Source organism: Natrinema zhouii (assembly GCF_013456555.2).
Lineage (GTDB): Archaea > Halobacteriota > Halobacteria > Halobacteriales > Natrialbaceae > Natrinema > Natrinema zhouii.
Map to the genome: position 1 here is coordinate 1,240,821 of NZ_CP059154.1, position 55,465 is coordinate 1,296,285.

At 62.1% G+C, this 55,465-nt stretch carries 55 protein-coding genes, 1 tRNA gene and 1 pseudogene (1 of these 57 running past the window's edge); 29 read left to right on the forward strand and 28 right to left on the reverse strand.

Annotation, left to right across the window (positions count from 1 at the left end; all coding sequences use genetic code 11):
- Nucleotides 1–23 carry the beginning of a universal stress protein gene (locus HYG81_RS24825; protein ID WP_180842978.1) on the reverse strand. It extends 454 nt beyond the left edge of the window, so only the first 23 of its 477 coding nucleotides appear in the window; its start codon is at nt 21–23; the stop codon falls past the left edge of the window.
- Nucleotides 24–191: 168 nt separating this feature from the next.
- On the opposite strand from HYG81_RS24825, the gene HYG81_RS24830 reads away from it, so the two are divergent.
- Nucleotides 192–659 (forward strand): DUF5799 family protein, encoded by a 468-nt coding sequence (locus HYG81_RS24830; RefSeq protein WP_180842335.1) that lies wholly within the window; start codon nt 192–194, stop codon nt 657–659.
- A 44-nt stretch (nt 660–703) separates the two neighbouring features.
- Here the strand turns inward: HYG81_RS24830 and HYG81_RS24835 are convergent, their stop codons facing one another.
- Nucleotides 704–847: a DUF7557 family protein gene (locus tag HYG81_RS24835; RefSeq protein WP_180842336.1), complete on the reverse strand. Its 144-nt coding sequence runs from the start codon at nt 845–847 to the stop codon at nt 704–706.
- A gap of 120 nt (nt 848–967) precedes the next feature.
- Here HYG81_RS24835 and HYG81_RS24840 point away from each other — a divergent pair, with 120 nt between their 5' ends.
- Nucleotides 968–1,258, forward strand: coding sequence for a DUF7545 family protein (locus HYG81_RS24840; RefSeq protein WP_180842337.1), 291 nt, complete (start codon nt 968–970; stop codon nt 1,256–1,258).
- Between the two features lie 84 nt (nt 1,259–1,342).
- Here the strand turns inward: HYG81_RS24840 and HYG81_RS24845 are convergent, their stop codons facing one another.
- Entirely contained in the window at nt 1,343–6,007 is a 4,665-nt protein-coding gene (locus HYG81_RS24845) for a COG1470 family protein (protein WP_180842338.1), read from the reverse strand.
- Nucleotides 6,008–6,550: 543 nt separating this feature from the next.
- Here HYG81_RS24845 and HYG81_RS24850 point away from each other — a divergent pair.
- Genes HYG81_RS24850 through HYG81_RS24860 form a run of 3 tightly spaced genes read left to right on the forward strand, consistent with a single transcriptional unit; the run spans nt 6,551 to nt 8,616 of the window.
- Entirely contained in the window at nt 6,551–7,138 is a 588-nt protein-coding gene (locus HYG81_RS24850; RefSeq protein ID WP_180842339.1) for a biotin transporter BioY, read from the forward strand.
- Between the two features lie 10 nt (nt 7,139–7,148).
- Entirely contained in the window at nt 7,149–7,853 is a 705-nt protein-coding gene (locus tag HYG81_RS24855) for an energy-coupling factor ABC transporter ATP-binding protein (protein ID WP_180842340.1), read from the forward strand.
- A gap of 58 nt (nt 7,854–7,911) precedes the next feature.
- The gene (locus HYG81_RS24860) at nt 7,912–8,616 is read left to right on the forward strand and encodes an energy-coupling factor transporter transmembrane component T family protein (RefSeq protein ID WP_180842341.1); all 705 of its coding nucleotides are present in this window, start codon (nt 7,912–7,914) and stop codon (nt 8,614–8,616) included.
- A gap of 133 nt (nt 8,617–8,749) precedes the next feature.
- Here HYG81_RS24860 and HYG81_RS24865 read toward each other — a convergent pair whose 3' ends face one another.
- Complete coding sequence (locus HYG81_RS24865) at nt 8,750–9,184, reverse strand: DUF6691 family protein (protein WP_226376068.1); 435 nt, start codon at nt 9,182–9,184, stop codon at nt 8,750–8,752.
- Nucleotides 9,185–9,296: 112 nt separating this feature from the next.
- Here HYG81_RS24865 and HYG81_RS24870 point away from each other — a divergent pair, with 112 nt between their 5' ends.
- The 8 genes and pseudogenes from HYG81_RS24870 (at nt 9,297) to HYG81_RS24905 (ending at nt 16,853) form a co-directional block, all read left to right on the forward strand.
- Nucleotides 9,297–9,491, forward strand: coding sequence for a hypothetical protein (locus HYG81_RS24870; RefSeq protein ID WP_219628714.1), 195 nt, complete (start codon nt 9,297–9,299; stop codon nt 9,489–9,491).
- Nucleotides 9,492–9,636: 145 nt separating this feature from the next.
- On the forward strand, nt 9,637–10,038 hold the full coding sequence (locus tag HYG81_RS24875; protein WP_180842343.1) for a helix-turn-helix domain-containing protein: 402 nt from the start codon (nt 9,637–9,639) through the stop codon (nt 10,036–10,038).
- 266 nt (nt 10,039–10,304) lie between these two features.
- The gene (locus HYG81_RS24880) at nt 10,305–11,522 is read left to right on the forward strand and encodes an NAD(P)/FAD-dependent oxidoreductase (protein WP_180842344.1); all 1,218 of its coding nucleotides are present in this window, start codon (nt 10,305–10,307) and stop codon (nt 11,520–11,522) included.
- Between the two features lie 182 nt (nt 11,523–11,704).
- Nucleotides 11,705–12,265 carry a TATA-box-binding protein gene (locus tag HYG81_RS24885; protein WP_180842345.1) on the forward strand — a complete coding sequence of 187 codons (561 nt, stop codon included), beginning with the start codon at nt 11,705–11,707 and terminating at the stop codon, nt 12,263–12,265.
- A gap of 264 nt (nt 12,266–12,529) precedes the next feature.
- Nucleotides 12,530–14,344: a multicopper oxidase family protein gene (locus tag HYG81_RS24890; RefSeq protein WP_180842346.1), complete on the forward strand. Its 1,815-nt coding sequence runs from the start codon at nt 12,530–12,532 to the stop codon at nt 14,342–14,344.
- A gap of 216 nt (nt 14,345–14,560) precedes the next feature.
- The gene (gene trxA, locus HYG81_RS24895) at nt 14,561–14,923 is read left to right on the forward strand and encodes a thioredoxin (RefSeq protein ID WP_180842347.1); all 363 of its coding nucleotides are present in this window, start codon (nt 14,561–14,563) and stop codon (nt 14,921–14,923) included.
- A pseudogene (locus HYG81_RS24900) lies at nt 14,920–15,033 on the forward strand (FAD-binding protein); the annotation flags it as partial. The gene trxA and the pseudogene HYG81_RS24900, both read left to right, overlap by 4 nt.
- A 608-nt stretch (nt 15,034–15,641) precedes the next feature.
- Nucleotides 15,642–16,853, forward strand: a complete 1,212-nt coding sequence (locus HYG81_RS24905; RefSeq protein WP_180842348.1) for a site-specific integrase — start codon at nt 15,642–15,644, stop codon at nt 16,851–16,853.
- Between the two features lie 14 nt (nt 16,854–16,867).
- Here HYG81_RS24905 and HYG81_RS24910 read toward each other — a convergent pair whose 3' ends face one another.
- From HYG81_RS24910 to HYG81_RS24920, 3 genes are all read right to left on the reverse strand, one after another.
- On the reverse strand, nt 16,868–17,017 hold the full coding sequence (locus HYG81_RS24910) for a hypothetical protein (RefSeq protein WP_180842349.1): 150 nt from the start codon (nt 17,015–17,017) through the stop codon (nt 16,868–16,870).
- Nucleotides 17,014–17,307, reverse strand: a complete 294-nt coding sequence (locus HYG81_RS24915; protein WP_226777525.1) for a hypothetical protein — start codon at nt 17,305–17,307, stop codon at nt 17,014–17,016. The genes HYG81_RS24910 and HYG81_RS24915 overlap by 4 nt, the downstream gene beginning before the upstream one ends.
- A gap of 453 nt (nt 17,308–17,760) precedes the next feature.
- Nucleotides 17,761–17,940, reverse strand: a complete 180-nt coding sequence (locus HYG81_RS24920) for a hypothetical protein (RefSeq protein WP_226777526.1) — start codon at nt 17,938–17,940, stop codon at nt 17,761–17,763.
- 302 nt (nt 17,941–18,242) lie between these two features.
- On the opposite strand from HYG81_RS24920, the gene HYG81_RS24925 reads away from it, so the two are divergent.
- The 5 genes from HYG81_RS24925 to HYG81_RS24945 all read left to right on the forward strand — a co-directional run bounded on the left by HYG81_RS24925 (nt 18,243) and on the right by HYG81_RS24945 (nt 26,005).
- Nucleotides 18,243–19,808, forward strand: coding sequence for a type I restriction-modification system subunit M (locus HYG81_RS24925; protein WP_180842351.1), 1,566 nt, complete (start codon nt 18,243–18,245; stop codon nt 19,806–19,808).
- Complete coding sequence (locus HYG81_RS24930; protein ID WP_180842352.1) at nt 19,805–21,133, forward strand: restriction endonuclease subunit S; 1,329 nt, start codon at nt 19,805–19,807, stop codon at nt 21,131–21,133. The genes HYG81_RS24925 and HYG81_RS24930 overlap by 4 nt, the downstream gene beginning before the upstream one ends.
- A 2-nt stretch (nt 21,134–21,135) precedes the next feature.
- A complete protein-coding gene (locus HYG81_RS24935) occupies nt 21,136–24,108 on the forward strand; it encodes a type I restriction endonuclease subunit R (protein WP_180842353.1) in 2,973 nt (990 codons plus the stop codon).
- Nucleotides 24,105–24,833: a M48 family metallopeptidase gene (locus HYG81_RS24940; RefSeq protein WP_180842354.1), complete on the forward strand. Its 729-nt coding sequence runs from the start codon at nt 24,105–24,107 to the stop codon at nt 24,831–24,833. The genes HYG81_RS24935 and HYG81_RS24940 overlap by 4 nt, the downstream gene beginning before the upstream one ends.
- 419 nt (nt 24,834–25,252) lie before the next feature.
- Complete coding sequence (locus HYG81_RS24945; RefSeq protein ID WP_226376039.1) at nt 25,253–26,005, forward strand: polymer-forming cytoskeletal protein; 753 nt, start codon at nt 25,253–25,255, stop codon at nt 26,003–26,005.
- Between the two features lie 228 nt (nt 26,006–26,233).
- Here the strand turns inward: HYG81_RS24945 and HYG81_RS24950 are convergent, their stop codons facing one another.
- A complete protein-coding gene (locus tag HYG81_RS24950) occupies nt 26,234–26,479 on the reverse strand; it encodes a hypothetical protein (protein WP_180842355.1) in 246 nt (81 codons plus the stop codon).
- A gap of 135 nt (nt 26,480–26,614) precedes the next feature.
- On the opposite strand from HYG81_RS24950, the gene HYG81_RS45375 reads away from it, so the two are divergent.
- Entirely contained in the window at nt 26,615–26,737 is a 123-nt protein-coding gene (locus tag HYG81_RS45375) for a hypothetical protein (RefSeq protein ID WP_255647678.1), read from the forward strand.
- A 305-nt stretch (nt 26,738–27,042) separates the two neighbouring features.
- Here HYG81_RS45375 and HYG81_RS24955 read toward each other — a convergent pair whose 3' ends face one another.
- Entirely contained in the window at nt 27,043–27,567 is a 525-nt protein-coding gene (locus HYG81_RS24955; protein ID WP_226777527.1) for an SWIM zinc finger family protein, read from the reverse strand.
- A gap of 240 nt (nt 27,568–27,807) precedes the next feature.
- Between HYG81_RS24955 and HYG81_RS24960 the strand changes: the two genes are divergently transcribed.
- Both HYG81_RS24960 and HYG81_RS24965 read left to right on the forward strand, forming a co-directional pair.
- Complete coding sequence (locus tag HYG81_RS24960; protein ID WP_180842357.1) at nt 27,808–28,056, forward strand: helix-turn-helix domain-containing protein; 249 nt, start codon at nt 27,808–27,810, stop codon at nt 28,054–28,056.
- A gap of 417 nt (nt 28,057–28,473) precedes the next feature.
- Nucleotides 28,474–28,767 carry a hypothetical protein gene (locus HYG81_RS24965; protein ID WP_180842358.1) on the forward strand — a complete coding sequence of 98 codons (294 nt, stop codon included), beginning with the start codon at nt 28,474–28,476 and terminating at the stop codon, nt 28,765–28,767.
- A gap of 520 nt (nt 28,768–29,287) precedes the next feature.
- Here the strand turns inward: HYG81_RS24965 and HYG81_RS24970 are convergent.
- The 3 genes from HYG81_RS24970 to HYG81_RS24980 form a co-directional block, all read right to left on the reverse strand.
- Nucleotides 29,288–30,790, reverse strand: a complete 1,503-nt coding sequence (locus tag HYG81_RS24970) for a hypothetical protein (RefSeq protein WP_180842359.1) — start codon at nt 30,788–30,790, stop codon at nt 29,288–29,290.
- Between the two features lie 378 nt (nt 30,791–31,168).
- A tRNA-Thr gene (locus tag HYG81_RS24975) sits at nt 31,169–31,242 on the reverse strand.
- A gap of 100 nt (nt 31,243–31,342) precedes the next feature.
- A complete protein-coding gene (locus HYG81_RS24980; protein ID WP_180842360.1) occupies nt 31,343–32,332 on the reverse strand; it encodes a class I SAM-dependent methyltransferase in 990 nt (329 codons plus the stop codon).
- Between the two features lie 373 nt (nt 32,333–32,705).
- Here HYG81_RS24980 and HYG81_RS24985 point away from each other — a divergent pair, with 373 nt between their 5' ends.
- The 6 genes from HYG81_RS24985 to HYG81_RS25010 all read left to right on the forward strand — a co-directional run bounded on the left by HYG81_RS24985 (nt 32,706) and on the right by HYG81_RS25010 (nt 37,621).
- Nucleotides 32,706–33,887, forward strand: a complete 1,182-nt coding sequence (locus tag HYG81_RS24985; protein ID WP_180842361.1) for a tryptophan--tRNA ligase — start codon at nt 32,706–32,708, stop codon at nt 33,885–33,887.
- Between the two features lie 208 nt (nt 33,888–34,095).
- On the forward strand, nt 34,096–34,299 hold the full coding sequence (locus tag HYG81_RS24990; RefSeq protein WP_180842362.1) for a heavy-metal-associated domain-containing protein: 204 nt from the start codon (nt 34,096–34,098) through the stop codon (nt 34,297–34,299).
- Nucleotides 34,300–34,399: 100 nt separating this feature from the next.
- A complete protein-coding gene (locus HYG81_RS24995; protein ID WP_180842363.1) occupies nt 34,400–35,245 on the forward strand; it encodes a DUF2182 domain-containing protein in 846 nt (281 codons plus the stop codon).
- 101 nt (nt 35,246–35,346) lie between these two features.
- Nucleotides 35,347–35,865 (forward strand): Rieske (2Fe-2S) protein, encoded by a 519-nt coding sequence (locus tag HYG81_RS25000; RefSeq protein ID WP_180842364.1) that lies wholly within the window; start codon nt 35,347–35,349, stop codon nt 35,863–35,865.
- Between the two features lie 80 nt (nt 35,866–35,945).
- A complete protein-coding gene (dph5, locus tag HYG81_RS25005) occupies nt 35,946–36,719 on the forward strand; it encodes a diphthine synthase (protein WP_180842365.1) in 774 nt (257 codons plus the stop codon).
- Between the two features lie 107 nt (nt 36,720–36,826).
- Nucleotides 36,827–37,621 (forward strand): hypothetical protein, encoded by a 795-nt coding sequence (locus tag HYG81_RS25010; protein WP_180842366.1) that lies wholly within the window; start codon nt 36,827–36,829, stop codon nt 37,619–37,621.
- 73 nt (nt 37,622–37,694) lie between these two features.
- Here the strand turns inward: HYG81_RS25010 and HYG81_RS25015 are convergent, their stop codons facing one another.
- Entirely contained in the window at nt 37,695–38,774 is a 1,080-nt protein-coding gene (locus HYG81_RS25015; RefSeq protein ID WP_180842367.1) for an alpha/beta fold hydrolase, read from the reverse strand.
- Between the two features lie 211 nt (nt 38,775–38,985).
- On the opposite strand from HYG81_RS25015, the gene HYG81_RS25020 reads away from it, so the two are divergent.
- Nucleotides 38,986–39,768, forward strand: coding sequence for a class I fructose-bisphosphate aldolase (locus tag HYG81_RS25020; protein ID WP_180842980.1), 783 nt, complete (start codon nt 38,986–38,988; stop codon nt 39,766–39,768).
- On the forward strand, nt 39,765–40,745 hold the full coding sequence (locus tag HYG81_RS25025) for a class 1 fructose-bisphosphatase (protein WP_180842368.1): 981 nt from the start codon (nt 39,765–39,767) through the stop codon (nt 40,743–40,745). The genes HYG81_RS25020 and HYG81_RS25025 overlap by 4 nt, the downstream gene beginning before the upstream one ends.
- 118 nt (nt 40,746–40,863) lie before the next feature.
- On the opposite strand, the gene HYG81_RS25030 is transcribed toward HYG81_RS25025, so the two are convergent.
- The 15 genes from HYG81_RS25030 to ilvB form a co-directional block, all read right to left on the reverse strand.
- Nucleotides 40,864–41,325: a PTS fructose transporter subunit IIB gene (locus HYG81_RS25030; protein ID WP_180842369.1), complete on the reverse strand. Its 462-nt coding sequence runs from the start codon at nt 41,323–41,325 to the stop codon at nt 40,864–40,866.
- Complete coding sequence (gene ptsP / locus HYG81_RS25035) at nt 41,322–43,073, reverse strand: phosphoenolpyruvate--protein phosphotransferase (protein ID WP_180842370.1); 1,752 nt, start codon at nt 43,071–43,073, stop codon at nt 41,322–41,324. The genes HYG81_RS25030 and ptsP overlap by 4 nt, the downstream gene beginning before the upstream one ends.
- Nucleotides 43,074–43,077: 4 nt before the next feature.
- Entirely contained in the window at nt 43,078–43,371 is a 294-nt protein-coding gene (ptsH1, locus tag HYG81_RS25040; protein WP_138244251.1) for a phosphocarrier protein HPr, read from the reverse strand.
- Nucleotides 43,371–43,841, reverse strand: coding sequence for a PTS sugar transporter subunit IIA (locus HYG81_RS25045; protein WP_180842371.1), 471 nt, complete (start codon nt 43,839–43,841; stop codon nt 43,371–43,373). The genes ptsH1 and HYG81_RS25045 overlap by 1 nt, the downstream gene beginning before the upstream one ends.
- A gap of 36 nt (nt 43,842–43,877) precedes the next feature.
- Nucleotides 43,878–45,083: a PTS fructose transporter subunit IIC gene (locus HYG81_RS25050; protein WP_180842372.1), complete on the reverse strand. Its 1,206-nt coding sequence runs from the start codon at nt 45,081–45,083 to the stop codon at nt 43,878–43,880.
- Between the two features lie 204 nt (nt 45,084–45,287).
- The gene (pfkB, locus tag HYG81_RS25055; RefSeq protein WP_180842373.1) at nt 45,288–46,196 is read right to left on the reverse strand and encodes a 1-phosphofructokinase; all 909 of its coding nucleotides are present in this window, start codon (nt 46,194–46,196) and stop codon (nt 45,288–45,290) included.
- Nucleotides 46,193–46,957 carry an HTH-type transcriptional regulator GlpR gene (gene glpR / locus HYG81_RS25060; RefSeq protein ID WP_180842374.1) on the reverse strand — a complete coding sequence of 255 codons (765 nt, stop codon included), beginning with the start codon at nt 46,955–46,957 and terminating at the stop codon, nt 46,193–46,195. The genes pfkB and glpR overlap by 4 nt, the downstream gene beginning before the upstream one ends.
- A gap of 245 nt (nt 46,958–47,202) precedes the next feature.
- Entirely contained in the window at nt 47,203–48,183 is a 981-nt protein-coding gene (leuB, locus tag HYG81_RS25065; protein WP_180842375.1) for a 3-isopropylmalate dehydrogenase, read from the reverse strand.
- Between the two features lie 135 nt (nt 48,184–48,318).
- Nucleotides 48,319–49,233 (reverse strand): DMT family transporter, encoded by a 915-nt coding sequence (locus tag HYG81_RS25070; protein WP_180842376.1) that lies wholly within the window; start codon nt 49,231–49,233, stop codon nt 48,319–48,321.
- A gap of 171 nt (nt 49,234–49,404) precedes the next feature.
- Nucleotides 49,405–50,040: a 3-isopropylmalate dehydratase small subunit gene (leuD, locus tag HYG81_RS25075; RefSeq protein WP_180842377.1), complete on the reverse strand. Its 636-nt coding sequence runs from the start codon at nt 50,038–50,040 to the stop codon at nt 49,405–49,407.
- Nucleotides 50,037–51,458 (reverse strand): 3-isopropylmalate dehydratase large subunit, encoded by a 1,422-nt coding sequence (leuC, locus tag HYG81_RS25080; RefSeq protein WP_180842378.1) that lies wholly within the window; start codon nt 51,456–51,458, stop codon nt 50,037–50,039. The genes leuD and leuC overlap by 4 nt, the downstream gene beginning before the upstream one ends.
- The gene (locus HYG81_RS25085; RefSeq protein WP_180842379.1) at nt 51,455–51,745 is read right to left on the reverse strand and encodes a DUF7989 family protein; all 291 of its coding nucleotides are present in this window, start codon (nt 51,743–51,745) and stop codon (nt 51,455–51,457) included. The genes leuC and HYG81_RS25085 overlap by 4 nt, the downstream gene beginning before the upstream one ends.
- Before the next feature lie 19 nt (nt 51,746–51,764).
- Nucleotides 51,765–52,814: a ketol-acid reductoisomerase gene (gene ilvC / locus HYG81_RS25090; RefSeq protein WP_180842380.1), complete on the reverse strand. Its 1,050-nt coding sequence runs from the start codon at nt 52,812–52,814 to the stop codon at nt 51,765–51,767.
- Nucleotides 52,807–53,484, reverse strand: coding sequence for an acetolactate synthase small subunit (gene ilvN / locus HYG81_RS25095; protein WP_180842381.1), 678 nt, complete (start codon nt 53,482–53,484; stop codon nt 52,807–52,809). The genes ilvC and ilvN overlap by 8 nt, the downstream gene beginning before the upstream one ends.
- 100 nt (nt 53,485–53,584) lie before the next feature.
- Nucleotides 53,585–55,405 carry a biosynthetic-type acetolactate synthase large subunit gene (ilvB, locus tag HYG81_RS25100; protein WP_180842382.1) on the reverse strand — a complete coding sequence of 607 codons (1,821 nt, stop codon included), beginning with the start codon at nt 55,403–55,405 and terminating at the stop codon, nt 53,585–53,587.
- Nucleotides 55,406–55,465 lie beyond the last annotated feature (60 nt).

Consider the following 55,465-nt stretch of genomic DNA (forward strand, 5'->3'; position numbering starts at 1 on the left):
GGGACGAGGATGGAGTCGTACATTGTCATATGGTAGCATACACAGAGCAGCTACATTAGCATTATCCTGACACGAAAGATTATCAGTTCGACTGACGTCTTCTCGAGCGAACTGCAGATCGGTTCGGGATATCGAAGCTCGAAACGCGGGGAGGGGAAACGCTGATACAGCCGCCACTCAAATCGGGGGCCATGAGCGATACCCCGTGGACGGATCGGATCGTCGGCGAGCGGATGGCCGTCGATCAGGAGTTCTCCGAGCGGATCCAGCAGTCGCGCTTTTCCAACCAGCAGTGGAGTCTGATCATGACCGCCACGGAGTTCGAGATCGAACACCCCGACGACCCCGACCGGGCGCGGATCGTCGCCAACACGGACAAAATCGACGGAATCATCCCCGAACTCGAGAACGTCCAGGCGGGGATGGGTGCGATGGGTGGCGCGGGTGCCGGGAGCACTGGTTCGAGTTCCTCAGGCGGTGGGATCTTCGACTCGATCAAGGGCGCACTCGGCATGGGTAACGGCGGTGGCTCTTCCGAGAAGGAGCAACGGAAGGCGGCCGAACGGCTCACGCAGGAGTACGCCGACGAACTCCAGTCCCACCTCGAGTCGAAGGGAAAATGGGAGACGATTCGTCATTCCGCCGACGACGGTAGCTAGCGGCGGGCGTCGAGCGCCGTTTACCGACCGTCGATCACCGCCGGTCAGTCACCGGCGTGAAACATCGTGTACTCGCTCGTCTCGTAGATGTTGATGAGTTCGGTCACGAGCTCGTCGTATGACTCGTCATCGACGCGGAGTGCATCCAGCCGTTCGATCGTCTCCTCGTCGAGTTCGACGGATGGCATACGCGAACGTCCGTCGTCGATCGACAAAAACGCAACGGGGGTGCGCTCCTCGGTCCAGCGCCGGACGAGGACCGGGTGCGAGTCACAGCACCTTTAGGCACGCTTCCCGACCGGTAGTGTATGAGCGACGAAGTCCAGACGACGACCTTCTCGATCAGTTCCGAAGACGGCGCGACCGACGAGATCACGATTCCGTCCGGCCTCCTCGACCTGGTCGCCGAGGGTGACCAGACCGACGCCGAAACGGTCGGCGACGTCATGCTGCTGTCCTTCGCCAGCCGCGCCCACCACATCGTCCACCACGGTGAGGACGCCGACGAGGACCTCGAGGCACAGGAAGCGGAAGTCATGGACCTCTTCGAGGAACGCTTCGGCGTCACGTTCGGCGAAGCGACCGGTCATCAGCACTGAACGGCCGACGACCGAATCACAGCCGCGGTTTCTCCGCAGCACTTCTCTCGAGTGAAATCGCTAGCGATCGGGCAGGAACGACCGCTATCCGGTTCCGGCGGTTTCGTTTTCGGTTCCAGCAGTTCCGTCTTCGGTGGCTCCAGACGCTCCGGGGTCGTCCGTCTCGGTTGTTCCACCGTCGGCCGTCTCGGCCGTCCCTCCGTCAGCCGTCTCAGCCGTTTCATCGTCCGTCGTCTCAGCCGCCCCGCCATCGGCCGTCTCGGCGGGCCCCGTATTCGTTTCCGGCTCCGGTGGCGATTCGTCTGCGGGCTCGTTCCCGTCAGTGGCCGGTTCGGAGTCGCCGTCTGGACCGGATTCGTTCGGCTGTGCTGGGTCCTCCGGCTGTTCCGGCTCTGGTTCTTCAGGCGGTACTGGCTGTTCGGACTCCGGTGATTCTGGCTCTTCCGGCTGTTCGGGCTCCGGCTCCTCGGGTGACACCGGCTGTTCGGGTTCGGTCGGGGGTTCCGGCTCTGGTGGCGTCTCGGGTTCACCATCCGGCTCCACCCCATCGTCCCCGTCCGCCTCTGTACCGTCCTCCGGGACTGACTCGACCGTCACTGTCGTCTCGGCCGTCTCGTTTTCGGTCGACACCTCGAGGGTGTGTTCGCCGGGCTCGAGGGTCGCCGTCCCGTAATTCAGCGTGACCGCCTGCGTCTCACCGGACTGGAGCGTAACGGGCACCGGCTCACCGGGAACGCCGTCGACGGCGACCTCGATGTCCTGGGTCCCCGCTCGATCGCCGACGTTTTCGAGGGCAGCTTCAACCGCGATGGGGTCACCCTGCTCGACCGGGCTATTGGTCCCCGTGATCGAGACGCCGAACGTCGCGGGCTCGCCGGGCTCCTCGACGGTCACCGTCGTCTCGACTGTCTCGTTCTCGGTCGACACCGTGAGCGGGTACTCGCCGGGCTCGAGGCCATTGGTTTCCGCACTGAGAGGGACTGTCTCCGTCTCACCCGCCTCGAGCGAGACCGACGTGGCGTTCACGGTAGTCTCACCGATCGCGAGCGAGAGGTTCTGCGTCCCGTTCTCGCCGCCGGTGTTCTCGAGGTCGGCTTCGACCTCGAGCGGCTCTCCCTGTTCGACCGGACTGTTCATGTCCGCAATCGAGACGTCGAACGTTGCGGGGTCGGACGGCGCGATCTCGCCGGCAGGCGGCGTCTCGGCGGTGATCGGCCCCTCGTAGCCGAACGTCGAGAAGTCGGCCTGCCAGACGAGTCGTTCGTCCTCGCTCTCGGGCGTCCACTCGACGGTGAACGTCTGCTGGCCCGGTTCGAATTCGGACGGCGGCTGGTCGGTCGTGGTGCCCTCGACGAACCGACTGTTCGCGCCCATCGGGGCGTCGTTCGGGTTCTCGTAGCCGAACGTGACGTCGATGCCGTCCTCGGTCGCGGTCGTCTCTTCGACCGCGATCGACGGCCGTTCGGGCCGCACTTCCTCGTCGCACGTCTCCGACGGGTTCGGATAGTCGATACCGCCCACGGGGGCCGCCTGGGGCGAACTGATCCCCGAGATATACGTGCCGAAGGTACCGTAGTCCGGTACCTCGACGATCACCTGCTCGCCGTCCACCGTGACGTCGCGCTCGGTGCCGATCTCGAAGACGATCGTTCCGTCGTACGGTGCCGGGATCTCGTCACCGGCGGTGACGAGGTCCTCCACGATGGTGTCCCCGGCGCCGCCGGAGGTGTAGAACCACGTGCTCGCGGCGACCCGATCACCCGCCTCGAGCGATGCAGTGACCTCCGCGCGCTGGCAGTTCACGAACTCCACGTCGAACCCCGCGGGCGCACCATCGACCGTATACTCGACGTCCGCCGTCTCGATGGGCGTTCCGTCGTCGGCCGCGACGACCGCTACCTCAAGCGTCGCGTTCGCTGCGAGGGGCGGCTCAAGGTCGAACTCCTCGGGTCCGATCGTCTCGTTCGCGTCGAAGGTCTCGCTCGTCGCGAGCTGGGTCCCGTTCCCGTCGCTGACGGTGATCGCGTAGTCGACGGACGCGTTCGCCTGCGTGACTGTGAGCGTCTCGCCGTCACCGGTCTGGTCGGCCACCGAGAGGTTCGCCGTCGGCTCGCCGGGCTCCGGTTCCTCGACCGCGTACTCGATGGAATCGTTCGCCAGCACCGCGTCGTCGGCCGCGGCGCGAACGGACACGTCGACCGTCGTGTTCTCTGCGAGCGGCGGCTCGAGCTCGAGGGTTTCGTCCGCAACCGTCGCGTTCGCCTCGATCTCGTCGCTCTCGACACGCTGGCCGTCGTACTCGGCCGTGAGGACGTACGGCACGGACGCGCTCGCCGCGTCGACCGTGAGAGTCTCGCCCTCGCCCGTCTGGTTGTCGACCGATAACGACGCTTCGGGGTCAGTGTCGTTCCCGACGGTCTCGTTTGTCACCGTGTACTCGAGGGAATCGGTCGCGAGCGCCGTGCCGTCCTCGTCCACGACCGAGACGTCGACCGTCGCGTTCGACTCGAGCGGCGGCTCGAGTTCGAGCGAGAGATTCGATACCGCCTCGCCGGCCGCGAACGTGTCGCTCTCCGTCGTCTCGCCGTCGTACGATGCGGTGACGGCGTAGGGAACAGAGGCGTTCGCTTCGTCGACGGTGAGCGTTTCTCCGTCACCCTGCTGATCGGTAGCTGACAGCGTCGCGGTCGGCTCGTCCGGTTCCTCTGGTTCGTCCGTGATCGTCACGAACGCGCCGTCGATCACCGGCGCGCCAGCGCCGCTGACGTACGGCACGTCCTCCTCGCCGTCGGACTCGACGTACTGGAACGTTCCGTCGTCGTTCGTGTCGTGATGGGCGACCGCCACGACCGACCCGCTCTCCTCGAGCGGCTGGTCGAGTTCGATCGTGACGTTCTCGTGATCGCCGGCCTCGAGGAACTCCGAGACGCCGATGACGGCGTCCGGATCGGCGTCGACTGCGAGTCCCTCGTAGACCGCGACGAAGCCGCCCTCGGAGAGCGACACGTCTTCGATAGTGACCTGCTCCCCGTCGGACTCCTGATCGGGGACGTCGATCGAGGCCGTCCCCTCGATCCGGTCGATCGTCTCGATTCGCTGCGTGACCGTGATCTCGACGTGCTGCGTGATCTGGGTCACGTCGTCAGTGCCTTCCTGTACCGCATAGGCGGTCGCCTCGGACGCGGTTTCCTGAGTGAGAACCTGCAGTTGTGTGACGCTAATCTGCTGGGACTGGACGATGTGGGCCGTCTCCTGGCAGGCAGATCGCGCCGCGATCTGGATCTGCGTGACCGTGGCCGACTGCGCCTGGACGAGGGCCCCGCTCCCACCGCCGTGTGCGAGTCGCTGGACCTGGGTCACCTCGACGAGTTGCGTCTGCGTCACCGCGCCCTCACCGGCACCGAACGCGGCCGCCTGGATCTGCTCGATCGTCACTTCCTGGCGCTGGATCGCGGACGTGACCGCACCCTCCGCTGCACCGACCGCGGCATACTGGACCTGCGTGATCGAGACCGACTGGCGCTGGACGAGCACGCCGCCCGCGCTCCCGTGGGCAGCGGCCTGAATCTGATCGACGGTCGCCGACTGGCTCTGGGAAATAGCGCCCTTCGCCGCGCCGAAGGAGGCCTCCTGCACCTGCGTGATCGTCACCCGCTGGCGCTGCTCGAGGCGGGCAGACTGAACCTGTTTCAGCGAGCCCTGCCCGGCGCCGCGGGCGGCGGCCTGGGTCTGCTCGACCGACACCGACTGCTCCTGCACGAGCGCGCCCTTCGACGCTCCGGCCGCGGCCTTCTGAATCTGCTTGATCGTCACCCGCTGGCGCTGCTCGACGTCGACGCGCTGTTCCTGTCGCACGTCGACCCGTTGCTCCTCCTCGAGCACTGCGGGCGAACTCCCCACGAGCGATCCGGCTGTACCGCCGGCGGCGGCGTGCTGGACGTGCTCGAGCGTCACCTGCTGGCGCTGTTCGGCCGTGATCGACTGATACTGCGTCAGGACGCCGTACGCCGAGCCCTGGGCGGCCTCCTGAATGTGCGGCGCTTTGCCGACGTCACTCGTCCCCGCTTCCTTCGTAGCACCCGCAGCCGCACCCTTGCTCGCGACCTGAATCTGTTCGACGCTGACGTTCTGGCTCTGTGCGAGGGCCCCATGCGTCGCGCCCCAGGTCGCGCTCTGTAGCTGAGTCGCGTTGGCCGACTGGGACTGGGAGAGCCCGCCGTCGGTCGCCCCGCCCACTGCGTACTGAATCTGGGTGACGTTCACCGACTGGGACTGGACCAGTGAGCCGTGGACCGCCCCCTTCGTCGCCGCCTGCACCTGCTCGGCGTCGACGGTCTGGTGCTGTGTGACTGCCGACCGCGCCCCCTCGAGCGCCGCCGCTCGCTGTTCCTGTGTCACTTCGATGCCCTGCGATTGGACGAGTTCGATCCCTTCCTCGACACCGCTCTCGACGGCGGTTTCAGCATCTCCTTGGATCTCCGCCTGCGCGTTCGTCCCACCGTCGTCATCCGTCGCATCGGCCTCCTCGAAGGCGACCAGTTCCGAACTGGCGTTCTGCGCCTGAGCGCCGCCCGCCTCGAGCGCGGCCTGTGACTCACCCGCGGCTGCCGGTTCGTCGGTCGTCTCGGCGGTCACACCGTCGGCCACGTCAATCGGTTCGGAGACGCCCAGCATCGGCAGCGCCACGACGCTGCCGACCATCGCGGCCGCGACCAGCACGACGGCGATGACAGTTCGGCCGCGTTTCATCGCACGATCCCTCCGCGAGCGGAACGGCCGGTTCCGTCTTCCAGTTTCGATTCCGTCTCCGATGATCCTGATTCGGTCCGCCACCACCCTGATTCAACCCCGTCCTCGCCCCGTTTCCGTCCGCCTTCACTCTGTTTTCGTTCGTCCCCGTCTGCTCCCTGTCGATGCCCCGGATTCGCCGCGTGGTTTCCTCGGCTGCCAACCGCTACACAACCAGTTCGCATTTTCCCACCACGGGCCGAAAGACGGCATAAGACCGCCGGTCGTTTCAGTTAGCGAGACGAGGCAATTAGCTATTACTCAGTTCTCCCGAAGAGAGACCGGCAGAAACGACGGACTGACGCCCGAACACCGCGACCGCTGGCGAGCCCGCGGCCATCGCAACTATCTCCGAAACTGAGAGGAAGCGCGCTGTTTCGACCCGCCCTCGAGCCGCCCCCGAGCCGAGACCGGTGCGATAGCGACTCGAGAAGGCGTCTCAATTAGACAACACATGCTCTCGGAAACCGAAGTCTTGATCCGGGTTTACGAAAGAGCGAGTGTATGGCAACGGAACGGAATTCGGTCGATCTCGTGGACGACACCGTCGTTCGGCAGTTCGCTCGAGCGGCGGTGCTCGCAGCGCTGATCGGGGCGTCGGTACTGGTGTCGATTCCGATCCCCCTCTCGCCGGCGCCGATCACGCTGCAGGTACTGTTCGTCTTCCTCGCCGGGCTCGTCTTAGGGCCGATCTGGGGTCCGTTTTCGGTCCTGCTCTACCTCACGACGGGCGCCGTCGGCCTCCCGGTATTCGCCGGCATGAAGGGCGGTCTCGGTGTCCTGATCGGACACACGGGCGGCTATCTGTGGTCGTATCCGATCGCCGCGGCCCTGATCGGGGTCGTCGTCCACCGCGGAACGGCGCTGCGCGATCTCCGCACCGTCCCACTCTCGCTGGTGGTCGGCGCACTCGTCATGGCGACGATCCTCATCTACGGGCTCGGGACGGCGTACATGGCCTGGCTGCTCGAGTACACGGCCTGGGAGGCCATCACGGCCGGTGTGCTCCCGTTCATCCCTGGCGAAATCCTCAAAATAGCCGCCGCGGTCGCCATCGTCAGATCCGGCCGGATTACGCCGGTTCGATCGTGACGAGGAACCGATGATCGAGTTCGAGTCGGTCTCCTACGCGTTCGAGGATGTTCCCGTTCTCGAGAACGTCTCGCTCTCGATCGACGACGGCAAATTCGTTCTCCTGGCGGGGGGCAACGGCAGCGGGAAGACGACGCTGTTGCGCCACTGCAACGGCCTCCTCGAGCCCGATTCCGGCGACGTTCTCGTCGACGGGACGCCCGTCGCCGAGGACCTGATTGCCGCCCGCTCAAGCGTGGGCATGGTCTTCCAGCACCCCCGCGATCAGTTCGTCGCCGCGACCGTCGGCGCGGACGTCGCCTTTGGCCCCGAGAACCTCGGGCTCGAGCGGCGGGAGATCGACCGCCGCGTGACGGCCGCGCTCGAGGCGGTGAACATGGCCGGTCGGGAGGACGATCGGATCGACGCCCTCTCGGGCGGCGAACAGTCCCGCGTCGCGATCGCCGGCGCGCTCGCGATGGAGCCGACCCACCTCGTCCTCGACGAACCCTTCACCGGGCTCGACGAACCCGCCCGCCGGTCCGTGCTCGACCGCCTCGAGTCGCTGGCGGCCGACGGCACCGGCGTCCTGCTCGCGACCCACGACCTCCGAGACGTCTGCGGACTCGCGGATCGCATCATCGCCATGCGGGACGGCTGCGTCGCCGTCGACGGACCGCCTGCGGCGGCGCTGGCGGAACTCGAGGGCCTCGAGGTCCGGGTACCGGGGCGGTGATCGCGATGACTGATCCGAGACGACCGCCACTGCCCGCAACGACCGCCGGAGACAATCGATGCTGACCTACGAACCCGACGCGACGCTCGCACACCGACTCGATCCCCGGACCAAGCTGGCGGTCCAGATCGGGTTCGCGGCCACCGCACTGGCGCACACGACGCCGCGATCGCTGGCCGTCCTCTCCGCAGTGACGGCGATCGTCCTGTTTAGCGCGCACGTTTCGATCCGACGAACGTTGGTCGACTACCGATTTGCGCTTCTCATCCTCGCGCTCGCCCCGCTGATCGCGGGCGTCACCCTGGGAGCGCCCTGGTTCGACACCGCGGACGCCATCGCGTCGGGGCTGGCGAGTTACCGCGTCCTGCTCATCCTGCTCGTCAGCGCGGCCTACGTCCGGTCGACGCCGGTTCGGGACTCTCGAGCGGCGATTCAGCGGACGATCCCCGGGAAACCGGGCCAGCTCCTCGGCATCGGTGTCGCGCTCGTCTTCCGGTTTCTCCCCGTTTTGCAGGCCGATCTCCGGACGATCCGCGAGGCGATGGCCGCCCGGCTCGGAACCAAACGGAGCGCGGTCGACCGCGCCAGCACGATCGGGATACTCGGCCTGACACGGGCCTTCGATCGAGCCGACCGGCTCTCGCTCGCGCTGCAGGCGCGGTGTTTCGCGTGGAATCCCACACTTCCGCCGCTCGCCTTTTCGCGTCTCGACTATCCCGTCCTCGTGCTTGCCGTCGCTCTCGCGTTCTCGGCGTTCGTCTAGCTCAGTCGGTTTTGAACGGTACGTTCGACAGATACGGTACAAACGCGCGGTGAGAACAGGGACGAGCTTCGCTACCCGGAATCGAGAACTCGAGAGCGGCGACGTCGTTCGGTCGTGGATCGAACCAGAGGGGTTAGTCCGCACCTGCGGCCACGGGCTCCGTACTCGCAGAACGGCTCCACCACCGGCCCTGCAGGTACGCGCCGAGGAACATTCCGGCGATCGCCCAGAGGATGGCGACGTTGCCGATACCGAGGCTGGCGTAGGCCGCCCCCGGACAGATACCCGACAGTCCCCAGCCGACACCGAAGATCCCGCCGCCGAGCAGGACGTTTCGGTCGAAGGACTTCAAGCGGCGTTCGAACGTGTCGCCCGTAAGCGGGGCCCGGCCGAGCAGCCGCGGGGCGAGGAAGAACGTCAGGCCCGTGACCGCAGCGCCGCCGAACATCACGAACACCAGTCCGAAGTCCTCGAACTGGAGGAAGTCCAGGACGACCTCCGGACGGGCCATCTGGCTGTAGGCGAGCCCGAAACCGAAGATGAGGCCGCCGATCAGGACGAGCGGCATGAAGAGCGGATTGCAGCCGCTGCTCGCGGGTCGATCCCCTTCCCGATCCCTGTCTCGAGACGCGTGCGTTTCGCTCGCCATCGTTAACGATATCAAGGGCTACTTCGCGGCGATGCTACTCGCGAGGAGCGTCGCAGTCGCGGCGAAAGAGGTCGGGACCGTGTACGGGATTGGTGCGCTCAACACGGTGAGTATCGTACTCATCATCGGTGCGACGGTTTTCGTCAGTGGTGCGGTCGTCCTCGCTGCCATCTGCCAGCTTCGGAGCGACAGTACCGGGACGCTGTGTCGGTTTACGATGATGTGACTGCCGAGACTGAAATTTCTCTGCGTAACGAACCTCGGCTGAGAATCGAATACGTCGCCACTGACACCGACCGATGTCGGCGCAGGATTGTGTAATCTCTACACAAATCTTTTAACTGCGTGATACCTACCCGGTACTGATTCCAATGCCAGATTCGATGTCTGAACAACTGCAGCAGGATATGCAGTGTGAAGGGCTCCTCGAGTGTTTCCACGGCCTCAAGCAACTCGATAAGGAGTGTTTCCGGGCGCTCGTCAACACCGAGGAACCGATGACCGTCGACGAGATCGCTGCTGCCGTCGATCGCGAACGCTCGACTGCGTACCGGTCCGTCCAGCGGCTCCTGCAAACGGGCTTCATTCAGAAGGATCAGATCAACTACGAGCAGGGCGGCTACTACCACGTCTATCATCCGACCGACCCGTCCCAGATCGCAGACGACATGCAGCGGATGTTGAACGACTGGTACGCGAAAATGGGCCAGCTCATTCAGGAGTTCGAAACGAAATACGAGCAAGCCGAGACGACGACGCCAGTCGAAGGCTAGCCTCGAACGCGACGACGTTGCTCCTGCGCAATCCGTGGGTACGCACTCATCTCTCTTTTCCTCTCTGTTCGACAACTATCGGGAAATATTTCCACAACCTAGATTTTTGTATTTCGGATAAGCGGTACGTAACTGCTACCGGCCGACCTCGATGGAATGGACCAGCGAACGACACCACTATCGAACCGAGAGTGTTCTGGATTCGTGGGGTATCGGTTACTCTCATTACTGGTGACGGATTTGGTATCGGCCAGGGACGACACATCATGGACGAAACTCAGTCGACAGCCGCGGTACTCGGTGGCTCCGTCTCCGGGCTCGCGGCAGCAACTGGACTGACTCGAAGAGCGAATTTTTCTCGAGTGACCGTTTACGAACGACAGGAGTACGACGAGAAGCGAGTCGACTGCGGCGAGGCGATAAACGACACGACGCTGATCCCGCTCGCAAAGACGCCCGAAAACGGGTTCGTCAACGACGTCGACGGGTTTCAGCTCCGCGTGTACGACGGTACCGACCGACCACTCGATGCACGACCGTTGGCGACGTCGAACGTGAACTGCGAACCGGGATACATCTGCGAGCGAGACGTCATCGAGCGACGGTGGGCGGCAGCCCTCGAAGCCAGGGACGTCGACTTTCGGACCGGCCGATCCGTCTCACCCGACGAGTACGCGGAGATCGTGGAGTCGTACGATTACGTCGTCGACGCGTCGGGGCAGCCCTCCCTGACGCTCAAAGCGATGGGAAACACGCGAGCCTACACGGGCGATATGGTCGCACTCAACGCGACCGTCGAGGGCGACTTTTCGGCGTACAGGAACCGGCCGCGTCTCTTCTTCGAGGGATACGTCGGCTACGCCTGGGCGTTCCCGAAGTCCGACGGCCACGCGAACGTCGGCATCGGTTGGGCGGGCGACCGGCGACCGGACGACTACTTCGGCGCACTCGAGGCCGCCGCCGAGCGGAATTCGTTTCCGGTCCCGGACCGAGCGGACGTGAACATCGCCACCATTCCGAGAGGCCCGAGTCTCGATCCAGTCGAGACGTACTATCCCGAGCAGAACGTGTTTCTCGTCGGTGACGCGGCCGGAATCGCCAATCGGTACCAGGGAGAGGGAATCTGCCAGGGGATCAGATCGGCGTACCTCCTCGCGGACCTGATCGCGGACGGGAACGAGTCCACGTATCCGCGGAAACTGTCCGCGCTGATGCGCTCAGAGTATCGACTCGCGCAGCTGATGCGCGGCGCGTGGGTCGAACACGAAGACCCCAAACTGCTGGCGTCCGTCGCGGAAGCGCTCGACGGGCTGACGATCGACGACATCACGCGGCGACCCGCGGCCGTGGCGCGACGGGTCGCGAGTCGGCCGAGGACCGCGATCGACCTGATCGCCGACGCTGGAATGATTCGGCGTCTCTACGGAGTTGCCACCGACTCGTGGGAGTACACCGCCGAGCGCGACGCTCGCTACAACCGGTGACATAGATTACAGAAACCGAGCGGGAATGGCTTATCCGAGGAGATCGATGGCGAGGCAGGTCACCCCGCGTTGCTCGAGCCCGAACGATTCGAGACACTCAGCCTGCCTCGCCTGTCGACGGTCGAAACGTGATCGATAGCACGTGGACTTATAAGCCTTAAATACCTCTTTTTGAATGACTTATGGCTGACCCGAAGGAATCCATCAACATCGAAAACGTGGTGGCATCGACTGGTATCGGACAGGAACTCGACCTGCAGAGCGTCGCAATGGATCTCGAGGGGGCCGACTACGACCCCGAACAGTTCCCCGGTCTCGTCTACCGAACCCAGAACCCCAAATCCGCCGCCCTGATCTTCCGCTCGGGCAAGATCGTCTGTACCGGCGCGAAAAGCACCGCCGCCGTCCACGAGAGTCTCGAGATCGTCTTCGATGAACTTCGTGACCTCCAGATTCAGGTGGAAGAAGATCCCGAGATCATCGTCCAGAACATCGTCAGCAGCGCTGATCTCGGCCGGAACCTCAATCTGAACGCGATCGCGATCGGGCTGGGCCTCGAGAATATCGAGTACGAACCCGAGCAGTTCCCCGGCCTCGTCTACCGACTCGACGAGCCCGAGGTCGTCGCTCTGCTCTTTGGCTCCGGGAAGCTCGTCATCACTGGCGGGAAGAAAGTAGAAGACGCCAGTCAGGCCGTGGACGTGATCGTCACCCGTCTGGAGGAGCTCGGCCTGCTCGAGTAACTCTTCCGTCCGCGTCGACCCTCGAATTCGGTAACCGTTAGAGAGACTGCGCCCGAGACAGTATCAGTAGTCGGTTCCAGTTCGGAGACCCTGAACTCACCGAACCGACCGATAGTAGCCACTGAAACGAGACCACGTTACTGGCTACTGGTACCGCTGACCTCGAGCTCCTCCCCGTGGAGAATGGCGAATATGTTCGTTCGGATTCCCACCCAGTAGGAACGAGTCTACTCCCTATCCAAGGGGAGCTCAGAGACACATGTAATGAGAGAGCAGCGTAGGACGCCTGGAACCGGTATATCTCGCCGGAAGTATCTCTTGGCAACTGGAGGCACGGGTATCGCAGCGTTCGCGGGCTGTTCAGCACCAACAACTGGGTGGGAACCAGCGACGACCATCGCGGAGCATTCATCGCCCGAGCTGGAGAAGTGGGTCGATGAAGTCCCTCGCCCGGGAGTCATTGAACCGGCTGGAACGAAGAACGGACAGCCCCGGTACGAGGTAACAATGGCTGAGATCGAGCAGAAGATACACCGCGACCTTCCGCCGACGACCGTCTGGGGGTACGACGGCCAGTTCCCCGGTCCGACGATCGAAGCCCAGCAAGGCGAGCCGATCTACGTGCGGTGGGAGAACGAGTTGCCGGACAGCCACCTCTTACCCGTTGACACGACGATTCACAGCGAGACAATTCCGTACGATACGCCTGGCATCCGGGCCGTGCCGCACCTTCACGGAGGTAACATCGAAGCTGCGAGCGATGGCAAAGCGCAGGCGTGGTTCACCTCGGACTTTCAGGAGACGGGACCCGAGTTCGAGAAAAAAGACTACTACTACGTGAACGACCAGCCGCCAACGACCCTGTGGTACCACGATCACGCGCTCGGAATCACGCGGTTAAACGTGTATGCCGGTCTCGCGGGTTTCTATCACCTCCGGAACGAACACGAACGGAATCTCGACCTCCCAAAAGACGAATACGAGATTTCACTCGCGCTTCAGGATCGCAGCTTCAACGAGAACGGGTCGTTGTTCTATCCGACGGCCGTCTCGGGCGAGCAGGGAGACGGAGACGACTCATCCCCAGACCCGAGCATCGTTCCGCAGTTCTACGGAGACACGTCGGTCGTCAACGGGAAGGCCTGGCCTCGGCTGTCCGTCGAACCCAGAGCGTATCGGCTCCGACTCCTTAACGGAGCCAACAGTCGATATTACAACCTCAAACTGCTCGAGTACGATGCGGCCTCCGGAGAGACCGGTGACGAGGGGCCATCGTTCGTCCAGATCGGAAACGACGGTGGTCTCCTCTCGGAACCGGTCGAAATCGCCGACCGTCTCGAGCTCGGCTCGGGCCAGCGTGCGGACGTCGTCGTCGACTTCGCCGATTACGCCGGGCAGACGCTACTCCTCCACAACGACGCACCGTCACTGTACCGTGGCACGCTGGAGAAGAGCGAGGAGACGCAGCCGCTTCCGGAAATCATGCTCGTCGACGTAGACGACACGGGAAGCGGACGGGACACCAATCAGGTTCCGGACAAGCTGACAACGGTTCCTGAGATTCCGGTCGATTCGGTGGACCGAAACAGACATCTCACGCTCACTACGCAAACCGACGAGTACGGACGGCTGTTACAACTCCTCGGGACGCAGGACAACGCGTACAAAGTGACTGATCCTGTTACCGAGGATCCCACGCTCGGTGACACTGAGATCTGGAGTCTCGCTAACTACACCGGGATGTCCCACCCGATGCACATTCACCTCGTGCACTTTCAGGTGTTGGGGCGGCAGTCACTGGCCGACTACGATCCGGATGCGAACACCGTTGAACTGGACTCGGTTGAGTCTCCCGAGCCCTACGAGCTGGGCTGGAACGACGTGGTTAACGTCAATCCCGCTGAGGTGGTCCACGTGATTGTACACTTCGGGGAGCACGAAGGGTTGTTCAACGACCAGACGGGCGAGTATATGTGGCACTGTCACATGATCGAGCACGAGGATCACGATATGATGCGTCCTTTCAGAGTACTGCCCGATTCTGACGACGAGAGCGGTGCTGACGACGAGAGCGCCTAAGAGACCGGCATCGGAACACGAGTCGGCTATTTTGCGCGGTTTTCCGTCCCTCGCTCGAGACCGTCGTCCTGACCGAGTACTCAACTATACTCGTCGAGACGCCGATCGATATCTGTCCGATCTCGTCGATCCGAGTGACTTCCACCTCCCTTGTCGTTTAAGTATTGTGCAATATGCACAAAACCCTTAAACGCTGTCGTCCCTTATAGAGACGTGATGACAACTGATGCACACAGCGGATCTGCCGAAGCATCGATCGACGAACCGCTCTTTATCGAGAGCGAGGGACACCTCGACGACGTCGTTGCCGAGCACGAGGTCGTACTCGTCGACTTCTACGCCGACTGGTGTGGCCCCTGCCAGATGCTCGAGCCCGTCCTCGAGGAACTGGCTGATGAGACCGCGGCCGTGATCGCGAAGATCGACGTCGACGAACACCAGCAACTCGCGGAAGCCTACGGCGTCCGAGGCGTGCCGACGCTCGCGCTCTTCGCGGACGGCGACCAGGTCGAACAGTACACCGGCGCGCTGCCGGCGGACCGGCTCCGTGATCTGCTCGAGGGATACACGAACGAATGAACGAGGACGGCACTGACTCCGCCCCCGTCCGCGACGTGATCATCGTCGGTACCGGCGTCGCTGGCCTCTCGGCGGCGGTTTACACCGCGCGAGCCGACCTCGAGACGCTCGAGCACACGGTTGAGGAGGCGCTCGAGGTCTCGCCGTAATCGGCTACTCGCAATCTACTCGCCCTCCGCGTGGCCCCGCGACATTTGATTTGGTATCGCAGTATGCGATTTATTACGGTCGCTGATCGGCGATTATGCGCCGCTGTGTCGGTCGAACCGCAGTAGTAGCATCGATGTTCGAGTTACCCATAGGCGTCTCTCCCTTTGATCACCGAGACCACTGTGCTGCCGTCATAACGACGATCTCAACGGAATTCGGACCTATGGTCAGTAACGTGGAGGAAATCGACTACTTGAGGATAACTGAACGACGGTCGTAGCGAAACAGCTCCGATACAACCACCCTCAAGCGCGTCGCTCTTCAATATTGTTTACTGAAGCGGTAAGCCGATTCGAACCGTCACTCACTCCGCTTGTGACGATGCCGCAAAAAGAGCCGGTGAAGGGATTGTGAACCACGGTCGCAGCAAAGCTGCTCCCTGATTCAAATCCTCTACGGCTTGCTTCGCACTTCACGTACTGTTCGTCGCAAAAGCAAGCCGGTGAAGGGCTGTGAACCCGAGGTTCGAAGCCGAGGTTTTATGCATTCGCGACCCGGTTGGTAATGCATGGGGAAAACGCCTCGAGACCGAATCGAGACACTCCGAGAGCGAATCAAGGAGAACGACGACATCACCGTCGCTGATCAGCTTTTGCTGAAGTTCAGCGACCGTCTCGATCTGCACGCCCAGACCTACAGCGACCACCGGCACGAGAAGTTGCTTCGTCATTGCACGATCATCGCCGAAGAAATCGACGACAGGTTGCTTCGGAACGCGCTTGAGGAACGAAAAGCCACCGAGTCGATCGTCGCATGGATCAACCGAACCTACGACAACGAGGAAACGAACCGGGACTACCGGGTAGCACTTCGCGTCTTTGCGAAGCGAGTCACCGATGGGGACGAATGTCCATCGGCGGTGGACTGGGTTCCCACTGATACGTCCTCGGACTATGATCCGACACCGGACCCTCGCGAGATGCTTCGATGGAAGGAGCACGTCGAGCCGATGATCGAGTCGGCCTTCAACGCTCGTGATGCGGCTATGATCGCTCTGCAGTTCGATGCCGGACTTCGGGGCGGCGAGTTCAAGCAACTCACCATCGGCGACATTCAAGACCATGAAAACGGCCTTCAGATCACCGTCGAAGGGAAGCAGGGACGGCGAACGATCCTGTTGATCCCTGCAGTCCCACACGTCAATCGATGGCTCGATGCCCATCCTAATCGTGAGGACCCAGATGCACCACTCTGGTCGAAACTCCACGAACCGAAGCCGATCTCCGACCGCATGGTAAGTAAGATCTTCGACGAGGTAGCTGACCGTGCAGGTGTTTCGAAGCCGGTCACGCTGACGAACTTCCGGAAGTCGAGTGCGGCGTTCCTCGCCTCTCGAAACCTCAATCAGGCTCATATCGAGAAACACCACGGCTGGGTTCGTGGCAGTAAGGCCGCAGCTCGGTACATCTCGGTATTCAGCGAGGATTGCGATCGCGAACTTGCTCGGCTTCATGGGGTCGATGTCTCGAACGAGGAACCGGACTCGATCGCTCCGCTCGAGTGTCCCCGATGCAGTCGAGAGACGCCACGGAAGGAACCGTTGTGTGTGTGGTGTGGTCAAGCGTTGGATCCGCAAGCTGCAACCGAGGTCGACGAAATCGACGGAGAGGTCAGCGAGAGCCTCGCCTCGCTTTCGCCTGAAAAGGCCGAAAGACTCCTCGAACTCGCTGATGCCCTCGACGATCCCGAGATCAAAGGAGCGCTGCTCGAGTCGGACTGAGCCGATCGGATCGCTCATTCGTACCCCTCCTCCTCGAGACGGTCAAGGAGTTTACGAGCGCGATCAGCAAACGGGACATCCTCCTCGATACACATCTCGAGGACATCGCGATACTCGGCAAGTTTTTCCCACGGATCCGAGGAATCGTCGGCTGATACCGTCATTGCTCACCACCACCATCCGGTTGATGTCCTTCACCAGTATCATGCAGCTTCTGTCGATCATGGTCCGTAAACTGGTCAAGGTCGATTTCATCTGGTACTTCCTCAGGACACTGGAATGCACGATCGATCCACTGCTCGAAGACTGCGTCCGAGAGTAGTCTAAGCTGCTCTTCGGTCACCGGTTCGAGGTCACTCCTGGCAGATGTCGACTTCGTTTCGATTGCCTCGAGACCGTACTGCGCGGCGATACGGTCCATGTAGCTCGCAACCGTCTGCTTCGTTGAGTTCATGACTCGAGCGATCGCAGCGTGCGAGTAGCCCTGCTCGCGATAGCCAAGCGCGAGTCCCTCCTGATCACGGAGGTCGGTAGTCCTGTCGAGATACCGAGCTCGCTGGGTAGCCACGCGGTCCGAGGATTCGTCGGTCGTTGAGCGATGCTGCTGGTTCGTAGAGTTGATGTCCGTCATTCGATGGATTCGAACAGATGAGGCACTGTTCCGGCCTTTAACGAGCACAGCCATCCCGGCGAATGGAACAACCAGAGATTTGACCCCACGTGACCTACCTTCGATCACGGGTCTCACCTCGGCGAACCGTCCAGTGGGTCTGCTGGCGCAGTCCGGCGTCCCATCTCGCGATGAGTTCGTCGAGGCTGCGCCCGTGTTTGATCCAACGATAGCGGTCAGGGGGGCACCAACCATCCAGACCGCTATCGTTGTCGATTCTACTGCCGACGAGAGGGATCACTCGCGATCACCGTTTGGATCTCGCGAGAACTCGCCTCGTGGGTACTCCTCCGGTTGGTAGCAGTCCGCCATCTTCCGAAGGAGGGAGTCCCAACTCTCGTCGCCTGTTTTGAGACGCCGAACGGATCGGAGCGTCTCTCGTGCACAAGGGATGCGCGTCTCTGTCTTCTCGGTCATGGACGCTCACCTCCTGTCCGCAGTGGTTGTCTGGGCATCACGACAGTCAGATGTTGGGCCGGGGGTACATTCAGCCTTTCGCCTCGTGACACAATTTCGATGTTAGACCCTGACGAAGAAACGCCCTCTATCTGGCGTAATAGCCCTTATTAAGCTTTAGACCGAAAGCGATTGTCAGACTCAGTACCTAATATCTAAAACAGGATTGTTGAGGTCCAATAGCCCCCAAGTCGTCCCTCAATTAGTAGGGACGTTTTCGTCTAACAGAAAGTTACACGTAGGTCCGATTACTGGATGGTGGTATGGATACTGAGCAGGAGACGCTTCCGGGCGACGAGAACGAGCCCGAGATACTCGAGCTCGAGACGCTCCGGTCGCATCTCTGGGAAGCTGCCGATATTCTTCGTGGCAGCATTGACGCAGCCGACTACAAGAACTACATCTTCGGGCTACTCTTTTTGAAACGCGTCAACGATCGATTCGAAGAGGAAACCGAGGAAATTTCCAAAGACCACGATATCCCTGAGGATGTCGTCGAGACCGATCGCGACCTACACGAAGAGTTCTGGGTCCCAGAACGCGCTCGCTGGGACCACATTGCTGCACAGGACACCGACATCGGTGCAACGCTGAACAAGGCACTCGCGGCGATCGAAGACGAGAACGATGAGATCGCCGACCGAGTGCTCACCTCTGTCGACTACAACGACAAGGACCGCCTCAGTGACGCCACGCTCGACGAACTCGTCACCCACTTCTCGAAACACCGATACCGCAATGCCGACCTCGAGGATCCCGACATCTTCGGGCGAGCCTACGAGTACCTCATCCGGAAGTTCGCTGACGACTCCGGGAAGAAAGGCGGTGAGTTCTATACGCCCCGCGAGGTCGTGCAACTTCTCGTCGAGTGTGTCGACCCTGATGCCGGTGACCGCGTATATGACCCAGCATGCGGATCTGGCGGGATGCTCATCTATTCGGCCCATCACGTCGAGCAGGAGGGTGGTGATCGAGACGACATTTCCCTCTACGGGCAGGAAAAGAACCTGAATACGTGGGCGATCGGCCAGATGAACATGCTCCTGCACGAGCTACAGGACGCCACGATTGCGAAAGGCGACACTATTGTCGAACCAAAGTTCGTCACCGAACACGATGAACTTGAAGTCTTCGACCGAGTCGTTGCCAATCCGCCGTGGAATCAGAAGAAGTGGAACAAAGAGTGGGTGCAGGAGAACGAGCCATACAATCGTTTCCAGTACGGATTGCCGCCAAAGAACCGAGGCGACTGGTCATGGATTCAGCTCATGCTCGCATCGCTCTCGGAGACCGGCAAGGCGGGCATTGTTATGGACAACGGTGTGCTGTTCCGCTCGCGTTCGGAGAAGAAGATCCGAAAGCCGATTCTGGAAGAGGATCTCGTTGAGGCCGTTATCGCACTGCCTGAGAATCTGTTCTATAACACTGGATCGCCGGGTTGCATCCTCATCCTAAATAAGGACAAGCCCGCAGGCCGCAAGGGCAAGGTCCAGTTCATCTACGCCGAAGATCAGACGCTTCGGGAATCAGAGGTGCAAGTTTACGAAGAACTCTCGAACCAGAACCAACTCACTCAAGAGGGCGTCGAGTATCTCGCTGAGACACACCTCACCAGTCGAGAAGAGGATCATCATAGTCGGTTGGTCGCCCTCGAAGAGATCGAAGAGAATAACTGGAATCTGAACGTTCCGCGTTACGTCGATACGACCGAGCCCGAGGAGCCAATCGACGTGAGCGAGAAGCTGAACGAGTTGGATAGGCTGGCCGAAAAACGCCAAAAGACTGACGAAGAACTTCAGGAGTATATGGAGGAATTGGATTACCGATGAGTGAAACGGCTGGGCAATCCGACCTTCGAGAGAGTTACAAAGAGGTCAAAATCGGGCCAAAATCGTTTGATATACCCGAAGAATGGAGCGTCGAAACGATTCCCGATCTCTGTAACCTCGATACGGAGTCCTTCGACGCTTCAAATCACAGCGAGGAGACATTTGAGTACATAGATATCGAATCTGTTTCACGAGGGACTATCAACCAGTCAAAGACGATCCCTGTTGAAGATACTCCGAGCCGTGCGAAACAGATCATTAGTACCGGGGATATACTCGTTGGTAAGGTCCGTCCCTATCTACAAGCGTTCGCCCCCGTGACTGAAGAGCACGACGGCAAGGTTTGTTCGACCGGTTTCGCCGTACTATCTGCCAAGGAAGACGTTTACTCATCATACATCACGCAGGCTATCCTCAGTAAGTATTTCCTTGATCAGATGACAAATAGGATGACAGGCACGAGTTATCCTGCAGTAAACAAATCCGACTTCGAGAACGTACGACTGTTTGTTCCACCACTCATCGAACAGAAGATTATCGCCGACATCCTCTCAACGGTCGACGAACAGCTTCAGCAAATAGACGAGATTATCCAAATAACGACCACGCTAAAGTCAGCGGTGGCTAATCGGCTTTTCGTGAACGGAATTAAAAATAACGGACAAAAATCTGTCAAACTCGGTCCAAAATCAGTTACTCTCCCTAACAACTGGGACGTGACGAAACTAACTAATCTTGAATCTCCGGAAGAGAACGCCGTTCAAACTGGACCTTATCAACTTGGAGATGTAGAATTCAAAGACAGTGGCCTTCGGGTCTACGGACAATCAAATGTCACCTCCGACAATTATGAGTCAGTCAGTAATCACATATCTCTTGATCTTGAGGACGATTTTTCCAGATATAAAATACGTTCCAGAGATGTGCTGTTAACCCGGATGGGGACAGTAGGGGATGCATCACTATTTCCAGATGATGCACAACCGGGTATTCTGAGCTATCACCTGCTTCGTATTCGACCTGATCAAAATAGTTGCTGGTCGCCATATCTACACCATTTATTAAATGACGGAAAGATAGTGATGGATCAAATAAAATCTCTTAGTCACGGATCGATAATGGATGGTCTGAATGTCTCAACTTTACGCCAAGTGAGGGTACCTCTACCGCCATTAGACGAGCAACAGAAAATTGGACAAATATTGGATCAGTTTGATAAAAAGATAGAAGAATATTCTCAATCAAAGCAGAGGCTTCAAGAACTCAAAAATGGTCTCATGCAGGACCTCCTCACCGGAAAAGTCCGCGTCAACACTGACAACTGACTATGTCCAATGAGTACGCCGAAGCCGAACGCCCCGCCCTCGAGACACTTGGCCAGCTCGGCTGGGAAGTCGTCGATCAACAGCAGACGACATGGGACGACCCTCGAGAGTCGGAATCCTCGGCTGTACTCGAACCTCGCATCCGCGATACCATCGAACGGCTAAATCCGTGGATCAACGAGAACAACCTCAACAAGGTCGTTCGCGAGATTCAGCAGGTCGCAGGAACGAGTACAATGGACGAAAACGAGCAAATCCACGAGAAGCTCGTCCGGCATACGTCGGTCAAACAGGATCGCGGCCACGGCCTGAAACACCAGACGGTCAAGTACATCGATTACGAGACGCCCGAAAACAACGATTTCTTCGCGCTCAATCAGTTTCGCGTCGAGGGACCGATCGAAACCATCAAGCCCGATATCGCGCTGTTCGTCAACGGCATCCCTCTCGGCGTCATCGAGTGCAAGGCCCCGGGCATTGCAGAACCGAAAAGCGAAGCGCTCGAGCAACTCCAGCGCTATCAGAACGAACGCACAGAGACCGGCAAGGAGGGCGCTGAAGCGCTATTTCGATACAACCAGTACTCGGTAGCAACGTGGCTCGAGGGCGCTGTGATGGGGACCTACGGGACGCCAAAGGGCCAGTACAAGCCGTGGCGTGACCCGTACCCCGTCGACGATGAGTACCTCGCCGATCGCTTCGATCTCGAGAGCTACGTCCCCGACCAGTACCGGATGCTCTACGCACTGTTCGAGCCTGAGCGGCTGCTCGACCAGCTTCGGCACTTTACGGTCTTCGAGACCAAGCAGAACGGCCAGATCAAGATGATCGCTCGGTATCAGCAGTACCGAGCCGTACACAAGGCGCTCGAGCGTATTGAGAAGCGCAATCAGCGGGAAGCACCGGGAGGTGTGATCTGGCATACCCAAGGCTCTGGGAAATCGCTCACGATGCTATTCCTTGGGCTCAAACTTCGCCGTGAGAAGGCCGATCCGAAGCTCGTACTTGTGACCGATCGGCAGGCACTCGACGACCAAATTCACGCGACGTTCGAGCGGTGTGGGTTTCCGAACCCAAAGAAAGCCGAAGGAATCGAGGATCTCCGCGAAAAGCTCGGTACCAGTGCTGGCGAGACGATCACGACATTGATCCAGAAGTTCCAGTTGCAGGAGGACGAGGACGGTGACTTTCCTGTGCTCTCCTCCGACAAGGACATCTACGTGATGGTCGACGAAGCCCACCGGACTCAGTACAAACACCTTGCGAACAACATGCGGACAGCACTTCCGAACGCCTTCTACGTGGGCTTCACTGGAACACCGATCGAGAAGGACGACCGGGATACGCGCCAAACGTTCGGCAACTACATCGACACGTACACGATCGATCAATCGCTCAAGGACGACACAACTGTCGAGATCCTCTATCAGGGTCGGCTCGCCGACATGCATCTCGAGGGCGAGACGCTGGATACGATGTTCGATCGGATCTTCGACGATTACACCGACGAGGAAAAAGCGGAGATCAAGAAACGCTATGCCCGTACGCAGGACCTTGCTGAAGCAGAGACTCGCATTGAGCGCGTCACGCTCGATATCATCGAGCACTTCGAGTCGGAGATCGCGGACACGTTCAAAGGAATGGTCGTCACCACGAGCAAGCGTGCGGCGATCAGCTACAAGGAGAAGTTGGACGAACTCAACGGTCCGGAGTCCCGGGTCGTCATCTCGCACGATCATAACGATCCCGAGTCCGTCAAAAAATGGGCACCGTCTGACTCTGAACTGAGCAAGTACAAGGATTCGTTTGTCGATCCCGATGGCGAGGTTGAGTTGCTCGTTGTTTGCGATATGTTACTCACGGGATTCGACGCACCGGTGGCACAGGTGATGTATCTCGACAAGCCGCTGAAGGAACACAACCTCCTACAGGCGATCGCTCGAGTGAACCGACCGTTCCCCGACAAAAACCACGGGCTGATCGTCGACTACTACGGCGTCTCGAACGAACTCCGGGAAGCGCTGGCGATGTTTAGTGCCGAGGACGTCGAACGTGCGATGGTTCCCCTGGAGGACAAAGAGCCCGAGCTCGAGGCAGCTCATCGAAACGCGGTCACGTTCTTCGATGATCTCGAGAATGTCGAAGCGTGTCTCCAGACGCTCGAGCCGGAGGATCGCCGTATCGAGTTCAACAATGCGTTCAAGCGTTTCTCGGGGTTGATGGATATCGTCCTTCCGAATCCGATGGCAAACCCGTACAAGGACGATCTCGAGCGTCTGAGCACGATCTATGGGCGGGCAAAGGAACGCTATCGCGACGATGAGATGAACCTCGAAGGTACCGGCGAGAAGGTGCGCGAGCTGATCCACAAGCACATTCGTTCATCCGGGATCGAAGTGCTGAACGATGAGCCGGTGTCTGTGATGGACACAGACGAATTCGATACGAGACTTGATACGTTAGAAAGCGACGAAGCTCGGGCGAGCGAAATGCAACACGCTGTCAAGCACGAACTCAACGTTCGCTACGACGAAGATCCCGTTCACTACGGTTCGCTGCAGGAACGCGTCGAGGAACTCATCGAAGAGTACAGACAACAGCGTCTCTCCGACCGCGAGGTCATCGAGGAGCTACGTGAGATTATGGATGAGATGCGTTCTCGCCAACAAATTGCCCGAAAGAAGGGGTTCGTCGGCACGACGGAACTGTCGTTTTATCACGCACTGGAGGATGTCCTCGAGGCCGAAGAGTGCGGAATCGACGAGGAGTCGCTGATCGAACTCACGGGTACGCTCGTTAGTGCCGTTGAAAAATTCACCGCTATCGTCGAATGGAAGCAGAAGGTGAATATCCAGCAGCAGATACGAAAGCAAGTGAAAATCGAGCTTTACAAGTCCGATCTTGACCTGAGTGATGTCGAGCGCGACGAACTCACGACCCGCGTGATCGAACTCGCTCGAGCTCACTACGAATGAGAGAGCATCATATCGGCCAGACAGTGGTTCCCTACGAGATCGACTGGAGCGAAGACCGAGACACAATTGGGCTCTCGGTGGATCAATCGCTCGAACTCACGGTTCGTGCTCCGATGACGGCGACAACCGATGATGTCGAGGACGTCCTTGAGAGCCGGCAGGAGTGGTTGCTCGAGAAGCTCTATGGACTCAAAGAGCAATCAGAGCCACCGTATGCGAAGGAGTTCATGAGCGGCGAGAAGCTTCCGTATCGCGGGCGGCAATACCATCTCGATGTCGTCGAGACAGATGTGCCGGAACCTCAGCTCTCCTTCGACGGAACTGAGTTCACCCTACGCGTGCATCGTTTCGACTCACCCGCCGATGGGGTTAGCGTCCGGCGCAAGCGCCAAGCAGTGATCGACTGGTACCTCCGTCGCGCCAAAGCGGAGTTGCCCGACCGATGTCCACAGTACGAATCGAAGCTGGGCCTCTCCGATGTTGCGATCGATGTTAGCAGACTCTCTGGCCGCTGGGGTGAATACGACAATGGTACTGTTCGACTGAACTGGCGGCTCATTCTCGCTCCCGTCCGTATTCAAGACTACGTTCTCGTCCATGAGCTGGCCCATGTAGCCCACGACGATCACTCCGATGCATTCTGGAACACGGTTGGAACACTGATTCCGGATTACGAGGAGCGTCGCAAGTGGCTCCGACTCAACGGTAACTCGCTGACCGTCTAAGTCAGATACTCCAGACAGCTACTATACTACCCGTACAACTCGCCAATCCGGTCGCCCTCGGGCGAGTTGGTGATGTTGTATCAACCATTATAAACGTCCAAAAATGGCAGAAATATAAGTATTATTGTGAGAGGCCATAGAGAGTTATACACCGGTAGCCCTCCCCCGCTCGATCGAGATAGGAGTCCCATTCGCCAAGGGGGGTAGATTATGAGACTCGAGCAACCGGTAAGTATAGGTAATGGAGTGATCACCCGTCTCGAAACAATTTCAGAGAATCGGTGATTCTCGGAAGACGATTGGATACTCTGGAAGGGAATTATCCAATTGGGCACTATATAGACATAATAGTCCAGTTATTTTCTTTGTCTGGGGACTTTCTATAGGGCTTTATCACTGCTCGTAGCGTCACTCGACGTGTGGAAAATCAGATGAAGCGGCGTGGAATGCTTGTACTGACGGCTGGAACACTCACTGCTGGATTTGCAGGATATGTTGGTGCTGCTCAAGAGGAAAGTAATACGACACAGGATGATACAGAGTATAGTCCGCTTGACGCGGCGGAAATCGATGATTCGTGGCCTATCGAGAACCGAGAGAACGCAGACGTAATCATCGACAGTGATACGGACGACGACATAGAGAGCGTTGGCGATGTCGTCGTCACTGCTGATGTCGAACTCGATGGCAACCTCACTGCGAACGGATCGGTCGTCATCGAAGAAGATGCAGCGGTTGATGGAACCGTTACAGTGGGCCAGCATGCTCGACTCGAACCGGATGCGGCAGTCGATGACGATGTGAGCGCAGGGGGGCATGTCGCGCTCCAAGAGGACGCTGAAATCGACGGAACAATCGCAGCAGGCGGTGACGTACTCCTCCAATCAGACGCGGAAGTCGATGGCGATCTCGGTGCGGGTGTTTTGTTTGAACAGCGAGACGATCTCGAACCAATTCCGAATGCGGACGGGAACGTCCGCCTCGAAGAAGACGCGGAGGTTGGCGGTAACATTACCGCAAATGCTGTCGAACGCCATCCGAGTGCCGAAGTTGACGGTGATATCTCCGGGGAGACAACCGAATCATCCCAACAGAGTCGACAGAACCAAAGCAGTGATGACGATGCTGATGATACCGGCGGTGATGACGATGCTGATGATGACGATGACTAAGTCAACTCACTCTCATCAGTAGCATCAATTACACCCTGTTCTGTTTTGATTGCCAGTCTGCTCAGTTCGAACATATACTTGCCAGATGGTTCACGGCAAGTCTGGCCGGAATTAACGGTAGATGATTTGATCTCAGATTTCCTGTTTTCGAAAGCCAACTCCCATAGTGACTCCTTCAATCTTCAATTCAGGTGGGACCACATGTGATTGTGGCCCACCAGCGCGTTGTCAGTGTGACCACACAATCTGCTGCGATGGATCACTCACGTCCGAATCGAAGGCAGCCAGCGTCGTCTGTCGCGTCCGTACGAGCACCACATCGACTTCGGAATCTCGCCACTTCGCACGGCAGACACGATCACAGAACGACCGCGTCCGATCGTTGCCAGCACCAAAGCCCGTCGAGACGATTGCTTGAACGGCGGTCACCGGCTCGAGGACTGCCCCGCAGTGGTCGCAGCAGTTGTCAGTCATTGTCGCTGGCCACGTAGACGATGCCACAGTGACCGCGACAGTGCTGCGCGTTCTTGTCGTCGATCTCCACCGGAAACGTCTCACACTCACACCGGGGGCAGCCGGCTCGAGTCATCGGTCCAGTCCCCGCAGCAGTTGAGCACGGCGCTCCAGTGCGACAGCCGTGCGCTGCTCGAGGTCACGGAGTGCTGCCTGCTCGATCCCGTCGAGTCGCTCAGCAGCGTGCTCGTCGGGTTCTACCTCCGGCACGTCGCATAGGTCTGCTTCATGGCCGCATCGTCGGCAGCGCCACGCCACGACACTACTGGGCACATGCTCAACGACACTCCCTGGCCGCTCGTGCTCACAGTCGGGACACCATCTTATCTCGTCACTGTGGTCTCGGCACTGATCGAACACGGGGCCGACTCGAGTCACGATCATATCGCCGTCTCGAGCCCGCAGTCGCTCACCGCCCTTTCGACAGTTCTCACAGCGAACCGCTTCGGTCACGTATCGCTCATCGTCCGAACTACCCGCCCGCACGAGGCGCAGGTTACCATCGCAGAGCCGACAGCGCTCGCTCATCGGTCATCACCTCCAGTGTGCACATTCTCTCGAAATCCAGCGTTGTAGCACATGAAGCACGGCAGATCATGGCCTTCGACACAGCAACAGTCAGCCGGTCGTTGACCTCCGTCTGCAATCGCTCGCTCTGCCGTCTCAGTGTCCGTGTCAAGCGAGTCTTGCGGTGGCACGACCTTCGGCTCGCCATCAACGTGTTCACCGTTCAGCTGGTCGGATACGTCAAGCTGGTCGAGGAGCAGCGCGTCCAGTGGCCGCATCCCCGTCTCGAACGTCACACGCCGAAGGTGTTTGCAGTGATTGTTGTTGTGTTGGCAGTCTGGGCAGGTACACGTCCCGCCGAACGCATCGACGAGATACGTCGAACCGCTCTCACTCACAATCTCGAACTCCCCGTCCTCGAGCGCAGGGTTGATTGAGTCGTCCATCACCGTCAGTTCTTGCTCAATCGCCCGCACATCGCGAGCGTCGATACACAGTTCGTCGGCTTTACGGCCGTCGGTCGCGTAGGTTCGTTGGGTCATTGTCTCGCACCTTGGTTTCGAGGCAGACCCGAGCTCGCGGCGTTCCAGCGCCGTGGGCAATTTCCGATTGCCCATGAGCCTTGTCTCCCTCTACCTATGCCTACAACGGAATAGGCCATAAAGGTGTGCAGATGCCGAATTTCGCAACTTTCAGGATTCTAATGCCGTTGTGCGCAATGATCTTATGCCATCGTAGGCCCACGACATTAATGCCGTTGTGTGCATATACCAGATATACCGATGGCTGACCGCGAACGTTCCGACACGGGCGAATTTGATGACCACATTCCAGTTGATCGCGTCCGGGCCGTCTTCGATGAACTCGAGGATAGTGCCGAACCCTTGGATGCCGGAACTGTCGCTGAGCATGCCGACATGGCCCGTCGCACTGCCCATAACAAACTAAACGATCTCGTTGACGAGGGTGAATTACGAACCAAGAAGGTCGGCGCTCGCGGTCGTATTTGGTGGATCCCCCATCGTGAATGATCGACTGGTGCCTAATGAACAGCAACAGCTACGAGCGGTATAGGGCAGCAAATACAATGCAATCTCGGCTCGACTCAGAGGCTGGAACAACTGATCGGTCGGCTGTTCCACCTGCCTCGAGGAGATACCATTATTCAGCATCATCACACATAGACGTTCTGAGACCATTGCTAATGCGTTTGACCCGGATAGGACGCTGTTTGGGTGGTGATCTACCCGCGTTCGTAGCAAGATGATCCACAAGCCGACGAATAACTGGGCCGGCACCGTCGAGTACGACCTCTGATAACCGGTGCTCTATCCAGTTGAATTGAACATCCTGAAAGATAATTAATACTATTTTATTATCAATTCTCCTTCTGACATAGTCCGGGTATTATAATGTGGTATGGTGACTATTACCACGGAGGGTGGAAAATGGCGCAACCAAGTCCAACGGAAACAGTAGACGAGAAGAGAGATCCAACTGAGCTGAGTATCGGTGGTATTGTTGCATGGTTAGTTGGTGTGTTAACTATACTTGCTGCAGTCGCTTCCATTGCACAAGGCGTGATGATCGGTGGCTCGATCGTTCTGTTTGTTGCTGGTATCTTTGGGCTACCCCCAACCCGGAAAATGATCGAAGAGGAACTTAACGTGAGATTCTCTCGGTGGTTAGCAATACTGGTTTATCTCATACTCCTCATGGTTGCTGGCGGAGTTGGAGCATAGTAATATAATTCTATTATCAATGGTTTTCCCACTCATGACGGTACATTCGGTCAAATTAGTGAAATAAGGCTATCTACCGCCCAAAGGGCTGATTCGCAGGCGGGATAAGAATCAGAAATGTGCACCGCGGGTCGGGATGTTTCGCGGGCCATCTTGGCAAGGATAGACAACATATGAGAAGACCCCTTCATTGACTCTGCACCGCCGCTGCCTGAACGCTTGGTAGATATCGCCGACGGCGTCCAAATGTGGTGCTATGGCCACATCCCGCGTTGCTGGCCGGTATCGCTATTCAAAGAGAGCATGGACCGCTAATGAGAGGACCCTTTCATTCATCCGCCTCGAACCACCGATCTTCACCAGCGAGCGCTATGATTACGTGGTCATTCTCACCTGACTATGGGGTGTGATTCTCGACGCTACCAGCGCTGTGAGTTTCATCCGGAATCGTGAGGAATAGAAGGTCAGTGAGACAGTGCTATCGCTGGCCGTCGTTGCGAACCCGCCGCAGTCGCGTCAGTTAGTCCGCAACCGGCGCGTCAGTATCCACATCCGTCGGTGGTGGATCATCGACTGGCTCAGGTTTGCCAAGGTCTTGATACTCGGTATAAGCGTCCTTGAGGCCATCTAATCGACCTTCGTCGATCGTTTCGCACCAGTCTACGCTCTCGAGGTACTCCCCAGCGCAGCGGATCGGTCGCATGGTCGTCCCGCAGCGCTCTGTTGACTGCGTCAGTGTTTCACCGCATATCGGCTCGTTGATCCAATCCGGTACGTCCGAAAGCAATCCCGTCTGATCGCCACCCGCAGCGAACGGTCGTGACGTATCTGTCCGGTGCCCAGTCCCAGCCGATGCTGTCGACGATCGTAGGCTCGAGGTTGCTGTGGTTGGCCCCAGACCCGATGAGTTCATGGCCTCGATCGGGTCATCAGTGTCGTCTGGTGTGACCATGTCCTCGTTGTCCGTCGCTGGTTCGATATGCGCGTCACACTCTGGTTTCGCGAGCGAGAGGCCGAGTACATCCGATGCCGTCTCACGACATGCGTCGTCGGCCTTCGCGAGCGCCCAGTCCTCCGCGGCATGGTTTGCAAGCCGCCCGAACGCCTGATAGCATGCCCGGTATGAGTTCCCCCGCTGCTTGAGCCCAACGTGGGAGAGTGCGTACATCGTCGCTGCCGCGAGGTCCTCAATTGTCTCGAGTGACTTCCCGTCGTCATCCGAAATTCTGTGGATCACCACGCCTGTATCGTCGGCAATCTGCTTGGTCACTGCTCCGCACTGAACGAAGTCAGCGACAGCAAAGACGTGGAAGTGGGGCGCGTACTCGAGGAACTCATCATAAACCGCGGCCGCTGGCCACTCTTCGCTCTCGAGTTTCTCACTGAGGATATTACACCAATTGAGATCTCCGTCGCCGCTCTCGTGACCAAACACGTCACCGCAGTACTCGGGTTTGATCCGGTAGTTGTGGAAGACTGCAAGTCCGTGCTCAACGCCAATCTGATCGAGGAGCGCCTGCGTGATCTTCCGCAGCTGCTTGACCGGGTCATCGGATCGAACTCGCACGTCAGGTCGAAAACTGACTGTTAGGTGGTGGAACTTCTGCCAGCCCGATTCCCGCTGTTCGAGGTCGTGGCGTAGGCTCTCGAGTTTCGCCACCTGTGTCTTCGCTCGCCGGAAACACCATGACTTGTAGCACCTCTCGCACCGCGATCGTTGGCACGTTTGTCCTACCTCCTGTGTCGCCGCGCAGTCCGGGCAGAATAGGCCATGGAACGGGTCGCCGCAGGTGTCGTATCGCTCGCCCGACCCCGGGATATGTGGCGCTGTCGGCCGCGCGTCGTAGGCCAGCGTGTCCACGTCAGGTTCGGCCGTTGTGATCCGGCTACCGTCTGCTGGGTCGACATCTTGGTGAATCGTGATCCGTCGCTGGCCATCGTCACCCGTCACGTTATGCTCGAATGACAGTCCGCCCTTCGAGCGCGTTCGATCCCGCGCCGATGTCGTATCGGTGCGGACCATCACTGAACACCCCCGTTGTCCGCACCTGCTTGGGCAACGATCGGCAAGGATCGATGGAACCACCGCGTTGTCGATTCGAACGCCTCTAACCAAGTCTGACTGCCGGAAATCGATTGCTTGACCGTCTGAGTTAGTGATGTCGCAATCGTATCAACCGCCTGCAGTCCGATGATCAGGATACAGTCTCCGCAGTAATCATCACCGGATGTCTCGACCGCTGGCCGAGCCTCATGGGAATACTCGGCCGACATCCCGATTTCTATGCGTGTAGCCGAGCGATCATGCTGGGCTTTGAACCTCAGGTTCCATCTATGAGGAGATCCTGAACGTTCAGAATCGACGATACCAGTAGGTAGAGGCTTTGAACCTGAAGTATTAAGCCGGTGAAGGGATTTGAACCCTTGACCTAATCCTTACGAAGGATTCGCTCTGCCAGTCTGAGCTACACCGGCGCGAGTGCATTCATTCGTAGGACCGATACCAGCCATAAGGATTGCGAATTGATGCGCACGTGCGACGGGTACGTGTCAGACGACGATCCGATTCGCCTGGTTACCGCTCGAGGCGGACGTCCAGACAGACGTTCAGCTCGTGGGGAGCGTAGGATCGGACGGTGTGACGCGTTTCGACGGTGACCGAATACTCGGGTTCGGCAGCTGCGCGAATTGCACGTTCGCCCGGCCCGAACGGGTCGTCTTCGTGCTGGATGTCGTAATAGTGGAGCGTACAGTCGTCGCTGGCTAGGAGAACGGCCGACTCGAGGAACTCGTCGGCGCTGTGGGGGAGGTTCATCACGAGTCGGTCGGCCCAGTTTTCGTATTCGGTAGCCACATCGCGAACGTCGTCGTTGAGGGCGGTCACGCGGTCTGCAACCCCGTTCCGCCGAGCGTTCTCGCAGAGGTACTCGATCGCCTCGGCGTTGATGTCCACGCCGACACACTCCGCGCCGCGTTTCGCGAACGGGATCACGAAGGGGCCGACGCCCGCGAACATATCGAAGGCGTGCTCGTTCGCGTCTACCTGCTCGGCCACGCGGTGGCGTTCGGTCGCAAGCCGTGGCGAGAAGTAGACCGTCGCGAGGTCCAGCGCGAACTCGCAGCCGTACTCCCGGTGGACGACCTCCGTGTTCTCGCCGGCGAGCAGCTCCCAGTCGCGCACGCGCGTCTCGCCTTTGACTTTCGAAGCCTTGTTCAGGACGGTCTCGACGGGGAGATCCGACTCGAGGATGGCGTCCGCGATTTCTCGTGCGCGCTCGGGGTCGTCCTCGTCGATGAGCGCGGCCTCGCCGAGTCGTTCGTAGGTGGGGTCGAAGGCGAGGAGCTCCCCCGGCGTGGTCTGACTCTCGCGCTCGGTGACGTTCTGGAGGACGATCTCGTACTCCTCGAGCACCGCCGACGCGGCGTCGGGGTCGGTGACCGGGATGTAGAGCTGGCCGTCCGCGACGCTAATCTCGTACGCGTCGTCGATCAGGTCCGCCTCGGCGAGCGATGTTCGCGTCGCTTCTCCAGCTTCGCGCGCGACGCGGACGCACGGCACTTCCATACGCAAACTGGCCGGTGGGTCGCCGTAACGCTGACGTTTTTGACAGCAGCGCCCGGAGACGAACGGCGGCTATAAATCAAGGCGTGCTATATAAAAACCGTCTGCAGAAGTCAGACACGTCAAGAATAATTGGTTGGATTGGTCTGTTGATTGCGAGACGAGTAGAGCAACAAAACCTATAAGGGGAGCAGCCTCGTCGATGTCAGTATGGTGTCCACTTCCCACGCCAATTGCTGGCGTTGGCACGCGTCTCGGGAAGCGGACAGTATCGCGGTTTAGGGTCGGACGGGCTTCACCCGGCGGATTCGACCGCGATGCTCACTCCCTTTCTCAATCGCATCGCCTCCAAAGTGACTACAACTATCAAACACAGATGCCAGCAGAAGACAACTTCACCGTAACGCCATACGCCGTCGAAGGCGACATCGACTACGACCGACTCCTCGACAAGTTCGGGGCTGATGCCCTCACTACCGAGCAGAAGGCTAAGTTTCCTGACCCCGGCCATCCGCTCGTGCGCCGTAACGTGTTCTATGCAGAGCGGGACGTAGACCCATTCCTTGACGCCGCCAGCGACGATAAACTACACTCCATCGTGACGGGACGCGGCCCCTCAGGGCCGATGCACATCGGTCACATCTTCCCGTTTTACTTCGCTAAGTATCTGCAAGACCGGACGGGAACCCTCGTCTACATCCCGTTCTCCGACGACGAGAAGTATTTCCTCAAAGACAAGTCGCTGGGCGAGATTAGCGACTACACCCGCGAGAACCTCCTCGACCTTCTCGCGGTCGGGTTCGACCCCGAACGAACCCGAATCATCGTAGACACGGCTGACGCTGACGTGATGTATCCTCTAGCAACTGCATTCGCCAAGGAAGTGACGCAAGCGACCGTGGACGCAACGTATGGAGACCCCGAGAATATCGGCCTCTCGTTCTATCCTGCCGTCCAAGCTACACACCTCCTCTTCCCACAACTTGTGGAGGGTCGCCATCCGACGCTCGTCCCGATTGCGGTTGACCAAGACCCCCACGTTCGAGTCTGCCGGGACATCGCGGCCAAGGAACGGTATGACGTGGCCAAGCCCGGTGCCTTGCTCTCGAAGTTTCTCCCGAGCCTCGAAGGGCCGGGGAAGATGAGTTCGTCCGACGACGCACCGAGTATCCTCCTTTCAGACGACCGGGAAACGGTCTTCGATAAAATCCGCACCCATGCTTATTCTGGTGGCCAGACGGGTCTCGAAGAACATCGAGAGCAGGGAGGGAACCCCGAGGTAGATGTCTCGTATCAGTTCTTGTATTACTTCTTTGAAGAAAGTGATGAGCAGGTAGAACGGCTTGCACGCGAGTATCGAGAGGGGTCGCTCCTGAGTGGTGAACTCAAAGAGATGGCGGCAGAGAATATCGCGAACTTCCTCGAAGCACATCAAGAACGTCGTAGGGCACTCGGCTCGCTCGAAGACGAGTTGGAACAGTTCCGCTTGACAGAGAGTGAGCGACAGGATGCGCGGCGACGGGCAGGATACCCCGACAGCTCTCTGGTTCAGCAATAGACACTCTTCCCCGAGGCCTTCCGCCTCTAAAATTACCGAGGGTAGATGTATTTCAGTTCTCGTGCTACCGAGTAGTGTCGGTCGCTCACCCTACTGAATCCCATTCGACCACGACGGGTGCCCGAGTCTAGTCTGCAATACCGTTCACTCCAGAAAACATCAGTATTTTAGTAATTTATACGCCGTCGACTCGTTGTCCGGATGCAGCATGGACGAATATACGCTCGAGGTTCCCGACATGACGTGTGAAGGCTGCGAGATAGTAATCACCGGCGCAGTGGCGGCTCTCCCCGGCGTGGGCCGCGTGGATACCGATGCAACGACCGGCCGAGTGACGGTCCACGGGGACCCGTCGGCGAAACCACGAGTTCGGGACGCGATCGAGCAAGCCGGTTACGACGTTCTCGAATAGTGATGTTCGGTGACAACTCGTCGATCTCCCGTCCAATGTGCCATTCGGACCCTGAACTGCTGGCGTCGGCCCATCGCGCTCTCGAGCGCGGGATCCCCCCATGAGTGTCTCGCTCCGGTCCGTATTCGAAGGGACGACAGATCGCTGCGCCGTCGACATCGATCGGACGACCGCAGTCGTCGCGGCCATGCTCGGCCTCGACGCGATCTGGTGGCTGCTGTTGTACGGTGGTCACGTCCCGATGCCGGGGAGGCAGTGGCTACTCGTGACGGCCGAAATCCCGATGGCCGCGCCCGGCGCGATGGAACGCGGCGTCTTCCACGTCGGGACGCTCGAGGCGGTCGCCGGCTACACCGCCATGTGGGGCGTGATGATGTGGGCGATGATGCAACCGGCGATGATGCGGTTTACCCGGGAATACACCGCCGCGTATCGAGGATCGGCTATCGGCGCAGCGCGGGCGCTGGCTTCGTTTCTCGTCAGTTACTACGCCGTCTGGCTGATCACGGCCTGCGTTCCGCTCCTGTACAACGCGGTTCTCCCGGGCGGAATTTACGGCGTTACCCGCGAGTACACACACTTCGTCGTCGGTGGCGTCCTCGTCCTCACCGGGATCTACCAGCTCTCGAGGTTCAAACGGTCGTTCCTGCGGACGTGTTGTGCCAACGTTCCGTCCCATCAGGACGGCGTCCTCCTCGCGATCCGGGAGGGGTTGTATCACGGCGTGCGCTGTATCCTCACCTGCTTCGGGGTCTTCTTCCTCGTGATGATCGCGTTCGGTGAGATGAACCACGTTTGGATGGTCGCACTGACGGGGATCGTCACGATAGAACGCCTCCCGTCTTGGGGTGAGGAGATCGCCGTCGGCATCGGTCTCGTCTCGCTCGTTGCCGGCGCGATCGTTCTGGTGGTCCGTCCGGCTCTCCCCATCGCGTTCGCCCTCTGAGGCGACCGCGTACCGCGGCCGCCGTGAGCCGTCGGAAACGGGGACGTTGCGTTCGCCGCCTCGAGAGCGCTTTTCCGTTCGGCGCGCGTACCTCTATCGAGATGAGCGAGCGCCGCCGACTCACGACCGTCGAGACGGTTCACGAGAATCGGTCGTGGCTGTTTACGATCCGAGACCAGTACGGCGAACCGGACGAAGCGATTCTCGTCCCCTGCGAGGACAGCGTGGAACACGGTTCCACGAGCAGTCGGTCTGCGGTCGACGACACCGGAAGACGCGGAGCGCCTTCCGAGCCCTCGGTCGCTGACGCTCCCGACGACGGCGTCGAGGCGTGGATCAATCGCTGCACCCACGAAGCCCAGCGACTCGATACGGGCCGCGGGGCCGCGATGCGCGACGGACAGATCATCTGTCCGAAACACGGCTCGATGTTCGACTCCTGCTCGGGCTATTGCGACAACGGCGAGGCGGCCGACACGACGCTTCCAGCCGTCGAAATCAGCGTCGACGACGGCGTCGTCTATCTGACCGACGGCCATGTGACCTTCGCCCACGAGGGCGGGATCAACGAGGGCGATGACGACGGCGGTCCCGCGTCGACCTCCCATATCGGGTTCTGATCGTCCACGGCAGCGACTGACTCTCGAAGGATTGTACGCGTCTCGAAAACGTATTCCGCGCGCTACGACTACGAGCGCCTATGCTCACCTTCATCGGCCTCGGTCTCTACGACGAGCGCTCGATCACCGTCGAGGGCCGGGACGCCCTGCAGGCGGCCGACCGCGTCTACGCCGAATTTTATACCAGTCAGCTGATCGGGACGACGATCGACGACCTCGAGTCGTATCACGACCTCGAGATCGAGGTCCGGGACCGCGCCGGCGTCGAACAAGATCCCGGCGACATGCTCGCAGCGGCCGAGAGCGAAGACGTCGCGTTCCTGACGGCGGGCGATACGATGATCTCGACGACCCACGTCGACCTCCGGCTGCGGGCCCACGACCGCGGAATCGAGACGCGGGTGATCCACGGCGTCACCGCCCAGACGGCTACCAGCGCGCTGACCGGGCTACAGAACTACCGATTCGGCAAGGCGACGACGCTGCCGTTCCCGTACGCCCACGGCGCCGACGGCCTTCCGGCGAGCGTCACCGAGACGATCGACGATAATCGCGCCGATGGCCTTCACACCGTCGTCTATCTGGACATAAAGGCCGAGCGCGGGGAGTACATGACCGCCGACGTCGGTGCTGATCTGCTCGCCGAGGAGTACCCCGACCTCGTGGGCGTCGTCGTCGCCCGCGCGGGCAGCCCCGTTCCACTCGTCGCGGCCGGAACGATGGCCGAACTGGCAGATCGCGAGTTCGGGGAGCCGTTACACCTGCTCGTGATCCCCGGTGAGTGTCACCTGCTCGAGGCCGACGCGCTGGTCGAACTGGCCGGGGCGGACCGGGACACCCTGGATATCGCCTGACGCCGGATCTGACTGCGGGGCGGTGCGTTGTATCAGCTCCAGAGTACGGTGTATCCACCGGACCCGGAGGCCGGCATATTTACGACCGGGGTGGGAAACAGTGGCCTATGAGCAGACGGGAGGGCACAGCGGGGGCGGCCCGTCCGGACGGATCGGAGACGGAGGGCGATGAAACCGATCTCGACCGGGACACCCTCGAGCTGGCCCGCGAGGAACTTCGGACGACGTTCGACTACCAGGTCGAACGGATTCAGGAGATAGACGAGAAGGCGATCGAGATTCTGAAAGCGAACCTCCTGTTGATCGGCCTGGTCGTCACGGGCGGTTCGATCGTCGTTCAGACCGACCTCGATATCGCGCCGTTCGTCAACATCTTTTCGATTACCAGCGCACTCCTCCTGTTGGTCTCGACGGGGCTCGCTGGAGTAACGTACACGGCTTCGAATCTCAGAGGCGGCATCGACGGAGACGCGGTCGACGCCGCGCTCGCGACGGCTCGGGGCGATCCCGAGAGCGACGCGGATCGGTTCGAGGTGCGACTGCTCCGGAGCTACGGGCAGTGGATCGAGTACAACGCGCGGGTGACGGCCGTCAACGACATGTTCGCGACGATTACCGTCCTCATCGTTATCGCCGCGTTCGTCTACGTCGTCGCCGGAATCGCGGTCGGTGCGCTCGGCCCGTCGATGCTCGTCTCGGTGATCGCCTTTCTCGCGCTCACGGCCGCGCTGGTGTGGCTCGGCGGCTTCGCCTACTACATGGACCACCTCGGCGCGAGCGACGAGCGCTGGGCGGGCACGTTCGACGGCGTCAGGATCTCGAAGGGCGTAACCCGGAACCGCGGGCTGTCGACGCTTCGGTCGATGTCGAGAACGGATCCGAACGACGACGAAGCGGAGTGAGAACGACCGGGTCGCTAAGAACGGTCGAGGCGCTCAACTCGTCCATCACAGGCAGCCGATACCGGACTGGCGGTTAGTCTAACACCGACTCGAGTCGATCCAGGAAGTCGCCGGGGACCTCGACGTGGGGCGTGTGTCCCGTGTTCCCGAAGACGACTTCCTCGAACTCGCCGCCGCGGTCGGCGTAGGTCTCGAGGACGGCGCGGGTCTGGTCGACCATCGGCTGGGGCGGGAAGACGTCCTCGCCGGGCCACTCCGGGAGTTCGCCCATTCGACCGAGCGTACCGAGATCGAACAGGGAGGCGTTCGAGACGATCTGGTCGGAATCGCCGCGGATCCACAGCACGGGCGGTTTCTCGTCGGGATCGATCTCGGTGATCGCCTCGAGTTCACAGTACTTCGGCGAGATGGCGTTGTTCACACCGGTTTCGCCCGGTGCGATGCCGGGCCAGTTGTCGCTCGGCTTCGAGGAACCCGGATAGTTCCCGTCGCCGGTCGCCGTATCGAGCATCCCCGTCAGATACGATTCCTCGCGCTCACCGTCGAACTCGTGGGTCGGGTCGACGTAGTAGGTTCGGAGGACCTTTCGCGGGGACGTCTGGCCCTCCACGCTCCGGTCGCGGTCGGCGAGTCCCGCGACGAAGTCGTCGTTGCCGATTCCGCCGCCCGAACCCGCGTAGTCGTCGAAGCAGGGCGTTCCGTCGACGTCTTTCGTGCCGCCGAACCCGTACGGCGAGAGCGGGTTAACGAGGACGAGTTCGGAGACGGCCTCGGGGTGATCGATCGCGTACCGCATCGCGACACCGCCGCCGTTCGACCAGCCGACGAGAACGAACGGTCTCGCAAGGTCGAGTTCGGTCACCAGCGCGTGCAGGTCGCCCTCGAAGTCGCCGAGCCCGTTCGTCGCGTCGACCGGTTTCGTCTCCGAATCGCCGTAGCCCCGCAAGTCGGGCGTGATCGCTCGGTGACGACTCGAGAGGTCCGCCATCACGTCTTCGAAAAATCGCGAGGAAGAGACGTTGCCGTGGAGGAAGACGACGGTTTCGCCCTCGTCGGCTCGACCGGACCCGCCGGACTCGAGGTAGTGCGTCTCGAGGCGGTCGGTTTCGACGGTTCGCGAGTCGACGCCAGCGAGGGTGTCGTCCCGAGGCATACCTGCCTCAATCACGGCGAGTGTGATAGGTGTCGGGATTGCTTTCACAACCGGTGTCGGTTCGAGCGCGATGGCTACTCCCGTCTCCCGGATTCGGGATCGGTCACGATCGATGTCACTCAGTGAACACTGGCAATATTAATTCTAGAGTATCGATCAGAAACGATCATATCCGAAAATAATTCATCACTGGATTCGAATGGGACGAGACATGAAAGCGTTCGACGAGACACCGATCAGTCGAAACGGGAAATCGCTCATCCTCGCCCACGACCACGGCCTCGAGCACGGGCCGACGGCGTTCGAGGGCGTCGAGGATCGGCTCGATCCGGAGACGATCTTCGAGATGGCGACCCACGACGCGGTCACCGCGCTGGCCGTCCAGAAGGGACTCGCCGAGACGTACTACCCCTCCTACGAGGACGACGTGGCGTTGCTCGCGAAGTGCAACGGGACCTCGAGTCTCTGGGAGGGCGAACCGTACTCGCCGCGGACGTGGTCGGTCGAAAGTGCCGTCGAGATCGGCGCCGATGCGATCGGCTACACCGTTTACCCGGGCACGAACCGCGAGCCGGAGATGATCGAGGAGTTCCGCGCGGTCCAAGAACGAGCGCGCGACCACGGTCTTCCCGTCGCCATGTGGTCGTATCCGCGCGGCCAGGCGATCAAGGAACACCGACGCCCCGAGGTCATCGCCTACGCGGCCCGGATCGGACTCGAGTTGGGCGCCGACATCGCGAAGGTGAAGTACCCGCGCAGTCCGGAGGCGCTCTCGCACGCGGTCGACGCGGCCGGCGACGTCCGGGTCGTCCTGAGCGGCGGGTCGAAGACGAGCGATTACGAGTTCCTCTCGACGGTCGAAGCCGCCATGGACGCCGGTGCGGGCGGGCTCGCCGTCGGTCGAAACGTCTGGCAGCGAGAGAACCCCGAACGGATCCTCGACGCCCTCGAGCAAGTGATATTCGAGGGCGCGTCGGCCGACGGCGCGCTATGACCGTGGCCGATCCGGACGCCGACCACGAACCGATCCTGGACGCGGTCGGGGCGGTCGCCGCCGACGTGCCCGCCGAACTGCCGCGTCTGCGCGGCCACCGCGACGCCGCTACGGCTCCCGCCGCCACTGGCGGTGACGACGACCGGGCGACCGACGAACGCAACCCGACCGGCGACGATCAGTCGGCGGCCGATCGATGGCTCGACGACCGCTTTCGCGAGGCGATCGCGTCGCTCGAGGCGGTCGGCGCCTACGCGAGCGAGGAACGCACCGAGGCGCTCGACTGCGGCGACGGGTACGGCGTCGCCATCGACCCGCTCGACGGCTCGGACAACCTCGCCGCGAACGCCCCGATCGGGACGGTCCTGGGGATCTACGACGCGCCGCTGCCGGCCCGCGGCACCGACCTCGTCGCGAGCGCAATCGTGATCTTCGGGCCGACTGTCACGATGACCGTCGCGGCCGACGGCGACGTGGTTCGGTATCGGGTCGACGAGGACGGTGAGCGAACCGATCCACACCGGGTTTCTCTCGCGAGCGAGCGTGCCGCGGACGGTGCTGGCGACGAGATCGACGGCGTCTGTGGCTACTCCGGCCGCCGCGACGATCTGTCGCCGACCCTGCTGGATCTCTTCGATTCGTTCCGCGCCGAGCGACGGTTGCGGTACTGCGGCGCGGCAGTCGCCGACGTGGTGACGCTCCTCGAACACGGCGGGGTGCTCTGCTATCCGGCCACCGATCGCCGACCGGACGGCGTCTTGCGCCTGCAGTACGAGGCGAATCCGATCGCACACGTCGTCGAGACTGCCGGCGGCCGAGCGATCGACGGTTCCACGGTCGGGGGTGAGGCCGATACAGACACGGCACCGAGCCGGCTCCGACAGCGGGATCCGAACGGTCTGCACGAACGCGTGCCGGTCTTCGTCGGCTCTCCGGAGCCGATCGGCCGGATAGAATCCGCCCTCGGGACCGAGTAACGAGTGTGACTTCGATTGCTGAACCGAGGTTCGTTACCAAGTCGAGGCGCTCGCACCCGAAGAGATCAAGCGGACTGTGCGGGCGGAGAACAGAGCGAACGCACCGAAACGATCGGCGTTAAGAAAGAAGCCGCTTGAGCCGGGCGAACAGCCCCTTCGAGGGGTCGCCGCCGCGTTTCACGGATTCGCTCGAGCCCTCGATGTCGCCGTCGGTGCCGGCGGCGACGTCGGTCTCCACTCCCGGCTCGCTCCGGGTCGTCGCCGTCGCGGTCGTACCGTCGGCCTCCTCGATCGCGCGTTCGAGGAGCCCGTCGGCGTCGTTGACGGCCTCTTTCACCGGCGCGTTGACGACCGGCATGTCCGCGAAGCGGTCCTGGTTCACCGAGGTGTCCGCGGCGATGATGACCGCCTCGGCCGCCTCGATGGCCTCGCTCGAGAGTTCGTTCTCCTGACCCATGGCACCCTGGACCTCGACGTCGATCTCGTGGCCGTTCGCTTGGGCCGTCTGTTCTAAGTTCTCTGCCGCCATCTGGCTGTGTGCGATACCGGTCGGACAGGACGTGACTGCGACGAATTTCATGGTGTTTCGGAATCTGGATCTGAATCGCGGTTGTGGTCGCGGTTCGCTACGCGCTCGCGGACGGCGGCGCTCGCGGCCGCGTCCGTCGCGCTATCGGCGAGCGTCTCGGTGTCCGCGGTATCGACCGCCGCGATATTCGCCTTTACGTCGGGGATCGTTACGGCACTCATACTGAGTTCGTCGAGCCCGAGCCCCACGAGCAGTTCGGTCAGGTCGGGATCGCCGGCCATCTCGCCACACATGCCGACCCACGCGTCGCCCGCGTGGCCGGCCGCGACGGTGCGCTCGATCGCCCGGAGCACGGCCGGCTCGCAGGGATCGTGCAACCCGGCGACGCGGTCGTTCTCCCGGGCCGCGGCCATCACGTACTGCGTGAGGTCGTTCGTGCCGATACTCAGGAAGTCGACGCGTTGGGCGAGCGCCTCGGCCGTCAGCGCCGCGCTCGGCGTTTCGATCATCACGCCCAGCTCCGGCACCTCGTGGTCGAGTCCCTCGGACGCGAGGTCGTCGGCGACCGACGCCACGGTCTCCAGGGCGGCCTCGAGTTCCGACACCGTCGCGACCATCGGGAACATCACCGAGAGCGTTCCCGGCTCGGCCGCGTTCGCCCGGAGCAGCGCGCGCAACTGCGTCTCGAAGAGGTCGGCGTCGGGACCGAGCGATCGCCGGATCCCACGTTCGCCGAGGAACGGGTTCTCCGGGTCGGGCATGTCGAGATACGGGATCGGCTTGTCGCCGCCGACGTCGAGCGTCCGCACGACGACCCGCCCCTCGGGAAACGCCGCGAGCGCCTCGCGGTAGACCTCGAACTGCTCGTCCTCGTCGGGCGGCGCCTCGCGGTCGAGAAAGAGGAACTCGGTCCGGAAGAGACCGATCCCGTCCGCGCCCTGCGCGACGGCGCCCTCGAGTTCCGCGGGGGTACCGACGTTGGCCGCGACCTCGACGGAGCGCCCGTCGGCCGTCGCGACCGGCTCTGAGCGAACCTCGACGTCGCGACCTGCGGCCGCGCGCTCGCGCTGGTCGGGCGTCGGGTCGGCGATCACCGCGCCGTCCTCCCCGTCGACCAGCACGTCGGCCCCGTCGTCGATCGACTCGAGGTCGTCACCGACGCCGACGACGGCGGGGATCCCCAGCGAACGGGCGAAGATCGCGGCGTGGGAGGTCCGCCCGCCCTCGATCGTCGCGAAGCCGGCGACGCGATCGGAGTCGAGCTGTGCGGTGTCGCTCGGCGTCAAGCGTTCGGCGAGGAGAATCGAACCCGTCGACAGCGAGGCGAGGTCGACGCGGTCCGCGTCGGTGAGCAGCCGCAGCAGTCGGTCCCGCACGTCGCGGAGGTCGTCGGCGCGCTCGGCCATCCGACCGTCCATCCCCTCGAACTGCGCGATGGGGTCCTCGAAGGCGGCGTCGACCGCGTGTTCGGCGGGCAGGCCGTCGTCGACGGCCGCTTCCACGCCGTCGATGATCTGGGGATCGTCGACGAACTGCTTGTGGGCGTCGAACACCGCCGCCTCGTCCTCGCCGACGCGCTCGGCGGTCCGCTCGCGTTCGCGTTCGAGTTCCGCTCGGGCGCGATTGCGGGCGTCTTCGAACCGCGCGCGTTCGGCGTCCGGATCGACCGTCTCGGCCGCCGGCGGCTCGCCGAGCTCGAGGTCGGCGTTCGGATCGTACCAGACGGCGCTGCCGACGCCGGACAGCGGCGTGACGCCGGTTCCCTCGTGCGATCGCGGTGCGGTCTCGTTGGCGGCCATCGGTTCAGGTCCCCGAGCTCGATTCGGCCGCGGACTCGGTCTCGGGCGTCGAGAGCAGTTCCTCCAGGTCGTCGAGCGCCGCCTCGGCGTCGTCGCCCTCCGCGATCAGCCGGACGTCCTCGCCGCTGGCGACGCCGAGGCTGGTCACGGCGAGCATGCTCGCGGCGTCGACCGGATCGTCCCCGTCGGCCGGGGCGACCCGCACGTCGGCGTCGAACTCGGTCGCCGTCTCGACGAACGTCGCAGCCGGCCGCGCGTGGAGCCCGTCCTCGGGGACCACGGTGACAGTTCGCTCCATCACGCGACCGCCTCCGTGATCGTCTCCTCGATCGCCGCCTTCGAGTCGGCCTCGTGGAGGCGCTCGCGGACGTCGTCGTGCATCAGGGCCCGCGAGAGCGAACTCAGGAGCTCGAGGTGGTCCTCGCCGCCCTCTGCGGGGACGAGCAGCATGAACAGCAGCGTCGCCGGCTCGCCGTCCATCGCGTCGAAGTCGATGCCGGCCGAGGAGCGCGCGAAGACGATGGTCGGCTCGGCGACCGCGTCGGTCTTCGCGTGCGGGATGCCGATTCCCATGCCGACACCGGTCGTCGTCTCCTCCTCGCGGGCGAGCAGCGCCTCGAGGGCCGCCTCGCGGTCGGTGACGCGGCCGGCGTCGACCGCGCGGTCGAGCAGGAACTCGATCGCGGCCGCCTTCTCCGCGGGCGGTTCCTCGAGCGTGATCAGTTCGGGAGTCAGTACGGCGTCGATTTCGGGTTCGGTTTGAGTCATCGTCTGGTTGCTGTGGTAGTATCGGCCATCGTGGCGTTAGTCGTTTATCTGTCCTGCGTTCGTCTGTCCGGAGTCCGTCACGGACTTTGCGGGTTTGGCGCCGGCGACTCGCTCGTGGTAGTCCGGCTTGATCAGCGTGGCGACCGTGGCCGTGATCGCCGTCCCGAGCGCGATGCAGCCGAGGAACAGCCAGAGGCTGTTCGAGAGGAACATGACGAAGATGCCGCCGTGGGGCGCCGGCATCGTCACCCCGAGCCAGAGCGCGGCCGCGCCGGCCGTCGCGCTGCCGACGGCCGCCGACGGGATGACCCGAAGCGGATCGGCGGCGGCGTAGGGAATCGCCCCCTCCGTAATGAACGCGAGGCCGAGCGGCACGGCCGCCTTCGCGTTCTCGTACATCTCCGCGGCGTACTTCTGGGGTGCGATGAAGTTCGAGAGCGCGAGGCCAAGCGGCGGGACCATCCCGCCGATCATCACGGCGGCCATCGGCGCGAAGATCTGCTCGCCGACGAGAACGGTCCCGAACACGTACGCGACCTTGTTGATCGGACCGCCCATGTCGACTGCCATCATCCCGCCGAGGATCGCCCCGAGCAGGATGGCATTCGACCCCTGCATCCCCTCGAGGGCGGATGTCAGCGCGTCGTCGAGGATGGCGATCGGGACGCCGAGTCCGAGGATGACGATCGGCGCGAGCAACAGCGTTGTGAAGACGGGAATCACGAGGATCGGCATCATCTGCGAGACGACCGACGGCACCGTCCACCCCTTCATCCAGCGGGCGACGTAGCCCGCGAGCAGGCCGGCGACGATCGCGCCGAGGAAGCCGGCGGTCGCCCCCTCGGCTTCGAACCCGATGACCAGACCGGCGGCCTCGATGATCGCCTCCTGTTGGATCGCCCACGAGAGGATGAATCCGGGTGCGAGTCCGGGTTTGTCTGCGATCGCGTACGCGATGTACCCGCCCAGTACGGGGATCATCATCGTTAGTCCGAGGTCGCCGATCTGAGCCAGGTACCACGGAAGGGTCCCCGTGTCCTCGAAGACGGTCTCGGTGGTCGCTCCGGCGCCGGGTACCGTGATTCCAAGAACTGTCTCCGGCAGCTCGGCGACCATGAACGCGAGCGCGAGGCAGATCCCGCCGATCGTCACGAACGGGATCATAAACGATACGCCCGTCATCAGGTCCTCTTTCACAGACGTGAGGTGCGTGCGAAGTCTGTTTGCTACCCTATCGTTCATTATTATCTAACACGCTATAGCGAAACATTCGCATCTCTGTGGCAAAATAGTTTCGAGTATGTTTGTTTCATATCGTATTTTATCTTATTAAGTTGCGGGCGGAGACGGACGGGACGCGTCGAGGCGGTCAGTACGGGAGGAGTACAATCGGTTGCGGCATCGTCGGTCACACCGATCGGTTCGATCGGATGCAATCGCGCTCGATCAGTACGTCGACACCGCGATCGCGTCCCGCTCAGTGCTGACGTCGGTCAGCGACGGGACCTGGGTCCCCGAGACGGAGACGACGCGCGACGAGACCGCGACGCCGGATCGGAGCGCCTGAGCGGCCGACTCGCCGCGCGCGTACGCGGCGAGGACGCCGGCCAACAGGGAGTCGCCGGCGCCGACGGTATCGACCACGTCGACGTTCCTCGCGGGCGCGTGGAGATGTCGCTCCGGGGTCGCCATCACGGCGCCCTCGTCACCGAGGGAGGCGACGACGCGCTCGAAGCCGTCCGCCCGAAGGGCGTCGGCGGCCGCGAGCGCGTCCCGAACGCCGTCGATCCGGCTTCCCGTCGCCGCTGCGAGTTCCTCGAGGTTCGGTTTGCAGAGCGCATACTCCCCGTCAAGTTCCGAGAGCGTCGCGCCGTCGACGTCCACGACCGTCTCCCAGGGTCCGGCGTCGGCGAGCCGATCGATCGCGTCGGGGCCGACGCCCTTCGGGCGACTGCCGGCGATGACCACCGTCTCGGGGTCGTACTCGCGCAGCCGGTCACCGATCGTCTCGATCGCGACCCCCGAGACCTGCGGACCGTTCTGGTTGATCTTGTACTCGCCGTCGGCCGTGAGGACGGTCGTGTTCAGCCGGGTCTCGCCCTCGATCTCGACGAAATCGGTCGCGATCCCGCCCGTCGACAGTTCGTCCCGGAGGAACCGCCCGAGCCGACCGCCGGCCAGGCCGGTCGCGACGGTGTCGACGCCGAGTGCCGTCAGGTACTTCGAGACGTTGATCCCCTTGCCGCCCGCGTCGTAGCGGTACTCGTCGGCGCGCGCGATCGCGCCGTCGGCGAGCGCGTCCGGCAACTCGACCGTGTAGTCGACTGCCGGATTGAGTGTGACGCTCGCGATCATCCGGCCTCCACCCCGACAGTCACGTCGGCCGCCGAACATGTCTCGGCGAGTTCACCGGTTGGTTCGGCGTCGGTCACCAGCACGTCGACGTCCTCGAGGGTGGCGAACTGGGCGAAGCTCCGCTCTCCGAACTTGGTCTCGTCGGCGACGAGCACGACGCGCTCGGCGCTCTCGACCATGAGCTGTTTCATACGGGCTTCGTCCTCGTTGGGGGTCGTCAGGCTCCCGTCGTCGGAGAGGGCGTTCGTTCCGAGAAAGAGGAGGTCGAAATTCGTTCGCTCCATGAACGCCTCCGCGCTCGGGCCGACGAGCGCCCGCGTCCGGTGGCGGAGCGTCCCGCCAGTGAGCTTCACGTCGGTCGCCTCCTTCCCAAGCTCGAGCGCGAGCAGCGGGGAGTTGGTCACCGGAATGAAAGAGATGTCCGTCGGCACCTGCATCGCGACCTGCATCGTGGTCGTCCCCGAGTCGAAGAAGACGACCTGACCGTCGTGAATCTCCGTCACCGCCCGCGAACCGATCGCGGCTTTCGCCTCCAGGTTCTGGACCTCCTTCTGCCCGTAGGTCTGCTCGCGGCCGACCGCCGTCACCGGTACGGCCCCGCCGTGGGACCGCTCGATCAGTCGCTCGTCCTCTAGCTCGTCGAGATCACGCCGAATCGTCGCCTTCGACACGTCGAGCTCGTCGGCGAGCGCGTCGACCGAGCAGCCGTCCCGATCCGAGACGAGTTCGACGATCTTCCGCTTCCGCTGTTCGGGTAACATGGGGATCGTCTTCGATACCGTCTCGGGTCTGCACGGTTTTATTTGTTTATGCCGATCTATGCGATCGTTTCTGTTTGCATAGAACGATCGCGGGACGGATCGCGTTCGCTCGTCGGCTGCAAGCAGCGCGAAACGACGGCGGGCGAAAACGAAACGCGAACTTGGGCCGGTGTCGGACTCGAAAACCGACCTCGGAACCGGATCGAGAGCCGGCACCGAAACTGAGCGGAACTCGCGCCGGGCGGTTACAGTCGGTCGATGATCGCTTCCGTCATGTCCTCGGTCGAGGCGTCGCCGCCCAGATCCGGCGTTCGAGGTCCGTCCTCGAGCGTTCCCTCGACGGCCTCGTGAACCGCGTCGCTCTCCGCGTCGTGGCCGAGGTACTCGAGGAGCATGGCGGCGGAGACGATCGTCGCGGCGGGGTTCGCGATCCCCTCACCGGCGATGTCGGGCGCGGTGCCGTGGACGGGTTCGAACAGCGCGCGGTCGGGGCCGATGTTGGCCGAGGGCAGGAGGCCGAGGCCGCCCACGAGCCCGGCAGCCAGATCCGAGAGCACGTCGCCCGCGAGGTTCGGACAGACGACCACGTCGAACTGTTCGGGGTCGAGACAGACCCGCGTCGCGAAGGCGTCCATCAGCACCTGGTCGGTCTCGACACCGTTCTCGTCGGCGACCGACTTGACGGTATCGCGGAAGAGGCCGTCAGTCTCGCGCATGACGTTGGCCTTGTGGACGATCGAGAAGCCGTCGTGGTCGTCGCCGGCGACGTAGTCACAGGCGAACTCCGCGAGCCGTTCAGAGGCAGACTCCGTGACGACGCGGGTGAGCGTCGAGACGTCCTGGGTCAGTCGGTCCTCGTGGCCCGCGTAGACGCCTTCGGTGTTCTCACGGAGGAAGATCAGATCCGTCTCGGGGCGCACGGCGTCGATCCCCGGATACGCCTTCGCGGGCCGAACGTTGACGAACGAGTCGACCGCCGTCCGGAGCGGCAGGATCACGTCCGCCGCCGTTTCGCCGGCCGCGCCGAACAGCGTCGCGTCCGCCGACGCCGCGAGGTCGTACGTTTCCTGAGGCAGCGCCTCGCCGGTCTCCTCCTTTACCGCGTCGCCCGCGTCGGCTTCGACGAACTCGAAGTCGATCTCGAGGGCTTCGAGGACCTCAACCGCGGCAGGTGTCACTTCCTGTCCGATCCCGTCGCCCGGAATGACGGCGATTTCGTGAGTCATGCTCGAACATGGACTGGGGGGCGAAAAGAGGGTATCGATACCGGCGCTGGGGAGCGAGTCGGCGTCGCCTCGAGACGAGTCGGCCATCAACTGGCGGTCCCATCGGCTGGCCGGTAGTCGCGGGTATCGTCGAGTTCAGGGACTGCTGACACCGGTTGAGAAGCCGATCGCCTCGGCGAGGGCACGCCGCTTGAGCAGGACGAAGCCGACCGCGACCAGCCCGAAGCCGGTGACCGTCAGGACGCCGATCTCCTCGCCGAGCAGGAAGACGCTCGCGATCGTCGCCACGATCGGGACCAGGTAGCCGATCAGTGCCGCCTCGAACGCGCCGTGTTCCTCGAGGATGGTGAAGTAGATCATGAACGCGATGGCGGTCGCGAACACGCCGAGGTAGAGCAGGGCACCGACGGAGACGGGACCGATCACGTCGGCGCTCGGCAACTCGCCGGCACCCAGACTGACGGCGTGCAAGACGAGCCCGCCGACGAGCATCGACCAGCCGACCAGCGGCAGTTGCTCGAGCGTCGGCCCGGCCCGCTGGATCAGGACGCCGCCGAGCGCGACGCTGCACACCTGACCGACGATGAGCAGCCGTGCGGCGGTATCGCCCACGAGGAGGTTCCCCGGATCGGGCTGGACGACGAGGCCGACGCCCAGAAAGCCGATGGCGACGCCGACGGCTCCGAGCCCCGAGAGTCGCTCGCCCAGCAGCGGGATCGCCCACAGCGCGGTGAGGATCGGGACCAGCCCCTGCAGAATTGCGGCGACGCCGCTCGGGACCGTCTGCTGACCGAGAAACAACAGGCCATTGCCGGCGATGAGGAAGACGCCGCCACCGGCGACGGCCGCCAGATCGTTCCGCGCGGTCGGTCGCCACTTCTCGACCCGAACGACGGCTGCCGCCAGTAGCAAGATTGCTGCGATGTCGTATCGGGCGGCCGCGAACAGCAGCGGCGGGAGGTACTCGAGGCCGATCGAAATCGCGGGAAAGGAAAAGCCCCAGAGAACGGCCAGCAACACGAAAAGAGACGCATCGAGAGCGCGAGACATAGGAGAACGTATCCGGCAGTCGCCGAAATATCTCGCGCTTTCGGCGGTCGCCTGCCGCTTTCGGTGTGGCAACAGGGTTCAAATCGATCGCTCGAGGCAATTACGAGCCGGACGAAAGACGAGCAGTACGAGCGATGAACGAACGATCGAAAGCGAGCCGCGAGGCGCTTCCTATTCGGCTTCGGGAATCGCCGCGTCGTCGACGTACGGCAGTTCTCGAGCCTTCTCGCGGACCGCGCCCGCGTTGGACTTCATCAGCGCCGTCGTGTCCCAGACGCCGTCGACGAGCGCCTTGCGCTGGGCGTCGTCGACGGTGACGTCGATCGTCTCCTCGTCGTAGGTGACGGTCTCCGCTTCGATATCGATGTCAATCTCGCCGTCGGGGTTCGCGTCGACCCAGTCCTGGAGGCCCTCGATTGTCTCGCTGTCGGCGGTCACGGTCGGAATACCGAGCGCCAGACAGTTGCCCGCGAAAATCTCGGCGAAGCTCTCGCCGATGATCGCGTCGATCCCCCAGCGCATCAGCGCCTGGGGAGCGTGCTCTCTCGAGGAGCCACAGCCGAAGTTCGAGTTAACGACCATCACCGAGGAGTCCTGATAGCGGTCCTCGTTGAACGGATGCTCCTTCTGGTTGTCGTCGTCGTCGAACCGCAGATCGAAGAACGCGAACTCGCCCAATCCGTCGAAGGTGACGACCTTCATGAACCGTGCGGGGATGATCTGGTCGGTGTCGATGTCGTTGCCCCGGATCGGGACGCCGGAGCCGGAGACGTAGTTGACCTCCGGGATCTCCACTTCATCCGTCATGCGAGGTTCACCTCCTTCAGGTCGCGCACGTCAGAGACCTCTCCGGTGATCGCCGCCGCGGCGACCATCCGCGGACTCATCAGCACCGTGCGGCCGTCCTTCGAGCCCTGACGGCCGACGAAGTTCCGGTTCGAGGAGGAGGCACAGGCCTCGTCGCCCTCGAGCTGGTCTTCGTTCATGCCGAGACACATCGAACAGCCGGCGTTTCGCCACTCGAAGCCGGCTTCTTCGAAGGTGTCTTTGAGGCCTTCCTCCTCGGCGGTCCGCTGCACGCGCTGGCTGCCGGGGACGACCATCGCGCGGACGTCGTCGTCGACCTGGCGGCCTTCGACGATTCGAGCGGCGCGTCGCAGGTCCGGCAGGCGGGCGTTGGTACAGGAGCCGAGGAAGGCGACGTCGATGTCGTAGCCCTCCATCGTGTCGCCGGGCTCGACGCGCATGTGTTTCTGGGCGCGTCGGGCGGTGTCTTGCTTCTCCGCTGGAAGCGACTCCGGTTCCGGAATCGGATCGGAGATGCCGACTCCCTGTCCGGGCGTGGTGCCCCAGGTGACGACCGGCTCAAGTTCGTTCGCGTCGATGTGGACGACGTCGTCGTACTCGGCGTCCGCGTCGCTGCGGATGGACTCCCAGTAGGGTTTGAGTTCGTCGAACTTCCCCGGGTTCTCCTGGAAGTAGTCGGTCTGCTCGAGCCACTCGTAGGTGGTCTCGTCGGGGTTGACGTAGCCCGCGCGAGCGCCGCCCTCGATGGACATGTTACAGATCGACATCCGCCCTTCCATCCCGAGGTCCTCGATGGCCTCGCCGGCGTACTCGTAGACGTAGCCGACGCCGCCCTCGGTGCCGAGTCGGCGGATGATCTCGAGGATGATGTCCTTCGCTTCGACGCCGTCGCCGAGTTCGCCGTCGATCTGGATCCTGCGCACCTTCTGTTTCTCCATGGCGACGGTGCCCGTCGCGAGCACGTCGCGGATCTGGGAGGTGCCGATGCCGAAGGCGAGCGCGCCGAAGGCGCCGTGGGTGGAGGTGTGGGAGTCCCCGCAGACGATCGTCTTGCCGGGCTGGGTGATGCCCTGCTCCGGTCCGATGACGTGGACGATCCCCTGATCGCCCGTCGTCGGGTCCGAGAACTCGATGCCCGCGTCGCGGACGTTTTCCTCGAGTTCGGCCATCATTTCCTCGGCCGCGTCCTCCTTGTAGGGACGGGACTGGTCGGCCGTCGGCACGATGTGGTCGACCGTCGCGTGGGTCAGTTCCGGAAAGGCGACCTCGAGGTCGCGCTCGCGGAGCATCCCGAACGCCTGCGGGCTCGTGACCTCGTGGATGAGGTGGAGCCCGACGAACAGCTGATCCTGTCCGGTCGGCAGACGGGTTACTTTGTGTCGATCCCAGACCTTGTCGTACAGTGTGCCCTTGCTCATTCCTCTACTACCGTGTCGCTATCGGACTGTCGTCCGTGTTCGGTCCCGCGCTCGAAGACGCGGTTCGCGTCGTCGGCCCGCTTCGGCGGCGTGTGGTCGACGTCGCTCATCGTTCCGTTCGTGTCGGTACTCTCTTCCGTTCCGTCGGCCTCGGTCGTCTCCGACGTGCCGCCGTCGGCGGCGACGATCGGCCCGCGGCTGAACAGCCGGCCAGCCGTCTCCCCCGTGTAGGGATTCGTGTGGCTGATCTCGCCCATCGTGTCCGTCGTCTTGTCGTTTTCGCTCATGGTTGCTCGGGTTCTGGTGTTAGTCGTCCGCCTGCACCTTGGCGGACTCTTCTTCGTCTTCGGTCGCTTCGTCGGCCCAGGTGAACAGCTCGCGCAGTCGCTCGCCGACTTCCTCGATCTCGTGGTCCTTCTCGGCCTGGTTGAGCTGCGTGTAGACGGGCCGATTCGCCTGATTCTCCGAGATCCACTCGGTCGCAAACTCGCCGTTCTGGACCTGATCGAGCACTTCTTCCATGTTCTCCCGGACGTGATCGTCGATCACGTCGTCGCCCCGGGTGAGCCCGCCGTATTCCGCCGTGTCCGAGACGGAGTCCCACATCGCGCCGAGTCCGCCCTCGTACATGAGGTCGACGATGAGCTTCATCTCGTTCATACACTCGAAGTACGCCATTTCGGGGCTGTAGCCGGCGTCGACCAGCGTCTCGTAGCCCGTTTTGATCAGTTCGGCGATGCCGCCACAGAGAACGGCCTGCTCGCCGAAAATATCGGTCTCGGTTTCCTCGCGAAAGCTCGTCTCGACGACGCCGGCGCGAGTACAGCCGATCCCCTTCGCGTACGCGAGCGCACGTTCCTTCGCATCGCCCGTTTCGTCCTGGTAGACCGCGAGCAGTCCGGGAGTTCCCTCGTCGTTCTCGTAGTTGCGGCGAACCAGATGGCCCGGTGATTTCGGCGCGATCATCGTCACGTCGATGCCCTCCGGAGGCTGGATCTGGTTGTAGTGGATGTTGAACCCGTGGGCGAACTGCAGCGTGTTCCCCTCCTCGAGTTCCGGTTCGATGTCCGCGTAGACCGCCGGCTGAACCGTATCGGGCACCAACACGGAGACGATGTCGGCTTGCGAGGCTGCCTCGACCGGCGTCGTCACGTCTAATCCGTCGGCTTCGGCCGCGTCGCGCGAGGACGAGTCCTCGCGCAAGCCGACGATCACGTCGACCCCGCTGTCGTTCAGGTTCAGCGCGTGGGCGTGTCCCTGGCTCCCGTAGCCGAGGACGGCTACCGTGGCGTTTTCGAGCTGCGATCCGTCCGCGTCGTCGTCGTAGTAGATGTCGGTGTTGAATTCGTCAGTCATCGTTAGCTGTCTCTGTGTATTGTCCGTCGTAGTTCGCCTCGTCGGCGGCCGATGCGTCTGCAGTGGTCGCCAGCGTGGATACGGCAGTGTCGTCGATGCCGCGAGCCAGCGCCGTCGGTCCGGTTCGGGAAATCTCGCGAATGCCGAACTGGCTGAACGTGTCGATGGCGGCCTCGATCTTCTGGCGCGCACCCGTCACTTCGAGCGTCGCCGTCTTCGGACAGGAGTCGACGGTCTTGGCACCGTACATGTCCGCGACGGCGGCGACCCGGTCGGGTCGCTCGGCGTTGACCTTGATCAGCGCCAGTTCCCGACGCATCGCGTCCGGCTCGAGTTCGCGCACGGAGATGACCGGGACGAGCTTGCGCAGCTGTTTCTCGACCTGATCGATCCCCGGATCGGGCTCCTCGACGACGATCGTGATTCGCGCGCGGTCGTCGTCTTGAGTCGGCCCGACGGTCAGGCTCTCGATGTTGAACTGCCGCCTCGAGAACAGCCCCGAGACATCCGAGAGCACGCCGGGTTCGTGTTCGACCAGCGCCGAGATGACGGTGCGCCGGGACTCGTGCGTCGCTTCGGCCTCGGGGTCGATGCGAATGCCCTGCTTGTTGCGCCGTCCCGCGGGGGTCGGTCGCTCGTCGGGTTCGGGGCCCTCGAGTCCGCGTTTCATGCGAAACACCCCGTGATTCGCTGAACGAAGTGAAGCGAATCTCGAGACGGCGGAGCCGTCTCGGTGTTTCGGTTGCAGTCGGACGCGGTTTGTCCGACAGTCATAGCTGGTCCTCCGCCAGTGCGAACTGGCCGTTGTCGCCGCCGCTTGGCACCATCGGGTAGACGTTGGCGTCGGGGTCGATATGAACGTCGATTACCGACGGGCCGTCGTACGCGATCGCGGCCTCGATCGTCTCGGCGACGTCGTCGTAGTCGTCGATCCGGAAGCCCTCGGCGCCGAACGCTTCGGCGAGCTTGTCGAACTCGGGCATCCAGCCGTAGTCCGACGCGGAGTGGCGGCCGTCGAAGAAGGCGTCCTGCCACTGTCGGACCATGCCGATGTACTCGTTGTTGAGGACCGCGACGGTGATGTCGAGTTCCTCGCGGACGGCGACTGACAGGCCCTGGAGCGTCATCAGGAACGAGCCGTCGCCGTCGATGCAGACGACCTCCTGGTCGTCGTCGGCCGCGAGTCGCGCGCCGATCGCGGATGGGAGTCCGTACCCCATCGCGCCGAGCCCGTGACTCGAGACCCAGGTGCGGGGCTCGGTGTAGGTCCAGTACTGGCAGGCCCACATCTGGTGTTGCCCGACGCCGGTGGTGACGATGGCTCGATCGCTCGTGGCCTCGTCGAGCGCCTCGACGACGAACTCCGGCTGGACCGGTTTGTCCTTGGGCGCGTCGTAGGCCATCGAGTAGTCGGACTTCCACTGCTGGCACTGCGCGCGCCACTTCTTCGCTTCCGGCGAGGAGTCGACGGCGTCGGCCAGCTGCTCGACGACCGTTTCGGCGTCGCCGACCAGCGGGTAGTCCGCGTGGATGTTCTTCGAGATTTCCGCGGGGTCGATGTCGACGTGGATGAGCTCCGCGTCGGGCGCGAAGGTCTCGATGCCGCCGGTCAGGCGGTCGTCGAAGCGGGTGCCGATGCCGATCAGCGTGTCGCAGTGCGTGATCGCCATGTTGGCGTAGCCGGTGCCGTGCATCCCCGCCATCTCGAGGGAGAGCTCGTGATCCTCGGGGAACGCGCCGATGCCGGGCATCGTCGTGATGACCGGAATCTCGTGTTCGATGGCGAACTCGCGGCAGGCCTCGCTGGCCTCGCCCTTGATGACGCCGCCGCCGAGCAACATTGCGGGTCGGTCCGCGTTCTCGATTCGCTCGGCCGCGGCCGCGACGAGCTTCGGGTCCGCTTGTTCCTGCACCTGATAGGTGTCGGGAACCTTCGGATCGTCTGGCTCGCAATCGGTTTCGCCGTTCGTGATGTCCTTGGGCAGATCGACCAGGGTCGGTCCCGGTCGGCCCGCACCGGCGAGCGCGAACGCCTCGCTGACGTCGCTGCCGACGCGATCCGAGTCGCTCGAGAAGGTGTTGTCCTTCGTGATCGGCGTTGTGACGCCGGTGGTGTCGGTCTCCTGGAACGCGTCGTTGCCGACGAACTCCGTCGGGACCTGTCCCGTCAGCGCGAGCAGCGGATCCGAGTCCATGTCGGCGTCCGCGATTCCCGTCACGAGGTTGGTCGCGCCCGGCCCCGAGGTCGCGAGGCAGACGCCCGGCTCGCCCGAGACGATGCCGTAGGCGTCGGCCGCGTGGGCCGCGCCCTGCTCGTGGGCCATCGTCACGTGACGAATGTCCGAGTCGTAGAGCGCGTCGTAGACGGGCATGATCGCCCCGCCCTGAACGCCGAATGCGTACTCGACGCCCGCGTTCTCGAGCGCGCGAACGACGGACTCGGCACCCGACGTAACAGGTCGGGGTGTCGTCTCGGCTCCGGTGTCGGCCGCCGAGTCGTCCTCGGTGGCCGCGTCGGGCGCGGCGCTGTCGGTGATCTGGTCGTCGTCCTGTTCGTCGTCCGGGGTGACCTTTGCTGCGCGTTCGCTCATCGATTGCCTCCCGCCGGTGTGCGGCGATCGGGTGGTGTACGGTAGTGTGTCATCTGCTGG

What these genes read in the sequence shown, in the direction of transcription:
- HYG81_RS24830 (WP_180842335.1), top strand. Translation starts at nt 192, where the DNA reads ATGAGCGATACCCCGTGGACGGATCGGATCGTCGGCGAGCGGATGGCC.
- HYG81_RS24835 (WP_180842336.1), bottom strand. Translation starts at nt 847, where the DNA reads ATGCCATCCGTCGAACTCGACGAGGAGACGATCGAACGGCTGGATGCA.
- HYG81_RS24840 (WP_180842337.1), top strand. Translation starts at nt 968, where the DNA reads ATGAGCGACGAAGTCCAGACGACGACCTTCTCGATCAGTTCCGAAGAC.
- HYG81_RS24845 (WP_180842338.1), bottom strand. Translation starts at nt 6,007, where the DNA reads ATGAAACGCGGCCGAACTGTCATCGCCGTCGTGCTGGTCGCGGCCGCG.
- HYG81_RS24850 (WP_180842339.1), top strand. Translation starts at nt 6,551, where the DNA reads ATGGCAACGGAACGGAATTCGGTCGATCTCGTGGACGACACCGTCGTT.
- HYG81_RS24855 (WP_180842340.1), top strand. Translation starts at nt 7,149, where the DNA reads ATGATCGAGTTCGAGTCGGTCTCCTACGCGTTCGAGGATGTTCCCGTT.
- HYG81_RS24860 (WP_180842341.1), top strand. Translation starts at nt 7,912, where the DNA reads ATGCTGACCTACGAACCCGACGCGACGCTCGCACACCGACTCGATCCC.
- HYG81_RS24865 (WP_226376068.1), bottom strand. Translation starts at nt 9,184, where the DNA reads ATGCCGCTCGTCCTGATCGGCGGCCTCATCTTCGGTTTCGGGCTCGCC.
- HYG81_RS24870 (WP_219628714.1), top strand. Translation starts at nt 9,297, where the DNA reads ATGCTACTCGCGAGGAGCGTCGCAGTCGCGGCGAAAGAGGTCGGGACC.
- HYG81_RS24875 (WP_180842343.1), top strand. Translation starts at nt 9,637, where the DNA reads ATGCCAGATTCGATGTCTGAACAACTGCAGCAGGATATGCAGTGTGAA.
- HYG81_RS24880 (WP_180842344.1), top strand. Translation starts at nt 10,305, where the DNA reads ATGGACGAAACTCAGTCGACAGCCGCGGTACTCGGTGGCTCCGTCTCC.
- HYG81_RS24885 (WP_180842345.1), top strand. Translation starts at nt 11,705, where the DNA reads ATGGCTGACCCGAAGGAATCCATCAACATCGAAAACGTGGTGGCATCG.
- HYG81_RS24890 (WP_180842346.1), top strand. Translation starts at nt 12,530, where the DNA reads ATGAGAGAGCAGCGTAGGACGCCTGGAACCGGTATATCTCGCCGGAAG.
- trxA (WP_180842347.1), top strand. Translation starts at nt 14,561, where the DNA reads ATGACAACTGATGCACACAGCGGATCTGCCGAAGCATCGATCGACGAA.
- HYG81_RS24905 (WP_180842348.1), top strand. Translation starts at nt 15,642, where the DNA reads ATGGGGAAAACGCCTCGAGACCGAATCGAGACACTCCGAGAGCGAATC.
- HYG81_RS24910 (WP_180842349.1), bottom strand. Translation starts at nt 17,017, where the DNA reads ATGACGGTATCAGCCGACGATTCCTCGGATCCGTGGGAAAAACTTGCC.
- HYG81_RS24915 (WP_226777525.1), bottom strand. Translation starts at nt 17,307, where the DNA reads ATGAACTCAACGAAGCAGACGGTTGCGAGCTACATGGACCGTATCGCC.
- HYG81_RS24920 (WP_226777526.1), bottom strand. Translation starts at nt 17,940, where the DNA reads ATGACCGAGAAGACAGAGACGCGCATCCCTTGTGCACGAGAGACGCTC.
- HYG81_RS24925 (WP_180842351.1), top strand. Translation starts at nt 18,243, where the DNA reads ATGGATACTGAGCAGGAGACGCTTCCGGGCGACGAGAACGAGCCCGAG.
- HYG81_RS24930 (WP_180842352.1), top strand. Translation starts at nt 19,805, where the DNA reads ATGAGTGAAACGGCTGGGCAATCCGACCTTCGAGAGAGTTACAAAGAG.
- HYG81_RS24935 (WP_180842353.1), top strand. Translation starts at nt 21,136, where the DNA reads ATGTCCAATGAGTACGCCGAAGCCGAACGCCCCGCCCTCGAGACACTT.
- HYG81_RS24940 (WP_180842354.1), top strand. Translation starts at nt 24,105, where the DNA reads ATGAGAGAGCATCATATCGGCCAGACAGTGGTTCCCTACGAGATCGAC.
- HYG81_RS24950 (WP_180842355.1), bottom strand. Translation starts at nt 26,479, where the DNA reads ATGACTGACAACTGCTGCGACCACTGCGGGGCAGTCCTCGAGCCGGTG.
- HYG81_RS24955 (WP_226777527.1), bottom strand. Translation starts at nt 27,567, where the DNA reads ATGACCCAACGAACCTACGCGACCGACGGCCGTAAAGCCGACGAACTG.
- HYG81_RS24960 (WP_180842357.1), top strand. Translation starts at nt 27,808, where the DNA reads ATGGCTGACCGCGAACGTTCCGACACGGGCGAATTTGATGACCACATT.
- HYG81_RS24965 (WP_180842358.1), top strand. Translation starts at nt 28,474, where the DNA reads ATGGCGCAACCAAGTCCAACGGAAACAGTAGACGAGAAGAGAGATCCA.
- HYG81_RS24970 (WP_180842359.1), bottom strand. Translation starts at nt 30,790, where the DNA reads ATGGTCCGCACCGATACGACATCGGCGCGGGATCGAACGCGCTCGAAG.
- HYG81_RS24980 (WP_180842360.1), bottom strand. Translation starts at nt 32,332, where the DNA reads ATGGAAGTGCCGTGCGTCCGCGTCGCGCGCGAAGCTGGAGAAGCGACG.
- HYG81_RS24985 (WP_180842361.1), top strand. Translation starts at nt 32,706, where the DNA reads ATGCCAGCAGAAGACAACTTCACCGTAACGCCATACGCCGTCGAAGGC.
- HYG81_RS24990 (WP_180842362.1), top strand. Translation starts at nt 34,096, where the DNA reads ATGGACGAATATACGCTCGAGGTTCCCGACATGACGTGTGAAGGCTGC.
- HYG81_RS24995 (WP_180842363.1), top strand. Translation starts at nt 34,400, where the DNA reads ATGAGTGTCTCGCTCCGGTCCGTATTCGAAGGGACGACAGATCGCTGC.
- HYG81_RS25000 (WP_180842364.1), top strand. Translation starts at nt 35,347, where the DNA reads ATGAGCGAGCGCCGCCGACTCACGACCGTCGAGACGGTTCACGAGAAT.
- dph5 (WP_180842365.1), top strand. Translation starts at nt 35,946, where the DNA reads ATGCTCACCTTCATCGGCCTCGGTCTCTACGACGAGCGCTCGATCACC.
- HYG81_RS25010 (WP_180842366.1), top strand. Translation starts at nt 36,827, where the DNA reads ATGAGCAGACGGGAGGGCACAGCGGGGGCGGCCCGTCCGGACGGATCG.
- HYG81_RS25015 (WP_180842367.1), bottom strand. Translation starts at nt 38,774, where the DNA reads ATGCCTCGGGACGACACCCTCGCTGGCGTCGACTCGCGAACCGTCGAA.
- HYG81_RS25020 (WP_180842980.1), top strand. Translation starts at nt 38,986, where the DNA reads ATGAAAGCGTTCGACGAGACACCGATCAGTCGAAACGGGAAATCGCTC.
- HYG81_RS25025 (WP_180842368.1), top strand. Translation starts at nt 39,765, where the DNA reads ATGACCGTGGCCGATCCGGACGCCGACCACGAACCGATCCTGGACGCG.
- HYG81_RS25030 (WP_180842369.1), bottom strand. Translation starts at nt 41,325, where the DNA reads ATGAAATTCGTCGCAGTCACGTCCTGTCCGACCGGTATCGCACACAGC.
- ptsP (WP_180842370.1), bottom strand. Translation starts at nt 43,073, where the DNA reads ATGGCCGCCAACGAGACCGCACCGCGATCGCACGAGGGAACCGGCGTC.
- ptsH1 (WP_138244251.1), bottom strand. Translation starts at nt 43,371, where the DNA reads ATGGAGCGAACTGTCACCGTGGTCCCCGAGGACGGGCTCCACGCGCGG.
- HYG81_RS25045 (WP_180842371.1), bottom strand. Translation starts at nt 43,841, where the DNA reads ATGACTCAAACCGAACCCGAAATCGACGCCGTACTGACTCCCGAACTG.
- HYG81_RS25050 (WP_180842372.1), bottom strand. Translation starts at nt 45,083, where the DNA reads ATGAACGATAGGGTAGCAAACAGACTTCGCACGCACCTCACGTCTGTG.
- pfkB (WP_180842373.1), bottom strand. Translation starts at nt 46,196, where the DNA reads ATGATCGCGAGCGTCACACTCAATCCGGCAGTCGACTACACGGTCGAG.
- glpR (WP_180842374.1), bottom strand. Translation starts at nt 46,957, where the DNA reads ATGTTACCCGAACAGCGGAAGCGGAAGATCGTCGAACTCGTCTCGGAT.
- leuB (WP_180842375.1), bottom strand. Translation starts at nt 48,183, where the DNA reads ATGACTCACGAAATCGCCGTCATTCCGGGCGACGGGATCGGACAGGAA.
- HYG81_RS25070 (WP_180842376.1), bottom strand. Translation starts at nt 49,233, where the DNA reads ATGTCTCGCGCTCTCGATGCGTCTCTTTTCGTGTTGCTGGCCGTTCTC.
- leuD (WP_180842377.1), bottom strand. Translation starts at nt 50,040, where the DNA reads ATGACGGATGAAGTGGAGATCCCGGAGGTCAACTACGTCTCCGGCTCC.
- leuC (WP_180842378.1), bottom strand. Translation starts at nt 51,458, where the DNA reads ATGAGCAAGGGCACACTGTACGACAAGGTCTGGGATCGACACAAAGTA.
- HYG81_RS25085 (WP_180842379.1), bottom strand. Translation starts at nt 51,745, where the DNA reads ATGAGCGAAAACGACAAGACGACGGACACGATGGGCGAGATCAGCCAC.
- ilvC (WP_180842380.1), bottom strand. Translation starts at nt 52,814, where the DNA reads ATGACTGACGAATTCAACACCGACATCTACTACGACGACGACGCGGAC.
- ilvN (WP_180842381.1), bottom strand. Translation starts at nt 53,484, where the DNA reads ATGAAACGCGGACTCGAGGGCCCCGAACCCGACGAGCGACCGACCCCC.
- ilvB (WP_180842382.1), bottom strand. Translation starts at nt 55,405, where the DNA reads ATGAGCGAACGCGCAGCAAAGGTCACCCCGGACGACGAACAGGACGAC.